Consider the following 55948-nt stretch of genomic DNA (forward strand, 5'->3'; position numbering starts at 1 on the left):
GAGCCCGGCGCCCAGCCCTGCGGCCGGCCCGGTCCCGGGCGACCCGCGGTGCGGACCCGCCTCCGGGGCCCCGTACGGCAGCCCGGCCGCCAGCACGGCCGCGAGCGTGCCGGAGGCCGCCAGCACCGCCGCTGCGGGCGCGGCCGAGACCAGGGCCGCGACCAGGCTGACCGCCGCCGGTGCGGTGACGGCGGCGGCGTTGTAGGTGGCGGCGTCCCAGCCGTAGGCCCGGTCCCGCCCCGGCCCCGCCGGGACCAGGTCCGGGACCAGGCTGGACAGCCCGCCCGTGACCATGGGCCCGCAGGCGCCCCCGCACACCGCCACGGCGAACACCACCGCCGCCGGAGCCCGGCCCAGCAGCAGGGCGAGCGCCGCCACCGCCGCCGTGAACCCGGCCAGCGCGCCGACGTGGAAGAGCCGCGGCCGCCGCGACCGGGCCGCGGCGGCGCCCGCGAGGGGGGCCGCCAGGACGTGCGGGGCCAGCCAGGCCGTCAGGACGAAGGCACCGTACGCCGCGCTCCCGGTCCGCTCCAGGGCCAGCAGCACCACGGCCATGCCCATGCCCTCCGAGGCGAAGCGCGCGGCCAGCGCCGCCGCCAGGTACCGCCACAGCCCGCGCATCCCGCACCCCCGCTGGTGTGTAACGTGATAGGCGCACAAGACGTTACGTGATGCGGGTGGAGGATGAAAGGATCCAAAGGCATGGCGGACTCCGCACCGGGCTTCTCGGCCTCGCAGCGCCTGATCGACCTCGCCGAAGCGGTGCGCGCGGATCCGGAGCTGCCGCGCGCCGGCCTCGCGGCGCTGCTGGCCCGGCACGGGGAGCGCCCGGCCGACCTCACCGAGGAGGCCTTCGGTGAGCCGGACGCGGCGGAACTGCGCGCCGCCGCCCGGCGGATGGCGCGCGTGCTCGCCGAGCCGGACGAGGGGCGCGCCGCCGAGGCGGTCAACGCGCTCTTCGCGGAGTACGCCACCCGGCCCCGGCTGACCCGGCACGGCGGTCACCCCTGGCACCTGCACGTGGACCGGGGTACGGGGGCGGGCTGGGGCGAGTGGTTCCTCGCCTCCGGCGCCCTCGCGCTGGCCCAGCTGCTCACCGAGTACGGGCGGGTCGCGTGGGGCGCGTGCGCCGCCGAGGGGTGCGGGCGCCTCTACCTCGCCACCGGGCCGGGCAGTGCGCGCCGCTACTGCTCCCCGACCTGCGCCACGCGCGCCCGCGTCGCGGCCCACCGTCGCCGCAAGCGGGCCGGCGCGGCGGACCCGGCGGCTCCGGCGGGTCCGGCGGGTCCGGCGGATCCGGTCGGGCCCTGAAGAGAGGAAATTTTCCTGCCTGACAGCGTTGTCACGCTGTCAGGAGCATGAGTATCTTCGGCCGCAGGAAGCCTCCCGGAAACGGACTGGCCAGTGCCCCCTCCCGGGAGGGGGCACTGGCCAGTCCGTCCGCGTCGTGCGGGCAGGGCGGGCGGGTCAGCCCGCCTCGCGCACCTCGGCCGCCGTCGGAGCGCTGCCGCCCAGATGGGCCGGAAGCCACCAGGAGTCCTCGGCGTCCCGCGGCTTCTCGGGGTAGGCACTCTGCGCCGCGTCGAGCAGCTCCTGCACGCGCTCGCGCAGGCGGCGCGTGATGGCCCCCGCGTACTGGTCCTTGGGGGCCTCCAGCGGCTCGCCGATCCGCATCGTCACGGGGATGTGGCTGCGCTTGAGGTTCTTGGGGCGGCCCTTGGTCCACAGCCGCTGGGTGCCCCACAGGGCGACGGGGATCAGCGGGACGCCGGCGTCCTGCGCCATGCGCGCCGCACCGGACTTGAAGCTCTTGAGCGTGAACGACTGGGAGATCGTGGCCTCGGGGAAGACCCCGATGATCTCGCCGGCCCGCAGCGACTCCAGGGCGTGCTGGTAGGCCGTCTCCCCTTGCTTGCGGTCCACCGGGATGTGCTTCATGGCGCGCATCAGCGGGCCTGACACCTTGTGCCGGAACACCGACTCCTTCGCCATGAAGCGCACCAGGCGCTTCTGCGGGCGTGCCGTCAGCCCGGCGAAGATGAAGTCGAGGTAGCCGATGTGGTTCGACACCAGGACCGCCCCGCCCGTGCGCGGGATGTTCTCGGTGCCCTGCATGTCGATACGGATGTCCAGTGCACGGAAGAGACCGTGCGCGGCGCCGATCACCGGGGGGTAGACGAACTCAGCCATGCTGGGGGGACCCCGCTTTCTGCCTGGGGAGGTGCTCCCGGCCGGAAGTTACGGAAGCGTAGGTACGCGACCATGGGGATGGTGCCCCATACGCGGGCTGCTGGCCAGCCCAGACGCTCATGCCCAGAGAGATTCTCGTCACGCAGGGAATGCGGGGCAACCACCGGGCGCTCCGAACAGGGGTGCCCGGCGGTGCGGGCGGGGGAGCGGACAGCCCGGGAAGAGGGGTCCACATGACGGCGGAGACGGGAGCACGGGTGCAGCGTCAGCAGGAGGGGCACATGCGGCTGGGCGCCGCGGAGCTGGGGGCGGAGCCGGGCCGGCGCGCCAGCCTGGTGCAGTTCTCCAGCGCCTTCTGCCAGCCCTGCCGGGCCACGCGGCGGATCCTCGACGAGGTCGCGGCGATGGTGGAGGGGGTCGCGCACATCGAGATCGACGCCGAGCGCCACCTCGGGCTGGTGCGGGCCCTCGGCATCGAGAAGACCCCGACCGTGCTCGTCCTGGACGCGGCGGGCCGGATCGTCCGGCGGGCCGCCGGGATGCCGCGCAAGGCGGACGTGATCGCCGCCCTGGGTGCAGCGGTGTGATGCGCACGGGCTGCCCGCGCGCGGTCCCGTACGGCCTCCGGCACCGGCGCCCGCGCCGTGCGGGCGCCGCCGGGAGCGCCCGTGCGCACACCCGCACGCAGCGTGACGCACCTGACATCTGGCCCTTCTCGCTTGACTGTGTACACGGGAAATCGCCAGGCTGGCCGCATGCGGTATGAACTCCTGCTCCACGGACGGGTTCACGTGGACCTCGTCCGATACGCGAGCGCGCGCTGTCAGGGTTGCTGAGTGCCCGACCCGATCCCTCCAGTGCCGGCGTTCCCCGCGGCAGAAGGAAGACCCTCATGACGGCCCCGACGGCCCCGTACTCCCGATCGACCGCCGGCCAGCCCGGTTCGCCCGAGCTGCTGCGCTCCGTGTTCCGTCAGCATGCCGCCGGCGTCGCGGTGATCACCGCCGGGGACGGCGGCCGGCCCGTGGGCTTCACCGCCACCTCGCTCAATTCGGTCTCCGCCGATCCTCCGATGCTGTCCTTCACCATCGGGACCGGGTCCTCCAGCTGGCCCGCGATCCGGGATTCGGATCACCTCGGCGTCCACATACTCGGGGAGCACCAGCAGGAGCTGGCGGGCCTGTTCGCCCGCAGCGGTGCCGACCGGTTCGGCCCGGCGACCGCCTGGAGCACCGGCCCTTACGGGGTTCCGGTGCTGGACGGTGTGCTGGGGTGGCTGGTGTGCCGCGTGGTGACGCGGGTGCCTGCCGGCGAGCACCGGGTGATCATCGGTGAGGCGGTCGCGGGCGACCCGGCCGCGGCGGGCCGGCCGCTGCTGTACCACCAGGGGCGCTTCAACGCCTTGCGCGACTGAATCGTGCCTGCTGGGGCGGGTTCGTCCGGCGTTGGCAAGGTCACAGTTCACCGGCCTTGCACCTAGGGAAGACCCACGGTGTACTGACGAGTAACATTCCCTTCGGAGCGCGGGCCGCCCCGACCGGGATCCGCCCGACAAGGCGCCTATGCTGCCTCCACAAGGCGGTACCAGAAATGACGATGCGGTAGGAGAGCCGGCGTGAGCCTGAGGATCGTTGTCTGTGTGAAGTACGTGCCCGACGCCACCGGCGACCGGCAGTTCACCGAGGACTTGACCGTCAACCGTGACGACGTCGACGGCCTGCTGTCGGAGCTCGACGAGTACGCCGTCGAGCAGGCGCTGCAGATCGCCGACGAGGCCGACGACGCAGAGATCACCGTCCTGACGGTGGGCCCCGAGGACGCCAAGGACGCGCTGCGCAAGGCGCTCTCGATGGGCGCCGACAAGGCCATCCACGTCGAGGACGACGACCTGCACGGCACCGACGTCATGGGCACCTCGCTGGTGCTCGCCAAGGCGATCGAGAAGGCCGGCTACGACCTGGTCATCACCGGCATGGCTTCGACCGACGGCACCATGGGCGTGCTCCCGGCGATCCTGGCCGAGCGCCTGGGCGTCCCGCAGGTGACCCTGCTCTCCGAGGTCAAGGTCGAGGACGGCACCGTGACCGGCCGCCGTGACGGCGACACCGCGAGCGAGCAGCTGGAGGCCTCCCTCCCCGCGCTCGTCTCGGTGACCGACCAGTCGGGCGAGGCCCGCTACCCGTCCTTCAAGGGCATCATGGCGGCCAAGAAGAAGCCGGTTCAGTCCTGGGACCTGGAAGACCTGGAGATCGAGTCCGACGAGGTCGGCCTGGAGGGTTCCTGGACCGCGGTGGACTCCGCGGCGCAGCGCCCGGCCCGCACCGCCGGCACGATCGTCAAGGACGAGGGCGAGGGCGGCAAGCAGCTGGCCGAGTTCCTGGCCGGCCAGAAGTTCATCTGAGAACTTCGGCCAACCCCTCCATAGCCCCCAGACACTTCGCAATCGCAGGAGAGCAGTCCCATGGCTGAAGTTCTCGTCTACGTCGACCACGTGGACGGCGCCGTCCGCAAGCCCACCCTCGAGCTGCTGACGCTGGCCCGCCGCATCGGCGAGCCCGTCGCCGTCGCCCTGGGCGCCGGTGCGGCCGACACCGCGGCCGTGCTCGCCGAGCACGGTGCCGTCAAGGTGCTGACCGCCGACGCCCCCGAGTTCACCGAGTACCTCGTGGTACCGAAGGTGGACGCGCTCCAGGCCGCGTACGAGGCCGCGTCCGCCGGCGGCTCCCTGGCCGCCGTGCTCGTCCCCTCCTCCGCCGAGGGCAAGGAGATCGCCGCGCGCCTGGCGCTGCGCATCGGCTCCGGCATCATCACCGACGCCACCGACCTCGAGGCGGGTGACGAGGGCCCGGTCGCGACGCAGGCCGCCTTCGCCGCGTCCTTCACCACCAAGTCCCGTGTCTCCAAGGGCACCCCGGTCATCACCGTCAAGCCGAACTCGGCCCCGGTCGAGGCCGCTCCGGCCGCCGGTGCCGTCGAGGCCCTCGCCGTCACCTTCGGCGCCCTGGCGACCGGCACCAAGGTCGTCGGCCGCACCCCGCGCGAGTCGACCGGCCGCCCCGAGCTGACCGAGGCCGCGATCGTGGTCTCCGGCGGCCGCGGCGTCAACGGTGCCGAGAACTTCCACATCATCGAGGACCTCGCGGACTCCCTCGGTGCCGCCGTCGGCGCCTCCCGCGCCGCCGTCGACGCCGGCTGGTACCCGCACTCCAACCAGGTCGGCCAGACCGGCAAGTCGGTCTCCCCGCAGCTGTACATCGCCTCGGGCATCTCGGGCGCCATCCAGCACCGGGCCGGCATGCAGACCTCGAAGACCATCGTGGCCGTCAACAAGGACGCCGAGGCCCCGATCTTCGACCTGGTCGACTACGGCGTGGTCGGCGACCTCTTCGCGGTCGTCCCGCAGCTGACCGAGGAGATCAAGGCGCGCAAGGGCTAGTCCGCCGGCTGGTGGGTCCTGGAGCCACCAGCCCGGCGTGACCTGCGTATCTCCGTGCCCCCGGGGCCGTGTGGTGATTCTCACCGCACGGCCCCGAGTCGTTTGGTCCCGAGGGCCGGGGGACCATTGACTGAGCGGAACCCCGTGACTAAATTCTGCAATGCGGAGCTAAGCTTCCGTGAAGCGGAAAAGAGGAGAGTGCACGATGGGTCAGCAGGAGAAGGTGGCGACGAGCCTCGCAGGCGCGGTGAGCGAGGGCATCAGCGCCTCCCTGGCGCCGGTGGACGCGGAACTCGCGCGCCACTACCCGGGCGACCCCGGCACCCGCCAGCCCATCCACACGGTCTACGTCCCCGGTGACGTCTTCGCCGCCGACACCATCCGCTCCTGGGGCGACCAGGCCCTCGCCGCCCTGGACGAGCACGCCCCGGACGCCGCCACCTTCGCCAAGGTGCTCGGCATCTCCGACGAGCTGGCCGTACCGGTGTACGACCGGGTCCGCGCCAAGCTGGCGAGCGAGCCGATCGAGGACCTGCGCGTCGACTTCGAGGACGGCTTCGGCGTCCGCTCCGACGAGGAGGAGGACCAGGCCGCGGCCCGCGCCGCCCGCCTCGTCTCGGAGGCGTTCTCCAACGGTACGAACGCCCCGTACATGGGCATCCGCATGAAGTGCATGGAGGCCAACGTCCGCGACCGCGGCATCCGCACCACCGACATCTTCCTCTCCGGGCTGCTGGAGCACGGAGGCCTGCCCGACGGCCTCGTCCTCACCCTGCCCAAGGTCACGTACGCCGAGCAGGTCAGCGCCTTCGTCGAGCTGCTGGAGGCCTTCGAGACCACCCGCGGCCTGCGCCCGGGCCGGATCGGCTTCGAGATCCAGATCGAGACCAGCCAGTCCATCCTGGCCTCCGACGGCACCGCCACCGTCGCCCGGATGATCGAGGCATCCAAGGGCCGTGCCACCGGCCTGCACTACGGCACCTTCGACTACAGCGCCTGCGTGGGAGTCTCCGCCGCGTACCAGGCCAGCGACCATCCCGCCGCCGACCACGCGAAGGCGATCATGCAGGTCGCGGCCGCCGGCACCGGCGTACGCGTCTCCGACGGCTCCACCAACGTGCTGCCGATCGGTACCACCGAGAAGGTCCACGAGGGCTGGAAGCTCCACTACGGGCTGACCCGCCGCGCCCTGGCCCGCGCCTACTACCAGGGCTGGGACATGCACCCGGCGCACCTGCCGACGCGCTACGCGGCCGTCTTCACCTTCTACCGCGAGGGCCTCGAAGCCGCCGCCGCGCGCCTGAAGGCGTACGTCGCCAAGATCGAGGGCGATGTCATGGACGAGCCCGCCACCGCCAAGGCACTGGCCGGGTACCTGGTCCGGGGCCTGGACTGCGGCGCCGTCGGCACCGGCGAGGTCACGGCCCTGACCGGACTGACCCGCGCCGAGCTGGACGCCTTCGCCATCCCGCGCCGCTCGGCCACGCTGACCGCCACCGCGTAGGCCACCGGGGGCCGGGCGGCTCCCGCACCTCGCGCGCACCCAGGGCGTACGCCCCGCCACGTCGGCGGAACGTACGCCCTGGGGCCGTACCGGGGCCGGACGCGCACGCGTCAGCGCGCCGGGCACTGCTTCCAGGAGAAGTGGTACTTGCTGTTGAAGCTGCCGTCCGTCGAGTCCAGCGCCATGAAGCTGGTCTTCGTGGCGTCGGAGGTCCCGACCTCCGCGCGCAGCTCGGTGTTGATGTTGAAGTTCCGCTTCTCCCCGCAGGGCGCGAAGACGAGGGCTTCGATCCCCGTGGTGTCGGTCGCCTGCCAGTTGTCGTCGAGGGCGCCCTGGAACTTGTGCGTCCGCGCGGCGGTCTGGCTCATGCCCTGGAAGTAGTAGCTGGCCTTCTGCGTACCGACGGCGCCCGGCTGCAGGTTGCCGAAGCCCCGGTAGTCGACCTGGCTGACGGCGTACGTGAAGCCCTGGGGGACGTGCACCACCAGGGACAGCAGGCAGTTCTTGCGGCCGTCGACCGCGGCCGCGCCGCCGCCGGCCTGGGCGATGTACTCGCTGTACGTCACGGTGAAGGCCGTGTTGTCCGGTGCGACGGCGACGGCCGCGCTGCCGGGGCGGCAGCCCGAGCCGTTGACGGTGGCGACGTCCACCGTGATCTGTCCGGGGGGCGCGGGCGCCGGAGCGGCGGCTCCGGCGGGCGGGGCGAACGCGGTGACCAGGAGGACCGTCGCCGATCCGGTGAGAAGCACCGGCTTGAACATGGGGGTTCCCTTCTCGTACTGGCGGGCCCCGCGTGGCGTGGGACCCGTACCGCCCCCGGCCGTGCACGGGATGCGCACCGGGAGGGGCGGGATTCAGCCTGGGAGAAGGGCGGCGCCCCCGCACCCGAGGGTGGGCCGTCTGGCGCAGCACGTGACGGGCTCAGTCCACGGGCGGGAACTCCCCCGAGCCGCGCGGGATCAGCCGCGTCGGGAGTTCGATCCGCGACGGCGGGAGGGCGGCCCCCGCGAGCCGCTGGAAGAGCCGGTCCGTGGCCACCCGGCCCAGCGCCGCCGCATCCTGGGCGACCACCGTGACACCGGGACGCAGCAGGTCAGCCAACTCGAAGTCGTCGAAGCCCACCAGGGCCACGGGGCGTTCCCGCACGGCCAGGACCCGTACCACCGTGACCGTCACCCGGTTGTTTCCCGCGAAGACCGCCGTGACCGGCTCGGGGCCCGACAGCATCGCCGAGGCCGCCGCCGAGACCCGCGCCGGATCCGTGGCGCCGAGGGAGACCCAGGCACCGGCGACCGGCAGGCCCGCGTCCGCCATCGCCGCCCGGTAGCCGCGGAGCCGCTCCGTCGCCGTGTGGATGCGGGGGTGGTCGCCGATGAACCCGATCCGGCGGTGGCCGCCGGCGATCAGGTGGGCCACCCCGTCACGGGCGCCGCCGAAGCTGTCCGACAGCACGACGTCCGCGTCGATCCGGCCGGCCGGACGGTCCACGAACACCGTGGCCACCCCCGCCCGCATCTCCGGTTCCAGATAACGGTGGTCGTCCCCCGCCGGGATCACGATCAGCCCGTCCACCCGCCGCGCGCACAGGGCCAGCGCCAACTCCCGCTCCCGGTCGGGGTCCTCGGCACTGGAACCGTTGATGAGCAGGGCCCCGTGGGCCCGGGCCACCTCCTCCACCGCCCGGTTCAGCGGACCGTAGAAGGGGTCCGCGAGGTCCTCCAGGACCAGCCCCACGGTGGCGGTCCGGCCCTTGCGCAGCACGCGGGCGCTGTCGTTGCGGCGGAAGCCGAGGGCCTCGATGGCCTCGTGGACCCGTTTCTCCGTGTCAGGGGTGACCCCCGGCTCGCCGTTGACCACCCGCGACACCGTCTTCAGTCCCACCCCGGCCCGGGCCGCCACGTCCTTCATGGTCGGCCGGTTACCGTAACGGGGCTCGGACGGGCAGCGGCTGTGAGGCACGGCGGGGAAACCTCCGGAGGCGACGGACACGGCTCTGACCTTGCTCTGACCTCGAGGATAAGCACTCGGCCGATAGTTGGGTTTCCGTGGCAGGGTGGGGCGGGCAGGCCATTGGGGGCTCCGGACGAGCCATGGGGAGAGGGGTAGACGTGATTCTCTGGATCAACGGCACATTCAGCGCCGGGAAGACCAGCACGGCCCGCGAACTGACCGCACTCCTTCCGGACAGCGCCCTGTTCGACCCGGAGCTCATCGGCGACGCGCTGCGGGCGCTGCTCCCGCGCAAGCGGCTGGCGGAGGTGGGCGACTACCAGGACCTGCCGAGCTGGCGGCGCCTGGTCGTGGACACCGCTGCGGCGCTGCTCGCCGAGCTGGGCGGGGTGCTCGTCGTGCCGATGACCCTGCTGAGGCAGGAGTACCGGGACGAGATCTTCGGCGGCCTGGCGGCCCGCCGGATCGCCGTGCGGCACGTGCTGCTGGCCCCGGCGGAAACGATCCTGCGGCACCGGATCGCGACACGGCGGGAACCGGGCGCCCCCGAGGACGTGGACCTCAGGGTCCGCCAGTGGGCCTACGACCACATCCCGGCGTACCAGCAGGCGCTCGGCTGGCTCACCGCCGACGCGCACGTCGTCGACAACAGCGCCCTCACCCCTCGGGAGACGGCGGAACGGATCGCCGCCGCCGTCCGCACCGAGCAGGCCCGGGCCTGCGACATCGTGCAGACCCCGGAACCCACCCGGGAGACGGTGGCGTCCGGGGTCCTGCTCTTCGACCGGCAGGACCGGGTGCTGCTGGTGGACCCGACGTACAAGCCCGACTGGGAGTTCCCCGGCGGCATCGTCGAAGCGGGCGAGGCACCCGCGCGCGCCGGTGTCCGGGAGGTGGCGGAGGAGCTGGGCCTCGTACTCGACCGGACACCGGAACTGCTGGTGGTCGACTGGGAGGCCCCGCAGCCGCCCGGCTACGGGGGACTGCGCCTGCTGTTCGACGGCGGCTGCCTCCCGGACGCGGCGGCGGCAGCGCTCCGGCTCCCCGGCCCCGAACTGCGTGCCTGGCGCTTCGTCACGGAGGCCGAGGCCGCCACCCTCCTCCCGCGCCACCGCTACGAGCGCCTGCGCTGGGCCCTGCGCGCACGCGAACGAGGCCGTCCCCTGTACCTGGAGGCGGGCGCGCCGCTGTAGGGGGTGTCCCGCCGGTCAGGCGGCCGGGGTGCCGGCCGCGGCACGGGCGAGGACGGACGCGGTGTCGGCCGTCAGGGGGTCCCCGTGGCCGAAGCAGGCGACCGACGGGGCGAGCGCGGCCAGCCGGTGGAAGGAGGCGAGGGCCCGGCCGTGGTCCACGTTGAACACGCCCAGCATCACGGGTCCGACCGCGGCGACGCAGTCACCCGTGAACAGCACGCCGTGGCGCGGAAGATGGATGCCGATGCTGCCGTCCGTGTGGCCCGGGGCATGGACCGCGTACGCCCCGTCGCCGAACCCGAGCTCCTCGCCGTCCTCCACCTCCCGGTCGACCGGGGTGGGCGGAGCCTCGGGGACGGTCATCCCCTTCTCCCACAGCGGGAGTTCCCAGTCCCGCAGCACCGGCTCGGGGACCGGCCGCTCGCCCCGGATCACCGGGGCGTCGAGCCGGTGGGCCAGTACCGGCGCGCCCCAGCGGGCGGCGAGTTCACCGGCGGCGCCGATGTGGTCGCGGTGGCAGTGGGTCAGGACGATCCGCTCCAGCCGGCCGGGACGCAGCCCGAGGGAACGTATCGCCCCTTCTATCTCGGCGGCCGACCCGATGTTGCCCGCGTCGATCAGGGTGAGGGCCTCGCCGTCCTGCCAGAGGTAGGCCTGGCCGATGGGGAAGCGGAACATGTGCAGCCGGTCCGGAAGTACTTCGACGAGATCCATGCGCCTACGTTAGGCACGGCCGGCCGCCCCCGGGCTGCGGCTTCACCCTCGGCGAAGTACGCCCGGGGCGCAATGCGCCCCGGACGAAACCTCGTGCGACGCCGCGTCAGCCGCGCTTGGACTCCGCGTAGTTGACCAGGAAGACGGCCTCCGCCACCGACAGTCGCTCCAGCTCCTGCGGGGACACGCTCTCGTTCACCGCGTGGATCTGCGCCTCCGGCTCGCTCAGCCCGATCAGCAGCATCTCCGCCTCCGGGTACAGCGACGTCAGCGTGTTGCACAGCGGGATCGACCCGCCCATTCCGCTGACCTGCATCTCCTGGCCGGGGTACGCCACTTCCAGCGCCGCCGCCATCGAGGCGTACGCCGGGCTGTCGGTGTCCGCCTGGAACGGCTGGCCCTGACCCACGACCTCCAGCTGCAGCCGCGCCTTCCACGGCGTGTGCGCCACCAGGTGCGCCTCCAGCAGCTTGATGGCCTCCGCGGTGTCCACGCCCGGCGGCACACGCAGGCTGATCAGCGCGCCGGCGCTCGCGTGCACGGACGGGGTGGCCCCGACCACCGGCGGGCAGTCGATGCCCAGCACGGTCACCGCCGGACGGACCCACAGCCGGTCCGCGACGGTGCCCTCGCCGATCAGCTCGACCCCGTCCAGTACGCGCGCGTCGGCCCGGAAGTCCTCCTCCGGGTACTGCAGGCCCTCCCACACCGCGTCCGAGGCCAGCCCGTCCACCGTCGTGGAACCGTCCGCCGCACGCAGCGAGTCCAGTACGCGGATCAGCGCGGCCAGCGCGTCGGGGGCGGCGCCGCCGAACATGCCGGAGTGGAGGTTGCCCCCCAGAGTGTCGATCTTCACCTTGACGAGGGTCATCCCCCGCAGGGTGGCCGTCACCGTCGGCAGGCCCAGGCGGAAGTTGCCCGCGTCGCCGATGACGATGGTGTCGGCGGCCAGCAGCTCCGGGTGCGCCTCGGCGTACTGCTGGAGACCGCCGGTGCCCTGCTCCTCGGAGCCCTCGACGATCACCTTCACGCTCACCGGCACCCCGCCGTTGGCCTTCAGTGCGCGCAGCGCCAGCAGGTGCATGATGAACCCGCCCTTGCAGTCGGCCGCACCTCGCCCGTACCAGCGGCCGTCGCGCTCCGTCAGCTCGAACGCCGGGGAGATCCAGGCGGCGTCGTCCAGCGGCGGCTGCACGTCGTAGTGCGCGTACAGCAGCACCGTCGGAGCGCCCTGCGGGCCGGGCAGGAAGCCGTACACCGACTGGGTGCCGTCGGGGGTGTCCAGCAGGGCCACGTCCTGGAAGCCCTCGGAGCGCAGCGCGTCCGCCACCCAGTTCGCGGCGGCGGCGCTCTCGCTCTGCGGGAACTGCGCCCAGTCCGCCACCGACTGGAAGGCCACCAACTCGGTCAGCTCCCGCTTGGCGCGGGGCATGAGCGAGGCGACGGTCTCGGCGATGGGATTCCGGGGCATGGGCACGCTCCTCGTGGGTGCGACGTTGTCGTACGTGTACGCCGCCCGCATCCGCGTGGTGCGCGTATGCCGGGTACGGCAGAAGTCAGCCCCGATCCTCGCACAGCAGGACGAGGCGGACGCGCGCCGTAGGATTTCCCCGGCATCGGAGCAACGGGTGATCAGGAGCAGCAGCACATCGTGAGCAGCGACGACGACGTACGCGACGCAGGCACAGGCGAAGGCGAAGGCGCACGCGCAGGCGAAGACGCGGGCGCAGGCACCGGCACGGGCGAAGACACGGGGCCGGGTGAAGGCACGGCCGAAGTCGCGGGCACGGGCGCAGGCACGGGCGAAGATGCGGCGCCGGGTGAAGGCGCGGGCGTCAGCCGGGCCGGGCAGGGTGCGGGCGACGGGACGGCCGGGCAGACCGGCGAGGTGTGGGACGTGGTCGTGGTCGGCGCCGGGCCGGCCGGCGCCTCGGCGGCCTACGCGGCGGCGACCGCCGGGCGGCGCGTCCTGCTGCTGGAGAAGTCCGTACTGCCCCGCTACAAGACCTGCGGCGGCGGCATCATCGGCCCCTCCCGCGACGCCCTCCCGCCGGGGTTCGCCCTGCCGCTGAAGGACCGCATCCACGCGGTCACCTTCTCGATGAACGGCAAGCTGACCCGGACCCGGCGCTCGAAGCAGATGCTGTTCGGGCTCGTCAACCGGGCGGAGTTCGACGCGGGGCTGGTCGCCGAGGCCGAGAAGGCGGGCGCGACCGTGCGCACCGGCACGGCCGTGGCCCGGGTCGAACAGCACGGGGCGGCGGTGCCCGACCGGCGGACCGTCGCCGTGGTGCTCTCCGACGGGGAGACCGTCCTGGCCCGCGCGGTGGTCGGGGCGGACGGCAGCGCCAGCCGGATCGGCGCGCACGTCGGCGTCCAGATGGATCAGGTGGATCTCGGCCTGGAGGCGGAGATCCCGGTCCCGGAGACGGTGGCGGAGGACTGGAAAGGGCGGGTGCTCATCGACTGGGGCCCGCTGCCGGGCAGTTACGGCTGGGTCTTCCCCAAGGGCGACACCCTCACCGTCGGGGTCATCTCGGCGAAGGGCGAAGGCGCGGCGACCAAGCGCTACCTGGACGACTTCATCGCCCGGCTGGGCCTCGCCGGCTTCGAGCCGTCGGTGTCCTCCGGGCACCTGACCCGCTGTCGCCGGCCCGATTCCCCGCTGTCGCGCGGCCGGGTCCTCGTGGCGGGCGACGCGGCCGGCCTGCTGGAGCCGTGGACGCGGGAGGGCATCTCCTTCGCGCTGCGCTCGGGGCGGCTCGCGGGGGAGTGGGCCGTCAAGATCTCCGAGGCGCAGGACGCGGTGGACGCCCGCCGTCAGGCGCTCAACTACGCCTTCGCCGTCAAGGCGGGGCTGGGGGTGGAGATGGCCGTGGGCAAGCGGATGCTGACCGTGTTCGAGACCAGGCCGGGGATGACGCACGCGGCGATCACCGGCCTGCGGCCGGTGTGGCTGGCCTTCGTGCAGATCACCCGTGACGGGGCCTCGCTGGCCGACCTGGTGCGGACGTACCCGCTGGCACGCAAGGCCCTGCACCTGCTCGATGCCCGGCAGGCCCGCTCCGGGAACCGCCGGCCCGGACCGGGCGGACGGGACCGGGAGGCCGCACAGCCCGCCCGGCCGGGAGGCTCCGCGCGGCCCGGCGGAGCAGCGCAGGGCGGCGACGCCGTACCGAGCCGGGCCGCCGAACCGGGTCGCGAGGCGGAGCCGGGCGGACAGGCCGGATAGGGGCCGGCGCAGGGAGTGGACGGGCCCGTCCCGGCGTGACGCCCGGGACGGGCCCGCGTGCGTACGGGCCCGCGTGCGTACGTAAGAACCGTTCGACCTCCCAGGTGCGCTTCTCCGGGTACCCGCGCAGCAGAGCTGCTTCTGCACCGGGTCGCTTCGCTCACCCCGACCGCGGTGAAGGTGCGCACCGTGCCCCCCACGGGCAGCTCGCCGACGCCCGCGACGCGCATGGTGCGGACCCACTGGGAGTGGCCGCGCGCCGGGACGACGAACGTGCCGGGCCCCTCGTAGGTGTGCGGGTTGACCGGGATCCGCTGCACCTCGCCGGACTTCCGGCCGCGGACCGAGAGGGGCCGAACCGGCCAGGCTGATGCCGGAGCGGGCCGGCTTCCCGATGAGGGCGTAAACGGGCACCGAACCGGCTGGCCCGGACGCAGCACGGGGTGGGCGACGCGTCCGCACCGGCTACGCGGGCCGTGGCCTGGCCCTGCCGCCCCTGTCCGCCGCGCTGCGCCCCGAAGCCGTCGGGATGGGGATGACCTCGGACTTCGCGGAGGCGCTGCCACCGACGGTCACGGCCGCGCGAGGGCGCGGCGCTCGCACGGTTGTTCCCCATGCCCAGGCGAACGGTTTCCGCCTGCGCGGAGGGCTGCCCGTCTAGTGTTCCTCGGGTCGCGCCCCTGCCGCCGCCGGAGGAAACGTTCATGCGCCGCGCCGTGAAGGCCCTGTACGCCGTCCTTGTCACCGCCTTACTGGCAGCGCCGGCGCCCGCGCTCACGGCTTCGGCAGGTACCGAGGACCCGGCGCGGACCGCGGACGCACCGCGCTCCCCGCGGCCGGCGTCCCCGGACGGTTCCATCGCCCCCGCCCCGGCGCCCTCCGGGCCCGCGACCCCCCGGATACCCGGCGTGCGGGGGCTGGAGATCGCCGTCCCCGCCTACGTCTGGGCGCACGACCCCATGCTGACCGACCTCACGGCGACCGGCCCGGCCGCCTCGGTCGTCGTCCTCAACCCCGGCAACGGCGACTCCCCCTTCGACGCCCCCTGGCAGGCCCGCGCCGACGCCCTGCGCGGCGGCACCACCGCCACCGGCGAGAGGACGAAGGTCCTCGGCTACGTCCACACCGACCACGGCGACCGCGATCCGGCCGCCGTGCGGGCTTCCGTCGACAACTACCTGAAGACCCCGGACGGCCGCCTCCACGTCGACGGCATCTTCTTCGACGTCGTCAGCCGCGACTGCGGCCCCGGCAACGCCACCCGCGACCACTACGCGGACCTCCGCCGCTACGTCCAGGACACCATGCACGCCGCCGACCCCGCCGCCGCCGATCTGGTCGTCAACAACCCGGGGACCGCCATCGCGGACTGCTACCTGGAACCGGGCCGCCGGACCGCCGACGTCTTCGTCACCTACGAGGACACCCACGCCGCCTACACGGCCGGCGGCTGGCTCGGCGGCAACGTCTTCAACCACCTCACCGGCTACCGTGCCGGAACCGAACTCGATCCCAGCGGCACGGCGTTCTGGCACCTGGTCCACGGCGTTCCGGACGTCGAGGCGATGCGGACGACCCTGCGCACGGCCTTCGACCGCGGCGCGGGCTACGCCTACGCGACGGGGGCATCCATGCCGAACCCGTGGAACACGGCCCCCGCCTGGAGGTACCACCCCCAGACCACCTACGCGGCCACCCTCGGCTGAGCACGCCGCACGCCGAACGCCGAACACCCGCGGCTCAGCCCGGGCGCGGAGCCGGGTCGGCGGCCCCGGGTCAGCGGTAGTCGTCCGGGTGGCCCTGCATCCAGGTGTTGATCTTGTCGCGGGTGCCGATCAGTGCGGTCTGGTGCTTCTTCAGGTTTTCGAAGGAGCGGTCGCCGCCGAGCTGCTCGTCCAGCTCGGCGACCAGCTCGATCGGCTCCGGGAAGTGGCCGGGTCCCTTCGGGTCGGCCTTCATGGCGCGGTCCAGGCGGTGGAGCTCGTCGTGGACCCGCCCCAGGAAGTACGCGCAGTTGCCCGGTGTGCACGCATCGTCCAGCGTCGCCTGGAGCCCCGCGAAGGCGTCGCGGACCTTCTCGGGAGGCAGGTTCCCGGGATCCGTCTGGGCGCCCGCGCGCGAGGCACCGGACGACGGCGACGACGAGGCGGACGCGGACGCCGACACGGCGGAGGACGGGGACAAGGCGGGCTGCTCGGCCGGCTCCGCGTCGCAGGACACCGCGAAAGCCGCCAGGGCGATGGCGAGTACCGCCGCGCTCCGGGCCGTGGAAAACGACATCGCTACCCCCGTGATCGTTTCGAGTCACCCGACCTTACGGAGCGGCTCCGGCGCCACGGCGCCGGGGGTGTCCCGCAAGCCGGCGTGACCCGCAGGCGCCCGGGGCCGCCGGGCGCCCGAGGCCGCCCGAGGCCGGCAGAACCCCGCGGGCGCCTGCCGCGGCCCCGCGGGTCCCCGCGCCGGTGGCCCCCGCCGCAGCCGTCAGATCCCCGCCGTCTCGCTCCACAGCCGGGCCAGCGCCAGGTCGCCCGTCACCGCGGGGCCCGCCAGCGGGAGCCGGTTCCACAGGGCCGTGTAGAGCCAGCCCGCCTCGGCGGTCAGGGTGCAGTCCGCCGGGTCCGCGTCGCCCCACACCGTCCGGGCCGGCTCAGGCGACAGGTGCACGGTCCACACCGCGCCCGTGTCGGCCGCCCGGACCCGCAGCACGCGGGGCTCGGGCGTCCGTACGCGGCTGCGCGGCCGGGCGTGGAAGCCCGTCAGCAGCTCGTCCACGCCGTCCTCCGCGAACCCCGGGTCCAGCGGCGCGTACTCCACGCCCAGCGCCGCCTCCGCGTCCATCCGGTGCACGGTCGTCTCGTGGGCCTGCCGCCGCGCCCAGAACGCCAGCGGCGAGGGCGGGGCCGTAGGGAGGAAGGTCCAGCACTGCACCTCCGCCGGGGCCTCCTGCAGGGTGCGCACCAGATCGGCGTGGCCCTCGCGGAACCAGGCGAACAGCTCCGCACCGGTCAGCTCCGGTGCGTCGGGGAAGGGGGCCGGATCCAGCCGTCCCTCCGCGACGTAGGAGGCGGCCCAGCGGTGCACCGAACCGGTGTGCCGCAGCAGGTCGGTGATCCGCCACTGCGGACAGGTGGGGACCAGGGCGTCCGGACCGGCCTGTTCGGCGATGTCCGCGAGCAGACCGCCCTCCCGCTCCAAGGTCTTCACGAACTCGTTGATCTCCATGCGGGGAGTCTGCCAGGCGCCCGCGACAATGGAGAGATGGACCGGGAACTCTTCCCGCGCGAGCGGACCGGGATCGCCCCCGGCGCCGTGCACGTGCCCGACTGGCTCGGGCCCGACCGGCAGCGGGAACTGCTGGAGGCCTGCCGCGCCTGGGCCCGCCCCCCGGCCGGCCTGCGCACCGTACGCACGCCCGGCGGCGGGGAGATGTCCGCGCGGCAGGTCTGCCTCGGGCTGCACTGGTACCCGTACGGCTACGCCCCCACCGCCGTGGACGGCGACGGGGCACCGGTGAAGCCGATGCCGCGCGAACTCGCCGAGCTCGGCCGCGAGGGGGTGGCCGCCGCGTACGGGGAGCCGCTGGAGTCCGGTACGGAGTACGACATCGCGCTGATCAATTTCTACGGCGGCGACTCCCGGATGGGCATGCACCGCGACGCCGACGAGAGGTCCGGGGCGCCGGTCGTCTCGCTGAGCCTCGGCGACAGCTGCGTCTTCCGCTTCGGGAACAGGGACTCGCGGGGGCGCCCGTACCGCGACGTCGAGCTGCGCAGCGGTGACCTCTTCGTCTTCGGAGGTCCGAGCCGGCTGGCCTATCACGGGGTGCCGAAGGTCCTGCCGGGCACGGCTCCCCGAGGGCTCGGGCTGACCGGGCGGCTGAACATCACGCTCCGCGTCGGCGGGCTCGGCTGAAGGGCGGCGCCCGCCGACCTCCGATCATGCGAGGATCGCTCTCATGAACGGCAACGGGGCCCCGCGGCGGGTGGGGGATGTGACCACGGTGTCCAGCGCTTCCACGAGGACCAAACTGGAGCGGGGCCGCGGCGCGCTCGGTCCGGCGCTGGAACTCGTCCACACCGGCCGCGCACCGACCCGGGCGGTGCTGACGGCCGAGCTCGGTGTCACCCGCGCCACGGCCGGGGCCGTCGCCGCGGAGCTGGAGGCGCTCGGGCTGATCCGGGTCGACTCGCGGCCCGGCGGTGCGGGCGGCGGCACCCAGGGCCGGCCCTCCCACCGCCTCTCGGTCGAGGAGAACGGGCCGGTGGCGCTGGCCGCGCAGGTGCACTCGGACGGGTTCCGGGCCGCGCTGGTCGGCCTCGGCGGCCGGATCGTGGCCACCGCACCCGGCAAGGTCACCGTCTCCGCCGACCCGGCGCAGGTGCTCGGTGCGGTGGTGGAGGCGGGCGCGGTGCTGCTGGAGAAGTCCGGCCGCCGTTGCGTCGGCGCGGGGCTCGCGGTCCCCTCGGCCGTCGCCGAACCGGACGGCACGGCGCTGAACCCGCTGCACCTGGCCTGGCCGGCCGGCTCTCCCGTACGGGCGATCTTCGCCCGGTGCGTGAAGGAGGCCGGGATCGACGGACCCGCCCTGACCGGAAACGACGTCAACCTCGCCGCGCTGGCCGAGCACCGGCACGGCGCCGGGCGCAGCGCGCAGCACCTGCTGTGCGTGGCCACCGGGCACCGGGGCGTCGGCGGGGCGCTGGTGCTCGACGGGCGCCTGCACAGCGGAAGTTCCGGCCTGGCCCTGGAGGTCGGACACCTCACCGTCAATCCGGAGGGGCGTGCCTGCCACTGCGGCAGCCGAGGCTGCCTGGACGTCGAAGCGGATCCGCTGGCCTTCCTCACCGCGGCGGGCCGTACGCCCGGCCCCGAGGTGTCGCTGCTCCAGCAGGCCCGCGACCTGCTGCGCGAGGAGTACGCCGAGCCCGCGGTGCGGGCGGCGGCCGAGGAGCTCATCGACCGTCTCGGGCTGGGCCTCGCGGGCCTGGTGAACATCCTGAACCCGGACCGGATCATCCTCGGCGGCCTGCACCGGGAACTGCTGCACGCCGACCCTGAACGCCTGCGCGCGGTGGTCGCGGACCGGAGCCTGTGGGGGCGCAGCGGGGGCGTGCCGATCCTGCCCTGCACCCTGGACCACAACAGCCTGGTCGGCGCGGCGGAGCTGGCCTGGCAGCCGGTGCTGGACGACCCGCTCGGGACCCTGGGCGCCGCGGCCTAGAGGAGGCAGCGGCCCGGGGGGCTGCCCCGGCGGGGTGGGGCGGCGAGGCGCGGCAGGGCCCCGGGGGAGTGCCCGGAGGTGCGGCGAGGTCGCCCGCGTCTGCCTGGACCAGCTGCGCTCGCGCAGGGCGCGCCGAGAGGAGTCCCTCGGCCCGGTCCGCCGGGGAGGACCCGCCGTCACGGCGGGAGCGCGGAGTCCGGGGCGTTCGGCAGGAGCAGAGCGGTTCCCTGACCGAAGAGGCCCGGTCGAGGAGCCCTGCGACCCGCATCCCCTCCTCGCGGGCGGTCACCCTCGGCAGCGCGGCGAAGTCGTCGGGCAGGCCGTCCGGAAGGCTCACCACGTGCTCTCCCGCCCGCATCGTGAGCAGGTTCGCACCGCAGAGGACGGGGGACGTCGGGGCGGTGGGACAGGTCGTGCCAGAGGGCCGGCCACGGGTGGTGGGTCCCGTCGGGCGCGGCGTGCTCCCGCACCCATGCCGCACCCATGCCGGACCCGTGCCGGGTCCAGCCGCCGGCTCAGGCGGAGCGCACCCGTCCGCTCCTCCAGCCGGAGCAGCGAGGCGGTGTCGACCGGCTCCAGCCGGCGGGGCAGGGGTGTGGCCGAGGCCATCGCCCCGTGCTGCCCGACGGCGTCCCGCCGGGTGCAGCCCCTCCGCCGCGCGGCGGAGGGGCTCCTAACCGGGCCTCGCGCCGACCGACGCGGCCACCGGCACACCCACCGCGACGGTTCCCGGCTCCACGGCGACGACCACCGTCCGGGCGGGCTCCCGTACCGGCTTGGAGCCCATCGACACGGGGTGCGGCGGTGCCACGGGGGCGGGCTGGGCCCGGAGCGAGAACCAGACCACCTTGCCCGGGCCGTCGGCCTGGTGCCGCGCACCCCACGCCTCGCTGACGGCCGCGACCAGCGCGAGCCCGCGACCGCAGGTCTCCAGCGACCCGGGCTGCGCCTCGCGCAGTACGGGCAGGCAGGGATCGCTGTCGAAGACCGAGACCGTGAGCCGCCCGAGGCGGAGCTCGATCTCCACCGTGCAGGTCTTGTCCGGCTGCGCATGGCGGTGGACGTTGCTGAGCAGTTCCGTCACGCCGAGCGCGGCCCGGTCGATGAGCGGATCGAGCTGCCAGTGGCGCAATTGCGCAGAAACGATTCTGCGAATCTGTCCTATGCGCGAAGGCAGGGCCTGCAGTTCGACGACGCAGTGCCTGCGGGAATGACTGATCACGGCTGCGACTCCCCGACATGAGTGTTACGGGTGCTGCACCCTCGGTAATGCTCCACCAGGGTCACCCACGGTGCGCCACAGTGCAACCGAACGCGATCGAAAGCATTTCGCCTAGAACCCCAAAGTGACTGTTTGTGCAGGTGAGGGAGGTACATTTCGAAAGCAGGGGGCAAAGAAACACACGAAGGAGCACGGCGCATGAGCACGACCCGTACGGCTGCCACGACCGGTAACACCGCGACGACCGTCGACGTCGACCGCAGCGACGCGGACTATCGCGCCTGGCTCAAGGAGGCGGTCCGCAAGGTCCAGGCGGACGCCAACCGCTCCGCCGACACCCACCTGCTGCGCTTCCCGCTCCCCGAGGCCTGGGGCATCGACCTCTACCTCAAGGACGAGTCCACGCACCCCACGGGCTCCCTCAAGCACCGCCTCGCCCGCTCGCTCTTCCTCTACGCCCTCTGCAACGGCTGGGTCCGCCCCGGCCGCCCGGTCATCGAGGCGTCCTCCGGTTCCACCGCCGTCTCCGAGGCGTACTTCGCCAAGCTGATCGGCGTCCCGTTCATCGCCGTCATGCCGCGTACGACCAGCCCGGAGAAGTGCCGCCTCATCGAATTCCACGGCGGTGAATGCCACTTCGTGGACGACCCGATGAAGATGTACGAGGAGTCGGCCGACCTCGCCGCCCGCACCGGCGGGCACTACATGGACCAGTTCACCTACGCCGAACGGGCCACCGACTGGCGCGGCAACAACAACATTGCAGAATCGATTTACCAGCAGCTGCGCCTGGAGCGGTACCCCGAGCCGTCCTGGATCGTGGCGACCGCCGGCACCGGCGGGACCTCGGCGACCATCGCGCGGTACGTGCACTACATGCAGCACGACACCCGCGTGTGCGTCCCGGACCCGGAGAACTCCTGTTTCTTCGACGGCTGGACCAGCAACGACCCGCACGCGAGCAGCGACTGCGGCTCGCGCATCGAGGGCATCGGCCGGCCGCGGATGGAACCGAGCTTCGTGCCGGGAGCCATCGACCGGATGATGAAGGTCCCGGACGCGGCCAGCGTCGCCGCCTGCCGTGCGCTGGAACAGGCCATAGGACGCAAGGCGGGCGGCTCGACCGGCACCGGCCTGTGGAGCGCCCTGAAGATCGTCTCGGAGATGGCGGCGGAGGGCCGCAAGGGCAGTGTCGTCACCCTGCTGTGCGACCCCGGCGACCGCTACCTCGACAAGTACTACTCCGACGAGTGGCTGGCCGGGCAGGGGCTCGACATCGCTCCCTACTCCGCCACCCTGGACACCTTCCTGACGACCGGTACCTGGCGCGAGCCCGCGGCCTGACCGTCCCGCCACCGGGGGGGGAGGTCCCCCTGGCCGGACCCCGGCCGGCCGGCTACGCCGTGCGGACTCACGCACGCGCCGGACCCTTCTCCTCGGTCGGGCGACGACCCTACGGGAGTTCCCGGCGCGGGTGTGGTCGGGGGGCGGCTGCGGAGACCTGCCCGCGAAACACCCGGCGCCGTGACCGGCCGCCCGCCCGGCCACTGCCCAGGACGGCCACGTGCTGTCCCGCACGGGGCGGCTCACGCGGGGCCCGTCGTGCAGGCTCCCTCGTATCGGGCCTGAGGACCGTGCCTGAGGGTGCCGCGTGACGGCTGTGCCTGACGGCCGGCCTGAAGCCCGCCCGACGGCTGGGCGGGACGACTGTGCCTCAGGGCCGCGCCCGACCGTCCTGCCTGACCCGCGGGGCGGGCGGCCGTGTCTGACCGCTGTGCCTGCCGCGCCGTCGTGTCCGCAGGGGCTACTGGTCCGTCCGGCGCCGTGCCGCCAGCCGCCCGTCCAGGGTGCGGACCGCCGTGCGGAAGGAGTGGCCGAGGCCCGGGCGGACGGCGGTCAGGGCCAGCCGGTAGGGGGCGGGGCCGTCCGTGGCGAAGGTCCAGCGGACGCGCGTGCCCGAGCCGGCGGGCGCCAGCCGCCACTCCTCCAGCAGCGCCCGCATCCCCGGCGCGTTGGTTTCGTCGACCCGGTAGGCGTACTTCTGCTCGGGCACCGCGGCCATCACCGTCTCCTGGAAGCTCACCCCACCCCGCAGCCGCACCTCACGGCCCGCGCCGCCGTGGGTGGGCCGGGCTAGGGTGACCGCCTTGAACCACCTGGGCCAGCCCTCGACCTCCGCGGCCAGGGCCTGGTAGACGGCCTCGGGCGGTGCCGTCGTCTCGGCCGTGAAGACCAGCCGGATCGGCGCGTCCTCGGCGAAGTCCAGCCCCACCGGGCGGAGTCGGCGGGCCATGGCGGTACCCCCTGGGCGAAAGTGACGTACGGGACGCGAATGCCGGTCACCATATCTGGCGACCCGTCAGATGTCCGCCCCGCGGGGTGAATTCGCCGCCGGGGGCTGGCCCGGCCGTCCGCCGCGCGGGATGCTGGAACCGCGCCGAAACCGCCTCCCGAGCGGAGCCCGCCGTGCCGGACAGCCCAGCAGCAGCCACCCGCCAGCCCCCGGCCCCGCCCCTCGCCCTCGAACTCCTGGTCCACGGCGTCGGCGGCGCCACCCCCGGCGATCTGCTCGGTGACCCCCGCACCGTCCGGGTCACCGGGGACTCCACCGCCGCCGTCTTCCGCCGCACCGACGATGCCGACGCCGAGGCCCACCCCGAGCGGTACGCCGGCCGGCCCGTCCCCGAGGCCTACTGCTGGTCCCGGCTCACCTCCGGCAACGGCACGCGCGCCCTGTGGCTGCTGCTCCTGCCCTTCATGGTGGTCAACCTCGCCCACTGGGCGCGCCCGGCCGTGCCCGCCGGCCGCCCGGCACCGTGCGCGGTGCGCACGTACGGGGTGCTCGTGCGGATCCTTGCCCTCAGCCTCACCGTGCTCCTGGTCGCGGCCGCCTGCGAGGTCGCGCTCGACCTGGTCGCCTGGCAGTGCGCGGGTTCCGGCGGCTGCACCGCCTCACGCCCCTGGCTGTCCTTCCTCGCCGACGGCGGCTGGTGGGCCCAGCCCGGACGCCGCCTCGTGCTGGGCGCGCTCGTCCCGGCGGCGCTGACCGTACTGCTCTGGTACCTGTCGAACCGCACCTGGAGCGCCTACGAGTCGCAGCCGCCGCCCGAGGGCCCCGCGGCCCCGGACCCGGCCGCGACGGCCCCCGCAGACCCCGACCCCGCCGCCCAGGACGTCGCCGGACGGGACCCCGCCCCCGATGGCTCCCGCGACGCCGTGCCCGCGCTCGGCCGCCCCGGTTTCTGGTACGGGCGCAGGCTGGTGGCCCGGCTGCGTGCCGCGCACACCGCCGCCGGACTGCTCACCGTCGCCGCGGCCGTCGCCGTGCCCACCGCCCGTCACGACCGCCGGGCCGGCGCACCGGTCCTCGAAGTCCTCGGCTGGGCGGTGGAAGCGCTGCTCGCCGCCGGGGCCCTCGCCGTGGTCTGGGTCGTGTGCCGGCGCGGCCGTACCGAGGCCCGGCCCGACCACCGCCTCGACCGGGCCGCGGTCACCCTGCTGCCCGGCGCCGCCCTCGCCCTCCTCGGGGCCGTCCTGCTGTACGCCGGCTGGTCACGCCCGGGCTGGACCTCCGCCGGGCGGCTCCCCGGGGACTTCGCGTTCGGCGCGCTCATGCTCGGCCAGGGCCTGGGCGTACTCGCCCTCGCCGCCGTCGCCGCGCACCTGCACCGCCGGGCACCCGACCCGGCCGCCGCCCTGCACGGTCTCGGCGGGCCCGCCATCGCCGTGCTGGGCTGCGCGCTCGGCGGAGTGATGTCCGGCGGGGTCGCCCAGCGCGTTGCCGACTGGCTCGACAAGGGCGCCACCCCCGGCATGCCCGGCGCCCTGCTGCCCGGGCCGCCGGTGCTGCTGTCCTGGCAGGCCGCCGTACTACCGCCGCTGCTCCTCGTACTGGCCCTGCTCGCCGCCTGGTTCGCGGGGCGCGGAGCGCGGGTCCGGTGGCGGCTGGCCGAGACCGTGGCCGCCGAGTACCCGGGGGCGCAGCCGGACCGGGCCCGCAGCCGGAGCATCGCCGGAGCCAGGGCCGCCGCCGCGCTCACCGATGCCGCCCCCTGGTTCGTGGGGGCCGTCTCCGGGATCACCCTGCTGCTCGGCGCGGGCGCCCTCGCCGGGGCATGGCTCAGCGGGAAGGTGCCGGGGGAGGCTGCCCGCGGCACCCCTGCGCTGCTGGAGGCCGCCGCCCGCGCCGCCCAGGACGCCGGATCCTGGCTGATCGGCTTCGGGTTCCTGCTCTTCGTCGCCTGGGGCCGGCGCGCCTACCGGGATCCCGCGGCCCGCCGCACCGTCGGCATCCTGTGGGACGTCGGCACCTTCTGGCCGCGCGCCGCGCACCCCTTCGCGCCGCCCTGCTACGCCGAGCGCGCCGTCCCCGACCTGACCTGGCGGATGAGCGGATGGACCGGCAGCACCGGCGGCCGGCTGGTGATCTCCGGCCACTCCCAGGGAAGCGTGCTCGCGGCGGCCGCCGTCTGGCAGCTGCCGCCACCCGTCCGCCGCCGGGTCGCCCTGCTCACCTACGGGTCCCCGCTCAGCCGCCTCTACGGCCGCTGGTTCCCCGCCCACTTCGGCCCCGGGCCGCTCACCGTCCTGCACCGGGAGGTCGACTGCTGGCGCAACCTGTGGCGGGCCTCCGACCCCATCGGCGGCCCGGTGCTGCCCGGCCTCCCGGGCGCAGTGGACCACGGCCCGCTCGCCGACCCGGTCGCCTACGGACGCAGCGCCCGCCACCCGCTGCCCGCTCCCCTCCTGGGCCACTCCGACTACCAGGCGGACCCGGCCTTCGCCGCCGAACGCCAGTCCCTGTTCGCCCGGTTGGAGGCAGCCGCACAGCCCGGCGCGGCCGAGGTACCGTGCGGGCCCGACGGACCTGAGGGGCCCGACGTACCGGAGGAGCCGGGCCTGCCGGGTCAGCGGTTCAGCAAGGGGCACCCACAGCAGGCAGCGCCGGCAGATCCGCCGGGAACAGCAGGGTGAGCTCGTCCGTGCTCGGCTCCGACAGCTGCGCCACGCGCCCCGCGTGCCGTTCGACCATCGACTCGAACGTCTGGCGCGCGGTACGGCCGTTGCCGAAGGCCGGGCCCTTGGGCAGCTCCGTGAAGTACTCCAGCAAGGCCTCGCCCGTGCCGTCGCCCAGCCGGTACTCGTGCTCCTCCGCCTGCTGCTCCACGATCCGCAGCAGCTCCTGGGGCCCGTAGTCGCCGAAGGTGATGGTCCGCGAGAAGCGCGAGGCCACCCCCGGGTTGACGGTCAGGAAGCGGTCCATCTCCGCCGTGTACCCGGCGACGATCACCACCACGGCGTCCCGGTGGTCCTCCATCAGCTTCACCAGCGTGTCGATCGCCTCGCGCCCGAAGTCCCGGCCGGAGTCCTCCGGGGCCAGCGCGTACGCCTCGTCGATGAACAGCACCCCGCCGCGGGCCCGTTCGAAGGCCTCCTGCGTACGGATCGCCGTGGACCCGATGTGCTCGCCCACCAGGTCCACCCGGGACACCTCGACCAGGTGCCCGCGCTCCAGCACCCCGAGGGAGGCGAGGATCTCCCCGTACAGCCGGGCGACCGTGGTCTTGCCGGTGCCGGGGGAGCCCGTGAAGACCAGATGGCGGCGGACGGAGGCCGCCTTGAGCCCCGCCTGCTGCCTCCGCCGGCCCACCTCGATCATGTCCGTCAGCGCGCGCACCTCGCGCTTCACGCTCTCCAGCCCGACCAGCGAGTCGAGCTGGCCCAGCACCTCCCCGGACCCCCGGGAGGCCGGCTGCGCCGGGCCGTCCGGCAGGTCCGCGGCGCGCGGCGCGGGCATGTCCGCCGCCACCGGTACGGGGCCCTGGACGGCCGGGACCGTACGGATCGCCGCCCGCGCCCCGGCGGAGGAACCGTCCGGGGCCGCCTGGGCCGCGGCCCGCGCGCCGGACCCGTCGCCGGTGCACTCCTGCGCGAGGGGGCCGTCCTCGGCGAACTCGTAGCCCCCGCGCGCGCAGCGCTCGGTGTGGCAGCGCGTCAGCGTGGTGCGGCAGCCGTCGAGGACGTGGAAGCCGAAGCCGGAACTGTCCGTGACCCGGCAGGCGGTGAAGGTGCCGCGGCCGCCCGCCGACACGTAGAACCCGGCCTCGGCGGGGGAGCTGACCGTGCACCGCTCCAGGACCGGATCGGCTCCCTTGGTGACGATCACACCGGTCTGCACGGCGTCGATGGTGCAGTTGGCGAGGGTGCCGCCGCTGCCGTGGTCGCGGAACCAGGCTCCCGTCGACGCCTCCCGGATCCGGCAGTCGTCGAGCTGGGCGGTGGCCCCGTCGCTCACCGAGACGGCGGTGTTGCGCACCTGGGACAGATCGCTGTCGACCACGTCCGCCCGCGAACCCCGGTCCAGGACGAACACCGCGTCCGGAACGTCGTGGACGCGGCAGGAGTCCAGCGAGGCGGTGGCCCCGTCACTGATCCACACCGCCGGGTAGTCGCCCGTACTGTCGTGGATCTCGCAGGAGTCGGCGTCGACCCGGGTGCCCGGGTCCCACACCGACAGGCCGTTGCGGCCGAACCGGCGCACCGTCGTACGGCTGAGCGTGAGCACCGAACGGGAGCGCAGGTCCACCGCGTTCTCCGGGATGTCGTGGATGTCGCAGCCCGCCAGCATCAGCACCGCGTCCGTGTCGAGGGTGACCCCGTCCGCCGAGGTGCGGTGCACCGCACAGTCCGTGAGCCGGGCCGTGGCGCGCGAGGCGACCTGCACGCCGGTGCCCTTGATCTCGTACACCTCGCAGCCCAGCGCCTCCAGGCCCGAACCCTCGCCGGTGACCCCGATGCCCGCGCCCGTGGCGTGGTGGATCCGGCAGCGCTCCAGCCTCGGGTGGCCGCCGCCGCGGACGGAGACCCCGGTCTGCCCGGCGGCCACCACCTCGCACTCCTCGAACACCCCGCCACCGCCGTCCAGTACGGCGATGCCGACCCCGGTCGGGTTCTCGACCGTGCACCGCCGAACCAGGGGGCGGGCCCCGCTGCCGCGCACCTCGATCCCGGCCGCCGAGCGGGTGTGCACACGCAGATCGGTCAATTCGGGAGCGCCGTCCTCGACGAGCAGCGCGGGGGCCGCCCGGTCCTGGCCCTCGAAGTACAGGTCCTGGACCACGGCCGAGGCGCGCAGGGTCAGCGCGACCCCGTCGAGCGGGGCGATCCGCACCGACCCGAGCCCGCCCTCGGGGCCGCGCAGGGTCACGGCGTGGTGCAGCACCAGGTTCTCCCGGTAGGTGCCGGGGGCGATCGACAGGACGTCCCCGTCACCCGCGACGGCCAGCGCGGCGGTCAGCGTCGGATACTCACCGGAGCGGCGCCGCCACCGCGACGTCCCGCCGTGCGTCACCTGGACCGTGCCCTGAGCCATGGTGCTGTCGTGCCCCCACCCTCGTACTCGCGTTGTCGAAGCGACCGGAGCCGCCCGAAGCCGACTGATCTGGCCGTCCCACCGTAGCGCGCGCGGGGCCGGTGAGTTGCCAGGTCAGCTGCCCGCGCCCGCCCGGCCCCAGTCCGGCCCTGCCGCCGCCCACGCCCGGTCCAGACGGGAGTACCGCTGATGTACGAGCCGTCGTACGACCAGCCGCCGGACCGTCTCCACCAGCGCGGCCACGCAGACGGCGGCGGCCGCCCCCGCCAGTCCCGCGTGCAGGGAGGCGGCGGCAGGGTCGAGCGGCTGCCCCACGACCCGGCCGCTGGTGTCCGTCCATATCCGGAACCGGTCGCCCGGAAGCGGAGGTTCCTCCGCGGCGGGCACCGTGCCCTCGTGGCTGCTGCCGTCGGGCGCGGTCCACGCCGCCACGATCTGCGTGCGCTGCGGGGCCTGCTGCCGCGCCGCAGGGTCGGCGGACGCCTCCGCGAGCGATCCGGGCGCCTGCCGGACCACCGTCGCCGGGACGAGGTACCGCTCGTGCCGCTGTTCCCGCGCGGCCCGTTGCAGCGTGCTGTCCACCTGGAGTCCCGCGAGGCAGCCGACGGCAGGCGCCACCACCAGGACGCACACGAGGGCGCCGAACGCCAGCCACGCCTCGAAAAGATCGGTCGGGCGGCGCAGCGGATTGCGCCGCCAACGCCACACACCCATTGCTGTCCACACGGTCCGGCTCCCCCTCGCCTCCGTCTGCTGCCTCCGTGGTCACCCGGGACGGTGCGCGGTCCACGCCCGTCCCGGTGTGTGCGCGCTCATGACGTGTCATCAGTGTGCACACCTCTCGGGTGATGCAACGGCCCCGTCGTGCACGTTGGTTCCGCACGCGCTCAAGAGCCGCTCGAAGGTGTCATTCCTGTCGGTCGTCCCGGGCAGGTCATCCCAGGACGCGTACTTCGTCCCCCACGCGCACCGTGCCCGGGCGCACCGGCACGAGCTGCCGGCCGAACGCCAGCGACTTGCCGATCCTCCGGTGCCGGGCGAGCGTCGCCAGCGGCTCCCTGCCCCGCTGCGCCGTGCTCTGGTCGGTGGTGGTGACGATGCACCGGCTGCACTCGCGGGCGCCGCGGAAGACGGCGTCACCGATCGCGAGGCGCCCCCAGCCGTCCTCCGCCCACGGCTCGGCCCCGGCGACCACCAGATTGGGCCGGAACCGGTTCATGGGCAGGGGCCCCTCCTGGAGGTGATCCCCCTGCGCGATCAGCGCGTTGAGCGCGTCCAGCGAGGCGAGGGTGGTGAGCAGCAGCGGATAGCCGTCGGCCAGGCTCACGGTCTCGCCCGGCAGCGCGTAGGCCGGGTCCACGGGCCGGCGCACGGCCGGATCGTCCAGGTGCACGAGCCGCACCGGCACCCCGAGGTACTCGCTGAACCAGTCGGCCGCGGCGTCCGCCGCGCGGACCGTCTCGACCTTCTTGCCGAACAGCAGGACCGGCTCCAGCGGCCCGGGCGCGGGCACCTCCACGGCCAGCTCGGCCATCCCGGGCGCCGACAGCGTGACGCCGCCGCCCTCCGCCGGCCGCGCCACCGCCAGGGCGAGGCGCGGCTGCTGGCGCTGCGTGACGACTGCGCCCCCGGCGTCGGCCAGCGCCCATCGCCGGTCCCCGGCCAGACCCCAGGGCTCCACGGCCGCCTCCGCGGGAGCGGTTCCCGCCACCGACTTGACGGGATGCACGTGGAGCTCCCGGAGATACAAGTTCGCCATGGGGGCATAGTGCCAGCCGCCCCCGCAGCCTCCCCAGTCGGTCCCTACAGGTCCGTCAGTAGCCGCGCCCCTGGTACGGGCGGCCGTACGGGTCCTCGTACGGGGTGCCCTGGACCTGGGCCGGAGCCTGCATCGGGCGCGGAGCGGCCGGGCGCATGGCCTCGTACCCGGTGCCCGCGGGGACCGGACGGGGCTGCTGCGGCTGGGGCTGCGGCGCGTATCCCGCACGGGCCGCGACCGGCTGCTGCTGCGGGATGTACGGCGCGGGCGCGTGCTGCAGCGGCATCGGCTGCGGCGCGCCCTGCTGCTGGTACGGGTAGCCGTACGCCGGGGCCTGCTGCTGCGCCGGGGGGAGCGCGGGCATGGACGAGGCGAGGGCCGGCAGGTACCCGCCGCTCGAATACCCGGCACTCGGGGAGTCGTAGGCGGCGGGGACGCGGATCGGGGCGATCTGCGGAGTGCCGCGTTCGGCGACGAGGGAATCGTAGATGGGGGTGTCCGGGAAGGAGGGCGCGGAGTAGTAACCGCCGCCATAAGTGGAGCGGGGGGAGGTCATGGGACCTAAGTTAAGCCCACGACTTCACCGGGTCCATAGCGAGGTGCTGTCAACACCCCGCTGACCTGCATATTCGCAGGTCAGGACCCCAGCTTTCACTTGACGTTCAGGTGCACGATTTCGCCGCTTCCACCCCACCTTGCGGGCACTCGTACTCATCGGTTGTGTGGTGCACCGACTTCATGCTGACGCAGCGTCACAATGCGGTGACCTCGGATGACGCCGGTTCGGGCAGGAGTTCATTGTTTCAGGCGTCGCTCGGGCGGGCATAGGTACGGCCCTTCCAGGCTGCCCCGCGACCGCGGTAGTGCTGGACCGCCGAATCGACGGTCATCAGCAGGTACAGCAGCGCCGTGAACGGAAGCAGCGGGGCGAGCGCGGCGGGCTGCCGGTAGTGGCGCACCATCGGCAGGTAGGTGCCGGCCATCAGCAGCCAGGCCAGACCGCCGGCCCAGGCGACGGCCGGCTGCCCGGCCGCCAGCCCCGCGAGCAGCGCCGCCGGCGGTACGAGGTAGACGAGGACCAGCCCGGCCACCGTCCCCGCCAGCAGGAGCGGCTGGTGGCGCAGTTGCGCGTACGCGCTGCGCGAGACCATCCGCCACAGGTCGGCGAGCGCCGGGTACGGGCGCACGCTGTCCACCCGCTCCGCCAGCCCGAGCCAGATCCGGCCGCCCGAGCGCTGGACCGCGCGGGCCATCGAGACGTCGTCGATGACGGCCTGCCGGATGGAGTGGGGCACCCCCGCCCGGACGGCGGCCGCGGTCCGCAGCAGCACGCAGCCGCCCGCGGCCGCCGCGGTGCGGGAGCCGGGCCGGTTGATCCGGCGGAAGGGGTAGAGCTGCGCGAAGAAGTAGACGAAGGCCGGTACGACGAGCCGTTCCCAGAGGCTGACGGCCCGCAGCCGGGCCATCTGGGAGACGAGGTCGAGGTCGGCCGAGGTGGCGGCGGCGACCAGTTCGCGGAGGCTGTCGGGCTCGTGCGCGATGTCGGCGTCGGTGAGCAGCAGGTACTCGGGCTCGTCGGCGTGCGCGGTGCGGGCGAGGGTGATGCCGTGCCGCAGCGCCCACAGCTTCCCCGTCCAGCCGGGGCCGGGGTCGCCGGGGGAGACCACGGTGAGCGGGAGCCCGGGGCAGTCGCGGGAAAGGCGCAGCGCGAGTGCGCCGGTGCCGTCCGTACTGCCGTCGTCGACCAGGATCACCTCCGCCTCGCCGGGATAGTCCTGGGCGATGAGCGAAGGGAGGCTGTACGGGAGCACCGCGGCCTCGTCCCGCGCCGGGACCACGATCGCGACGGACGGCCAGCGGGCCGGAGCGGTGCGCGGCGGGAGGCGGACGTCGGTGCGCCAGAACATGCCCTGGGCGAGGGTGAGCCAGAGCCAGGCGGCGAGGGAGGCGTAGGCCGCGCAGGCGGCGAGGAGGAGGCCCATGGCGGCAGTGTGCCGGGCCCCGCGGCGCCTGTCGCGCACCCACCCCGGGGGGACCCCGGCGGATCCGGCTGCGCCGCGTCGGGGCTGGCTGCCCGGGGCCGGCCGCGGGGCGGGGCGGGGTTCAGATGACGGGCCGTCCGGTGGTGGCGCCGGGTCGCCGGGTGCGGCCGGGTCGCCGGGTGCGGCCGGGAGGCGGCGTGCCCCACCGTGGCGTGCGCCGGAGGCCGGTGGGTCGGGGTGTAGGCGGGAGGTCGGTGGGTCGGGGTGTAGGCCGGAGGTGGGTCGGTCGGGGTGTAGGTCGGTCCGGGTGTGGCGGGTCGGTGCGGGCGTCCGCCGGACGGGGCGTTCGGGTCGGCGGATTGCGGTCATGGTGACGGGCCGCCGTGGTCGGTGGCCCGGGGTGCGGGCGAGCGCGGTGGGCACTGCCGCCGTGGCGGTGGCGGACGGCACCGCCGCCCGGGTGGCAGGGGTGCGGGCCGACGCCGTGGCGGCAGGCGGGACGGCAGCCCGGGGCGTGGGTCGCGCCGTCGGCGTCGGCCGTGACGACGGGGGCGGGGTGGGGCTCCGGGGGTGGAGAGGGCGGCCGGGCGGCGCGGTCGCGGGGCCCGGGGCGGGGACCCGCCGCGGGCGGGCGCGGAGGGGTTCGGCGGGGGTGTCGACTAAGGTGGCCGGGTGAAGATCGCGCTCATGGACTCGGGAATCGGCCTCCTCGCGGCGGCCGCCGCGATGCGGCGGCTGCGGCCGGACGCCGATCTGCTGCTCTCCTCCGACCCCGACGGGATGCCCTGGGGCCCCCGGACCCCCGCTTCGCTCACCGAGCGGGCGCTCGCCGTCGCCAGGGCCGCCGCACCGCACCTGCCGGACGCGCTGATCGTCGCCTGCAACACCGCCTCCGTGCACGCCCTGCCGGCCCTGCGGGCGGAGCTCGAGCCCGCCATCCCGGTCATCGGCACCGTCCCGGCGATCAAGCCCGCCGCGGCCGCCGGCGGCCACGTCGCCATCTGGGCCACCCCTGCCACCACCGGCAGTCCCTACCAGCGCGGGCTGATCCGCGACTTCGCCGCCGGGGTCCCGGTCGCCGAGGTGCCCTGCCCCGGGCTCGCCGAGGCCGTGGAGGCCGGCGACGAGCGCGCCGTGGCCGCCGCCGTGGCCGCGGCCGCCGCCCTGACGCCCGCCGACGTCACCACCGTGGTCCTCGGCTGCACGCACTACGAACTGGTGGAGACTCCCATCCGTGCCGCCCTGGCCGCGCGGACCGGGGGTGCCGAACTCGTCTACCACGGTTCCGCCGAGGCCGTCGCCGTCCAGGCGCTGCGCCGCATCGGCGCACGCCCCGAGCCCGCCCTCCCCGCCACCGGCACCCTGACGGTCCTGCGCAGCGGCCGCCACGAGACGCTGCCGGCCGCCGCCCTGGGCTACGCGGAAGGGCGACTGCTCGCCGGACAGGGCGCGGGCGCGACCGTCGCGTAACTGCGGAGCCCACCGCGAGGTCTGCCGTACCCGCCACTCCCGACCTCCACTCCACCCACCGACGAGACGTAACGTCTTGCGTGAGCGCCGAGGGCTGCCCGGGGCCGCTCGACCTGCTGCTGGACGAGCCACCAGCCACCTGGCCCCGGCCGTCGTGGAGGAAATGGAGGCGGCCCCGGCCCTCTTCGGGGGCACCCCGGCCCTCGTCACCCACGACCGGCGGCTGCGCGCCGCGGACCGTCAGCCGGAGCCGGCCTCGGCGAGCCGCTGAGCCAGCTCGCGCAGGTCGTCCGCGTCCAGGACCCGGTCCCCGAAGCCCGGCAGTGGGACGTGCAGGGGGCCGGTCCAGTGGTCCGGGACCGCCTCCTGCCCGTACCGGGCTCCTGCCAGCGCGCCCGTCACCGCCGCCACCGTGTCGGTGTCCCCGCCCAGGTCCACGGCCGCCCGGACGGCCTCCGCGAACCCGCCGGTCGTCCGCAGGGCCCACACGGCCGAGCCCAGGCAGGGCCACACCGCGCCGTTGAACTCGGTGGCCAGGTCCGGGTGCCAGCCGGGGTCCAGCACCCGTGCGTAGCGCTCGCGGTGGTCCGGGTGGACCGCTTCCAGGGCCGCGGGGAGGGCGGCCAGCGGGTCGGCTCCGTCCAGGGCCACCCGTACCAGCTCGTGCAGCAGGGCGGTGCCCTCCCAGGCGGCCCGGTCGCCGTGGGTGAGCGCGGCGATCCGCCGCGCCGCGTCCATCGTCCGCTCCCGTCCCGCGGCGGCGAAGTGCACCGCCGAGGTGGCGGCGCGCATCAGCGAACCGTTGCCCGCGGCCCGGACGTTGACCTGGAAGTGCAGCGCGGCGGCCAGGTCCCAGGGCCGGCCGTTGGTCAGGACGTCCTCGGTCTGGAGACCGATGTCCTTGGGCGCCCCGGCCGCCCAACGCTGGAACCGGGCGAAGACGTCCGGGAGTTCGAGGCCGCCGCACTCCAGCAGGGACTCACCCACCAGCACCGCCATCTGCGTGTCGTCCGTGGCCTCCCCCGGCTCCCAGCCGCCACCCCCGCGCATCTCCTGCCCGCGCGCCGTCAACTGCCCGGCGGGCCCGAACTCGTAGGGCGCGCCCAGTGCGTCGCCCGCCGCCGAGCCGAGCACGGCTCCCACGGCCCGGTCGGTCCGGGTGGTCACGCCGCCCCACCCGCATCGACCGTGGTGAGCAGGCCGAGGGCGAAGCCCTCCAGGTCGTCGAGGCCGGCCGCGGCCAGCGTGCCCGGTGCCCCGGCCAGCAGGTGGGGGAGGGCGCCGTGCAGGGCGAGGGTGAGGGTGCGGACCCGCTCCGGTCCGGCCGGGAGCCCGGCCGTGCGCAGCAGGTGGGCGTGTGCCGCGAAGTCCGCAGCGCCGATCGGGTCCAGCAGCCCGGCGAGCCAGGGGCGTCGGGCGGCCTCCGTCTGGAGCTCCAGGTAGGCCAGTACGTGCGTCCGCCCGGGTCCGCCCACGTTCCGCAGCATCCCGGCCAGGAGCGCAGCCAGCTCCCGGGCGCCGGTCGGCCCCTGCCCCGACGCCGCCAGGGCCGTCGACGCCTCCCGGTACTGCTCCACGCAGCGCTCGGCCACGGCCCGCAGCAGTGCGTCGCGGGTGGGGAAGTAGTTCTTGGCCGTGCCTGCGGGCACGGTGGCGGCGGCGTCGACGGCACGGTGCGTCAGCCCCCGTCCGCCTGCTCCGGCCAGCACTTCGACGGCCGCGTCCCGCAGCCGGTCCCTCCGGTCCTGATTCACGTTGCCAGTTTAACTACATCCGTGGTACCACAGATGTAGTACCACGGATGTGGTGGTCGGGCGGGGTCGGGCGAATGGGCGAACGAAGGGGTCCGTCATGGGGGGCGCGAGGGGTGCGGCCGTCGTCGTCGGGGCGGGGGTCGGCGGGCTGGCCACCGCCATCGGCCTGCGCCGCGCGGGCTGGCAGGTCACCGTGCTGGAGCGCCGGACCGCGCCGGAACGCTACGGCACCGCCTTCGGGATCCACCCCACCGCCCAGGCCGCCCTCGACCGGCTCGGCCTCGGCGACGCCCTCCGGGCGCGCGCGGTCCCGTACCGCGGGGCCCGGATCCGGCGGCCCGACGGCAGGGTGCTGGCCGCGCTCCCGCTCGAACGGATCGAGCGCAAGGCGGGCCGGCCCGAACTGCTGATCTCCCGGCCCTACTTGATCGACGCCCTGCTGGACCGCCTCGACGGGCTCGGCGGCGTGGAGATCTCCTACGGTCGGCACCTCACCGACCCGGCAGGGCTGGGCGCCGATCTCGTCGTCGGGGCCGACGGCATCAACAGCACGGTCCGCACCGCGCACTTCGGCGGGCGCAGCCGCCCGCGCGAGGTCGGCACCGTCGCCTGGATCGGGATCGCCGGATTCGAGACCGGGTGCTACGGGGAGACCTGGGGCGAGGGCCGCTTCTTCGGCATGACGCCCGTGGAGCCGGGACGCACCAACTGGTACGCCACCGTCCCCGCGGCCACCACCGCGGGACCGGAGGCATCAGCCACCACCCGGCCCGCCGCCCCAGCCGGCGCGGCCGAGCACCTGCGGGCCGCCTTCGCCGGCTGGCACGACCCGGTCCCGCGCGTGCTGGCCGAGACCGACCCCGCCACCTGGATCCGGTACGAGATGCGCCACCTCCACCCGGCGCTCTCCTCGTTCACCGCGGCCGGCCGGGTCGCCCTCGTCGGTGACGCGGCGCACGCCATGACACCCAACCTCGGCCAGGGCGCCTGCACCGCCCTGCTCGACGCCGAGGCCCTGACCCGGGCCGTGGCGTGGGCCGGTCCGCCCCGGCTGCCCGCAGCCCTGCGCGCCTACGACGCCGAGCGCCCCCGCAGCGCCCAGCGCGTGGCCTTCGCCTCCCGGAACCTGCACCGCCTCGTGACCGCCCGCCGCCCGGCGCTGCGCGACGCCCTCATCGGCCTCCTCCCGGGCGCCGGCGAGCCGGGCCGGTAGGGCTTCGGCCCGGACGCGACCTGCGGTACCACCGCGGTGCGGTACCTCAAGTTTGCTTCAGGTCAAGGACGGGCAGGCGCAGGACGGACGAGCCGCACTGCACCGACCGGACGAGAGGCGGTGGCGGGCATGCGGAACGTGAGTACGCTGCTACCCATGACCGGTCACCCCCCGGGTCCGTTCTGGACGGGCCGGGCCTCCAACCGTGCGCAGTGGCTGCTCGCAGCGGCCGGTGCGGCCTGTCTGGCGCTGGGCATCGAGCTCGCCGTCGCCGGTTCCTGGACCGCCGGCATCATCCCGCTGCTCATGGCCGTGATCGGCTGCCTGACCGCCGGGCTGCTCATCCTCTACGGCACCCTCTCCTTCGTCCACGTCGCCGTGACCGTCGACGCCGAGGCGCTCGACGTGCGCTGCGGCCACATCGGACTGCCCCGCCGCAAGATCCGCCTCGCGCAGATCACCTCCGCCGAGTACCTGCCCAGGATCACCCCGCAGCAATGGGGCGGCTGGGGACACCGGTGGCGGCCCGAGAAGGGAACCGCGATCATCGTCCGCCGCGGCGAGGGCCTGGAGCTGAGGCTCGACGACGGCAAGCGGTTCATCGTCACCGTCGACGACGCCGAGAACGCCGTCCGTGTCATCCGCACCCACCTGCGCGCTCTCGCCCGTTAGCGCGGCCGGGCGCCGGGGCCGGTCCGCGCACAGGGCCTTACCGGGTCCCGGCGTGCGGGGACGTACACTCCGCCAGATGAGCAGCAGTGCCACCCGCGCCGCCGGAAACGAGCCCGCGCAGCCCGCAGACCGGAACGCGCAGCCCGACCGGCCCGCGCGGCCCGCAGACCGGAGCGGAGCGGGCCCCGGAACCACCGGCATCGCGCCTCCCCGCAAGGACACGCGGCCGGCGTTCTGGTTCCGGGCCGCCCTCGCCGCCGTGGCCGGCGTGCTGCTGTACCTCAGCTTCCCGCCCCGCCCCCTGTGGTGGCTGGCGCCCTTCGCCCTCGCCCTGCTTGCGGGATGCCTGCACGGCCGCCGCGCCCGAGCCGGGTTCGGCATCGGGCTCCTCGCCGGGCTGGGGTTCCTGCTGCCGCTCCTCGTGTGGACGGGCGAGGAGGTCGGCCCGGTGCCCTGGCTGGCGCTGGCCGCCGTCGAGGCCCTGTTCATCGGCCTCACCGGGCTCGGCATCGCCCTCGTCAGCCGGCTCCCCGCGTGGCCCCTGTTCGCTGCCGCCGTCTGGGTCGCGGGCGAGGCGGTGCGCTCCCGGGCACCCTTCGGCGGGTTCCCCTGGGGCAAGCTCGCCTTCGGCCAGGCCGACGGCGTCTTCGCCCCGCTCGCCGCCCTGGGCGGCACTCCCGTGCTCTCCTTCGCCGTGGCCCTGTGCGGATTCGGCCTGTACGAGGTGGTGCGGATCGCCCGGAGCCACCCGCGCCGTGCCACCGCGGCCCTGGCCGTGCTCACCGTCGGCGCACCCGTCCTTGCGGGCCTCGCCGCCCGCCCCCTGGTCTCCGACGCGGCCGAGGACGGCACTGCCGTGGCCGCCGTCATCCAGGGCAACGTGCCCCGCCTCGGCCTCGACTTCAACTCCCAGCGCCGCCAGGTCCTCGACAACCACGCCCTGCGCACCCGGCAGCTCGCCGACGAGGTCGCGGCCGGGGCCCGAAGGCCGGACTTCGTCCTCTGGCCGGAGAACTCCTCCGACCTCGACCCGTACACCGAAGCGGACGCCTACGCCGCCATCGACGCGGCGGTCGAAGCCATCGGCGTGCCCGTGGCGGTCGGCTCCGTCCTCGTGCCGGAATCCGGACCGCTGCGCAACACCATGATCCTCTGGGACCCCGCCAAGGGTCCCACCGAGACCTACGACAAGCGCAAGATCCAGCCCTTCGGCGAGCGCATCCCGATGCGCTCCGTCGTGCGGCTCTTCAGCTCCGACGTCGACCGGGTCCGCCGCGACTTCGGCCCCGGCAAGGACCCCGGCGTCTTCGACATGGCCGGCAGCCGGGTCGGCATGGTCACCTGCTTCGAGGCCGCCTTCGACGACGCCGTCCGCTCCACCGTCCGGGCCGGGGCCCAGGTGATCGCCGTCCCCAGCAACAACGCCACGTTCGGCCGGTCCCAGATGACCTACCAGCAGCTCGCCATGGACCGGATCCGCGCCATCGAGCACAGCCGGACCGTTCTCGTGCCCGTCACCAGCGGGGTCAGCGCGGTCATCCGCCCCGACGGGAAGATCGTCCAGCAGACGAAGCTGTTCACCGCGGACGCGCTGGTCGCCGAGATCCCCCTGCGGTCCACGCGTACCCCGGCCACGATCGTCGGGCCCCTGCCGGAGTACGCGCTGCTCGTCGCCGCCGCGGCCGGGTTCGGCTGGGTCCTCACCCGCCGGATCCGGGCCCGCCGCGCCGCCTGAGGCCGGGGTCGGGCCGCGGGGCCTCGTAGGGTCGGGGGATGACCACACCCGATTTCATCCGTGCCATCCGTGCGAGCGCCGGCCACCAGCTGCTCCTGCTGCCCGGCGTCACGGCCATCGTCCTCGACGACCGGGGCCGGGTGCTGCTCGGCCGGCGGTCCGACACCGGACGGTGGTCCGTGATCGGCGGGATCGCGGAGCCGGGGGAGCAGCCCGCCGAGACCGCGGTGCGGGAGGTGTACGAGGAGACGGCGGTGCGGTGCGTCCCGGAGCGGGTCGTCCTCGTCCAGATGCTGGCGCCGATCACCTACCCCAACGGCGACGTCTGCCAGTTCCAGGACATCACCTTCCGCTGCCGGGCGACGGGCGGCGAGGCGCGGGCCAACGACCACGAGTCCCTCGAAGTCGCCTGGTTCGAGGTGGACGCGCTGCCCCCGCTGGAGCGGTTCGCGCTGGACCGGATCCACCAGGCGCTGCGGGACGAGCCGACCTGGTTCGAGGTGCCCGCCGCAAGCGAGGCGAGCGGTGGGGACGCCGGGATCGCCGGAAGCGGCGGGAGCGAGGAGAGCGCCGGGAGTCCCGCGAGCCCCCGGTAGGCCGTACGACCCCGGCCGGACCGGGCGTCAGCCCGCCTCGGCCGCCTCCCGGTACAGCTCGACCGCCCGGTCTCCCAGTACCGCGCTGTACGAGATCTCCGGCACGGTCCCGCCGCCCTCGTGCCCCCCGAGCACCCCGGCCAGCGCGCCGTCGACCAGCCAGGGGCTCCCGCTGGTGCCGCCGCTGAGGTCCGGGCAGCCGATCCGCCGCTGGGTGTCGGAGAACAGGTCGGTGGTGTCGGTGCAGCGCAGGGGGGTCTCCTCGTCGCGCGGGTACCCGATGACGGTGACCGTGGCGTCGTCGGGCTGTCCGGCGGCCACCGGGAAGCCACCCACGAGGTCCTCGACACGCCCGGCCCCGGCCGGGACGCCGTCCGCCGGAACCACCGTGGCGAAGGCGATGTCGTCGTCCGGGTCCTCGCCCGCGGTCCACCCCCGGGCGACGTGGACCCCGGTGATCCGCCACGTGCCGTACGGGGCGCTGCCGTCCCGGTAGCCCGGTGCGAAGACGGTGCTGTCGGGACTGCCCAGGCAGTGCGCGGCGGTGGCGATCACATCGCGGTCGTCGCTGCGCACCACGGCCGCGGTGCAGAAGTGCCCGCCGTCGAGGCCGCCCGCGAAGAGGGCGCCCACCCGGTCGGCCGAGGCGCCGGACGCGGCGCGCGCCGTGACCCCGAGCGGCTGTCCGGCCGCGGTGTCGGGGAGGTCCACGCTGACCAGCGCGGCCATCGCGGTCAGCGCCAGCAGGCTCCGGGACGTCCGCCGGGCGCGGGCGGGCGTGCGGCGGGCCGGGCGGGGGTGCGGGAAGGAGCGGTGGATCATGATCCGAGCCTGCCCGCCGAACCTTTGTGCGGAGCCCAAGGTTCCGTATGAATCCGCTGTGAATCCCGTGGTGCCGCTGTGAAGCCCGGTGCGGGAACCCGATGAACCCGGGGTCGAGCGGGAACCCGCTCTACCCGGGGTCGCGCCGCTCGTAGAGCGTCACCCGGCGGCCCCGGACCTGCCGGTCCTCCACCACCGTGAACCCCTCCCGCAACACCGCCGCCTTCGCCTTGTCCCGCTCCGCCGACGGCGGCTTCGCCACCTTCTCCGCGTCGGTCACGAGCAGCACCCGCCGCTGTCCGAGCAGCGCCGCCCGGATCCGCTCCGGGCCGGCCTCCACGCCCTTGAGGGTGGCCGAGGCGACCGGGCTCTCCGCCAGCGCGACGTCGGCCAGCCCGGTGAAGGCGCCGGGGGAGACCAGCGCCGTGTCCCGCCGGGCAGCCGGGACGAACAGCACCGCGTCCCCCGCCCGGCCCATCCGGGCCACCTCACCGGCCGCCGCCAGCACGTCGTCGATCCGGCTCGCCGGGGCCCGCTTGGCCAGCTCCACCGGCAGCAGGGCCAGCGCCGCGACCCCGAGCACGCCGGGGACGAAGAAGGCCGACGCCCTCGGGAACCGCGGCGCGCAGGCCCGTACCGCCGCGCCCAGGGCCGCCCCGGCCAGCAGGGCCAGACCCAGCATGCTGAACAGCACGTACCGGTCCAGGAACAGCGGCTGGACCAGCGACAGCCCGATCAGCCCGAGCTGCGGCACCGCCAGCAGGGGCAGCCCCACCGCCGCCACCGAGAGCCTGCCGCGACCCGGCCGGTCGGCCCACGCGCCGAGGGCCCCGAGGCCGAGGAGGATCCCCGGCCCGATCAGCATGTGCCAGGTCAGCGGCGGGATCCAGGACACCTGGTCGGCCTGGCGCCGGCTGAACAGCACGAGCGGCAGCGCCCCCGCCACCGCGCCCGCCCCGTACGCGGCCCAGCGCAGCCACACCCCGCGCCCGGCCCGCACCCACCACAGGGTCGCCGCGTGCGCGGGCAGGATCAGCAGCGACAGCCAGTTCAGCAGGGCGCAGACCAGCACGGTCAACCCGTACGCCGCCCAGCGCGGCCGGACCCGCCGCCCGGGCCGGCGGCCCTCCCCGCCGCCCAGGAGGGTCACCAGCAGAAGCGTCGACAGTCCGGCCCCGGCGGCGACCAGAGCGTACGGGCGGCCCTCCTGCAGGTAGAACTGCACGGCCGGAAGCAGCCCGAGGGCCAGGCCGCCGCCGAGCCCCGCCCAGAAGCCGGCCAGGCGGCCCCCGACCAGCGCCACGCACGCCGACGCGGCGGCGACCGCCAGCACGGACGGCAGCCGCAGGGTCGCCGTACTCGCCCCGAAGACCTCGAAGAGGCCGTGCATCAGCAAGTAGTACAGCCCGTGGACGGCGTCGACATGGCCGAGCATGGCCCAGATCTCGCCGGCCGAGCGCCCGGCCACCTGCCAGGTCGCCGCCTCGTCCCGCCACACGCTCTCCTGCCGGGACAGCCCCCACAGACCGAACGCCAGGGTCCACAGGACCGGGACGAGCCAGAGGAAAAGCCCGCGCCGGGCCGCGGGTATGTGGCAAAGCATGAAAGTGCGGGAGTCCTCGCTCTGACGTTCGGGCGGAAGGCACCAGTCTATGGACGCCACGGAGGGTTTACGGCATGGCTGTTGTGCACGACGGAGCGTGAGTGCCCGGCCCTGCCGCCCCTAGCCTCGCCGCAGGAGCACGAACGAGGGGCGGTACCCGGTGAACTGGCTCATCCACGACTACCGCGAGAGCGATCTCGCAGCGGTGGTCCACCTGATCGACACCACGGCCGAACTCGGCCAGGAGTCGGTGTTCTCGCTCGCCGAGTGCATCAGCGCCCTCACGGACCGGCAGCCCTGCGTGGTCGCCGTCCACCAGGGCGTCCCGATCGGCGCCGCCCTGGCCTGCGTCACCGGGGAGCGGGCCTGGGTGATGCGGATCGCCATCGCCTCCGGCTGGCGCGGCCGGGGCCTGGCCAGCGCCCTGCTCGTCGAGCTGGAGCGGCGGCTCATCGCCGCCCGCGTCGGCCGGATCGCCTACGTCCTCCCCGAGGAGGACATGCTCGGCGAGGGACTCCTCAACGCCGGGTACACCCGCCAGCCGGCCGTCGCCTACTTCGAGAAGACCGAGCCGCTGCACGGACCGGCGGCCGGACTCCTCGACGACCTCGGCGGCCGTTTCCTCCCCAACGACCTGTGGGCCAAGGTGGCGGGGATGGAGAAGGAGAAGGACCTCATCGAACGGCGCGTGGTGCTGCCGCTCGCCGAGCCCGAGCGGGCGGCCTCCCACGGGGTGCGGCCACCGCGCGCCATCACCCTCTTCGGCCCGCCCGGCACCGGCAAGACCACCTTCGCCCGGGCCATCGCCTCCCGGCTGGGCTGGCCCTTCGTGGAACTGCTGCCCTCCCGCCTCGCGGACGAGGGCAACCTCGCCGCCGCGCTGCGCGACGCCTTCGCCCGGATCGCCGAACTGGAACGGGTGCTCGTCTTCATCGACGAGGTGGAGGAGATCGCACCGGTGCGCACCGAGCCCGCGCAGCCGGGCGGGATCCACGGGGTCACGAACGAACTGCTGAAGCTGATACCCGGGTTCCGGGAGGGCGACGAGCGGCTGCTGGTCTGCGCCACCAACTCCATCCGCTCCCTCGACCCGGCCTTCCTGCGGCCCGGGCGCTTCGACTACCTGATCCCGATCGGGACCCCGGACGCCGGGGCGCGCGCAGCGATCTGGTCCCGCTACACGGCAGGCCGCGCCGACGTCGACGTCACGGCCCTGGTGGCGGCGACCGAGCTGTTCACCCCGGCCGACATCGAGCACGCGGCGCGGATCGCGGCGCAGGTGTCCTTCGAACGGGACCTGGAGGCGGTGGGCGCCCGGGGCGCGGCGGCCGCGCAGCTCGGCGCGACCACGGAGGACTACCTCGCGGCGGTCCGGCAGTGCCGGCCGACGGTGACCCCGGCCATGACGGGCGAGTTCGAGGCCGACATCACGGCCCACGCCCGCTTCTGAACTCCGCCCCCCGGTTGCGGCGGGGGACGGATGCGCGAACGGCCCGCAGCCACTCCCCGAAGCGGCTGCGGGCCTCCCGCGCGGACTCGGCATCCGTGCGGGAGGCCACGTTGCCCTCCCGGGGCCGGCGCTGCTGCTCACCGCCATGGCGTTCCTCGATCTCGACGGCAGGATCGCCTTCATCCGCCTGCCGTCCCCCTGGCCGCTCCGGACGGCGTCCGGGCCTACGGGCGGCAGCGGTACGTGAACTCCACCGCGGCGGTGCGCTCCGCGGGTGAGACCAGCTGGAGCTCGGCCCTCGCCGGGTAGGTGCCCGCGCCCTTGAACGTCCACAGCAGGTGGAGCCGGGCCTCGTGCTGACCGCGCGGCACCCGCTCGGTCAGCTGCTGCGACTGCGTCCCGTCGCTTCGCTGCCACCGGTACGTGAGGGTTCCCGGCCGCCCGTTGGTCCGTACGACGGCCACCACGTCGGCCGCCGTGTCGCAGGGCGGGCCCGCGGCATCCGTGGTCACCGCCACGTCCCGGACCTCCAGGGCGGGCCCGAACCGCTGCCAGCCGAGGTACGCGAGGACCGCGAGGAGTACGACCCCGGCCAGGGTGTACCGGCGCAGTCCGGCGGCCCGGTGCGCCCGCCGCGGCGGGCCGCCGGCGGTCAGGGGGAACGGCGCCGGCATGGCCGCCGTGACGCCGGGCCCGAACCGGAGCACGGATCCGTCGACCCGGTCGGGCGTCACCTCCGCGGGCTCGGGAGGGCCGGTGAACCAGTGGCTGCCGAGGACGGTCGCGCTGTAGTCGTCGCCTTCGGGGGCGCGCGGATCGCTCATCGCGGGACCTCCTGGTCCTGACAGCGCACCAGCTGCTGCGAGGCGGACGCGGACGTGTTCCCGGCGGCCGGCCTGGTGGTGACCCTGACCCCGCCGTAGCAGCCGCGCCCCCGGGTGAAGGCGTGGCTCTGGACCGCGGTCGAGGAGCCGGCCGGGATCACCAGGGTGTCCGTGCCGTCGGGCACGGTGTGGGCGCCCTGCGTACTGCCGAGGAACCACTCCACGACGACGGTGACCGGACCGGCCCCCTCGGTGGCGACCGAGACGGTCGCGTCGCCGCGGTGGATCCCCGGCTTCAGCGAGACGTCGACCTTCGTGACCTTGAACGTCGGGGTGGGCGTCGGCGTGGGCGTCACGGTCGGCTTCGGGGTGGGCGACCAGCTGACCGTCGGCGTGTGGCTCGGGGTGGCGCTCGGCGAGGCCGACGGGGACGGGCTCGGGGACGCGGAAGGGGACGGGGAGGCGGAAGCGGACGGCGACGGCGACGGGCTCGACGAGGCCGAAGGGGCCGGGGCGGGCGAGGCCGGACCGGGCGGGGCCGGGCTCGTCGTGGCGAACGCGGTCAGCGCCGAGGCACCGCCCGGCGCCGCGCCGATCGCGTCCGTCGTGACCAGCAGCACCGTCCCCAGCACCAGCGCCAGCCCGGCCGCCAGCAAGCCGCTCCGGCCGGGCGCCCAGCCCGAGCCGCTGCTCAGCGTGGTCGTGGCCACGTCCGCAGTCCCGGCGGCCGCAGCGCCCGCCGAGGGGAACAGCAGCGGCAGCAGTGCGGCCAGCGCCGCCAGCTTGCGCTGGCCGCGCTCCTCCCACTGGGGCCCGTACGCGGCGAGCGCCACGCCCTCCAGTTCCGCCACGAACGCCTCGGCGTTCTCCGGCCGCTGCTCGGGCTGCTTGGCCAGCCCCCGCCGGATCAGCGGACGTACGGGCTCCGGCGCCTCCGTCTCCGGCACCGGCGCCTCGATGTGCTGCACCGCGAGCTCCGCGAAGTTCTCCCCGTCGTACGGCTTGCGCCCGGTCAGGCACTCGAAGAAGGTCGCCGTCGCCGCGTACACGTCGGCCGCCGGCGAGGCGGGCCTGCCCTGCCACTGCTCGGGGGCCATGTAGGCGGGGGTTCCGGCCACGCCCGGGGTGGCACCGCGGTCCACCGCGATGCCGAAGTCCACCAGCTTCGACGAGCCGTCGGCGGAGACCAGCACGTTCTCCGGCTTGTAGTCCCGGTGGACGACCCCGGCCCGGTGCGCGGCGGCCAGCCCCAGGAGGGAGCCCTTCAGCACCACCAGCGCGGCCTCGGCGTCGGCCCGCCCGGAACGCTTCAGGAGCGCGCGCAGGGAGATGCCGTCCACCAGCTCCATCACGATGGCCGCGCCGCCGGGCGCCTCCACGTACTCGTACAGCCCCACCACGTACGGCGACCGCAGCCCGCCGAGCAGGCGGGCCTCGGCCCGGAACCCGCCCACGAAGGCCGGGTCCTCGCGCAGCCGGTCGCTGAGGTATTTCACCGCGACCGCCGTGCCCGTGCCGTCGTGGACGGCGAGCACCACGCGGCCGCTGCCTCCCGAGCCGAGTTCTCTGATCTCCGTGTAACCGGGGACCGACCATGCCGTCCGCGTGCCGTCCATCGTTCCCGCCCCCCTGCCGTGGCGCCACCGTGCCCCAAGTACGGCCGGTCCGTGACCGGCCACCCCGTGGGACACGATTTCCGCCACGGCCGGTTCCCTGCCGCGGGGGGTGTCTCAGGCGGCGGCCGAAACCGCTCCGATCATGGCGTGCAGCCGGTCGGCCGCCGCCCGGCCGAAGGCCGGGTCGTTGATGTGGGTGTCGTAGTCGTAGAGCCGGGCGGCGCTGCCCCGCAATCCTTCGCGCAGCGCCGAGAACAGGGCCTGGTCCGCGTCGGGGTCATGGTAGGGCCCGCCCGGAACACCGAGCGTGGACAGTCCACGGAGCGGAACGCAGACGGCCGTGGGCCCGGTCGACTCCCGCAGTTTCGCCGCCACGCTGCGGCCCAGCTCGGCGCACTCGGCCTCCGTCGTCCGGATCACCGTGATGGACGGGTTGTGCACGTGGACGCGCCGGTAGCGCACCCGCTCGGGCAGGGTCTCGAACGGGCCGAACTTCACCATGTCCAGCGCCCCCAGGCTCACCACCTGAGGGATCCCCGCGCGCCCGGCCGCGCTGAGCCGGTCGGGGCCCGCGGTGAGGATCCCGCCGCACTGCTCGTCGGCGAGCTCGCTGAGCGTCAGGTCGAGCACGCCCGCGAAGACGCCCTGGCCGGCCAGGGTCTCCAGGGTGCGGCCGCCGGCTCCGCTGACGTGGAAGACCAGCACCTCGTACCCCAGCCCGGTCAGCCGCTCCCGCGCCGCGTCCACACCGGTCGTGGTCACGCCCGCCATGCTCGCCGCGACCAGCGGCCGGACGCCGGCGCCCAGCCGGGGAGCGCGGCGCGGATCCAGGCCCGAGCGTTCGAAGGCCCTGGCCATGCCGGCCACCGCCTCGACCGCGTTCACCAGGACCGGTTCGGAGATGCTGTTGATCCCCGCGACGTCCACGACGCTGTACATCATCGTGATGTCCGCGGAGCCGACGTACGGGGAGACGTCCCCGGACGCCATGGACGAGACCATGAGTTTCGGTACGCCCAGCGGCAGGGCCCGCATCGCCCGGGTGGCGATGGAGGTGCCGCCGCTGCCGCCGATCGCGAGCACCCCGTGCAGCCGTCCTTCGGCGTGCAGGCGCAACAGGGTGGCCTCCGCGCCCCTGGCCATCGCGGTCACGGCCGCGCCCCGGTCGGCGGCCGCGCGTAGTTCCGACAGTTCCGTTCCCGCTGCCCGGGCGACCGCGTCCCGCGGTACATCCGCGGGCACCCGGGGTTCACCCATGATTCCTGTGTCGACCAGTACCACTTCGACGCCGGCACGCCGCAGTCGCTCGCGCAGCCAGCCGTACTCCACACCCTTGGTGTCCAGGGTTCCCACCAGCACGACGTTCGTCATGTGTGTAATGTCCACGCGGCCGGGGCCGCTTGGCAAGTCACGGTCGGGTCAACCCTTCAGGAGGTCCAACAGCCTTTCCAGGAAGGGAATCTGAGGTGGCATCACCTTGATTCTGGCCACCGGCGGGGTGAACCAGGCCACCCGGTCCAGTTCGGGGAACTCCTGTACGTTTCCGGAGTGCGGCGGCCACTCCATGGTGAAGGTCCCGGGCACCATCAGCGCGGGGTCCAGGTCCGCCTCCACGGCCCAGATCGTCACCAGCTTCCCGCTGGCCAGCCGCACCTCGCCCAGCGGTAGGTAGTCGCCGTCCGGCGGCGGCAGCCCGATCTCCTCGGTGAACTCCCGGCGGGCCGCGTCCCGAGGCGTCTCGTCCGGCCCGTACTCGCCCTTCGGGATGGCCCAGCCGCCGGTGTCGCGGCCCGCCCAGAGCGGGCCGCCCATGTGACCGAGCAGGACCTCCACGCCGGGACCGGCTCCCCCGTCCGGACCGGCCTCCCCTACGGGACCGGAGTCCTCGCCGGTCCGGCGGAAGAGGAGCAGGCCGGCACTGCGTTTGCGCGTCATGGGTCCATCTATGCCCCGCACGCGCGCCGGTCAGTGATCGGAGCGGGGCCGTTCAGTGGGCGTGCGGGCCCTGTCGGTGGACCGGACCGTGGGCGTCCGCGCAGTGCAGGGGATCCTCTCCGCCGGAGCCCCCGCCCACGCGGCCGACGGTCAGCAGGGAGTCCTGCGCGTGGTCCACCTGGAGGGTGGTGTGCGTGATCCCGTACTCCTTGGCCAGAAGTTGCTCCAGGTCGCGGCGCACCGCGTGGCAGTCGCCCGCCGGTTCCACGAGCACGTGCGCGGAGAGCGCGGCCTGCCCGGAGGTGATCGTCCATATGTGCAGGTCGTGGACCTCGGTGACCGGCGGGTGGCCGACGAGCCGGTCGCCCACCGCATCCGGGTCCACATGGGCCGGGGCGGCCTCCAGGAGGATCCGGCCGGACTCCCGCAGCAGGCCGTAGCCCGCCTTCACCATCAGCGCCACCACCACGAGCGTGGCGATCGCGTCGGCCTGCCGGAAGCCGGTGGTGAGCACGATCAGACCGGCGACGGCCGTCCCGATGAACGCGAAGAGGTCGTTCAGGATGTGCTGGTAGGCGCCCTCGACGGCGAGGGAGGACCGGTTCGCCCGGGAGATGCACCAGGCCGCGGCCACGTTCACGGCGATGCCCGCGAGCGCCGTCACCACGACCAGGCCCCCCTCCACGGGGGGCGGGTCCATCAGCCGCCGGACCGCCTCGTACGCCAGCCAGACCGCCAGCAGGAGCAGGGTCAGGCCGTTGGCCTGGGCGGAGAGTATCTCCGCCCGCTTGAGGCCGTACGTGAAGCCGCCGCGGGCGGGGCGGGTGGCCAGCCGCATCGCGATCAGAGCCAGCACGATCGAGACGGCGTCGGTCATCATGTGGGCCGCGTCGGAGATCAGGGCCAGGGAGTTGGCGATCACGCCGATGACCACCTCGACGGCCATGAACGAGGTGATCAGGCCGAGCGCGATCGCCAGCCACCGCCGGTCGGCGTCCGCGGAGAGGCCGTGACTGTGCCCTCCGGGTCCGTGCCCGTGGTCGTGACCGCCCGGCCCGTGCCTGCCGTCCGCGCCGCCGCTGTCCTTGCCGTGGTCGTGCCCGCTCATGGCGTCCCCCGTCCGTTCGGGCCCGTCTGTCCGGTCCGTCGCGTGAAGTGAAGCGCACCGCGGCGAGATCGGCAAAGGCTGCAACGGGGACCGTTGTCATTACCCATAAGACGCCTCTGACCTGCGACGATGTCTGTCCGGTGCCGCGTCGGCCAGAACGTGGGAAAATCTGCTCATGGTCCTGCGCCCCGGTGTGCCGACCGCACCCGAGCTCGTCCTGGAGACCGACCGAGGCTGCACCGCGATGAGCCCGGGCCGGGTGTACCACGTCGGCCGCGACCCCCACTGCGAGATCTGCCTCGACGACGACCGCGTCTCCTGGCACCACGCCGTCCTGCGCCCCGACGGCGACCACTGGACGGTCGAGGACGAGAACAGCACCAACGGCACCTGGGCCGACGGCCACCGCGTCCACGAGTGGAGCGTCGGCGCCGGCAGCGAACTCCGCTTCGGCAGCCCCTCGGACGGGCCGCGCGCCCTCCTCCTCGACGCCGCACCCAGCTCGCAGCGCTACCCGGCGGCTCCCCGCCCGGAGGCCGCCGCGCCGTCCCGGATGCCCCGTCCCGACCTGTCCGGCCCGTTCCGCCGGCCGACCACCGTCAGCGCCCTGGCCGAACGGACCGTCGTACGCATCGGCCGCGCCCTCGACAACGACCTCGTCATCGACGACCTGGTCGTCTCCCGGCACCACGCCGAACTGCGGACCCGCGCCGACGGCACCCACGAGATCGTCGACCTCGCCAGCCACAACGGCACGTACCTCAACGGCGCCCCCGTCCAGCGGGACGCCCCCGTCGCCGAAGGTGACATCGTCGGCATCGGTCACTGGGCCTTCTGCCTCGCCGGGGAACAGCTCCAGGGGTACGCGGACACCGGCGAGGTCTCGCTCGACGTCCAGGACCTCACCGTCGCCGTCGACCGCGGCCGCAAGACCCTCCTCGACCACGTCTCCTTCCCCGTCGGCGCCAAATGCCTGCTCGCCGTCGTGGGCCCCAGCGGAGCGGGCAAGTCCACCCTCCTCGGCGCGCTCACCGGACTGCGTCCCGCCGACCACGGCGCCGTGCTCTACGGCGGCCGCGACCTCTACCGCGACTACGCCGAGCTGCGCGGCAGGATCGGCCTCGTCCCGCAGGACGACATCCTGCACGCCCAGCTCACCGTCAAGCGCGCCCTCACCTACGCGGCCGAACTGCGCTTCCCGCAGGACACCGCCAAGGCCGAACGCGAGGCCCGGGTGGACGAGGTCATCACGGAACTCGGCCTGCGCCAGCGCGCCGACCAGGCCATCCACAGCCTCTCCGGCGGCCAGCGCAAACGCGTCTCCGTCGCCCTGGAACTGCTCACCAAACCCTCCCTGCTCTTCCTCGACGAGCCCACCTCCGGACTCGACCCCGGCATGGACCGCTCGGTCATGCACATGCTCCGCGGGCTCGCCGACGACGGGCGCACGGTCATCGTGGTCACCCACAGCGTGCTCAGCCTGGACGTCTGCGACCGCCTGCTGGTCCTCGCACCGGGCGGGCGCATCGCCTACTTCGGCCCGCCCGGCGAGACGCTCGGCTTCTTCGGCTTCACCCAGTGGCCCGAGGCCTTCGAAGCCTTCGAGAACCAGCAGGACCGCGACTGGGCCGGGGAGTACGCCGCCTCACCGCTCCACCGGACCTACGCGGACGTCTCCGGACGGCTCCCGCGCACCGGAGCCGACCGGGCGCAGCAGCCCGCCTTCGCCGCTCCGCCCAAGGCCCAGAGCTGGGGCTCCCAGCTCTCCACCCTGATCCGCCGGTACGCGTCCGCGCTCAGCGCGGACCGGACCTTCCTCGCCATCATGGTCGCGCTGCCCTTCGTCATGGGCGCCATGACCCGCGCCCTCGCCGGCAGCGTGCTCACCCGGGACACGGCGATGAACGCCCTGCTCATCCTGTGCGTCGGAGGCGTGCTGACCGGGGCGGCCAACGCCGTGCGCGAACTGGTCAAGGAGAGGACCATCTACCGGCGCGAACGCGCCGTGGGACTGTCGCGCTCGGCCTATCTGATGTCCAAGGTCGTCGTGCTGGGCGCCATCACGACCGCCCAGGCCGTGGTGCTGACCCAGGTCGGCCTCTTCGGCGTCGACCTGAGCGCCCCCGGTGGCCGGGGGGTCTTCCTGCCGCCCCTGGCCGAGATCACCGTCGTCGTCGCGCTGCTGGCGTTCACCGCGATGATGCTCGGCCTGCTGGTCTCCGCACTCGTCGGCAAGGAGGAGGTCACCATGCCGCTGCTCGTCCTCCTCGCGATCGTGCAGGTGGTCTTCTGCGGCGCGCTCCTCCCCCTGGACGGGGCACCGGTGCTCGGGCAGCTGGCCTGGCTCGTGCCGTCGCGCTGGGCCCTGGGCGCCATGGCGGGCACCGTCGACCTCGGCGCCCTGGTGCCCGGTACCCTCACCGACGACCCGCTCTTCGCGCACAGCGCCGGGGTGTGGCTGCTGGACGTCGGGATGCTCGTGGTCCTGTCCGTGCTGTTCGGCTTCCTCGTCATCCGGCTGCTGCGCCGCCACGAGCCGGTGATCATGCGGAAGCAGGCCTGATGAGCAGCCTGGTGGAGTCCGGCGGGGAGGTGGATGACTTCCGGCCCACCCACGTCGTCCCCCAGGAAGGACTGCCCGCCTGGGAGGCCCCCGACGTCTCACGGCCGACCGCGCCCCTGGATCCCTTCCTGCCCGTGCAACTGATCGCCCGGACCGGGGAATGGGCACAGATCCTCTGCTCCAACGGATGGTCGGCCTGGGTGGACGGCCGGCTGCTGGTCTCCGTACCGCAGCCGCCGCCGACGGCCGGCGGCGCGGCCCCCGCACGGGCCGAGGACCCCCGGCCACTGCTCGTCCAGAGCGCAGAGGCCCTGGAGCGCTACCAGCGCGCCGCCGGGGAACTCGCCTCGGGGCGGGTGGACACCGACGCCTTCCGGCGCACCGTACGGGGACTGCGGGCCGGGGTCGTCGTCGACGGGGAGTCCGTCTGGCTGTACGACGAGTCCGGCGGGCGCTGGCTCTACGGCGACGGGAGCAGCCTGGCGACCTATGCCGTCGCCGAGGGGCCGGGGCCCGGGTCCGCACCGCCCCAGCCGCCCGGAACGGACGCGCGGGCCGACTCCCCCCGGGGCCAGGACCCGCGGGCGGACTCCCTCCAGGCGCAGCTCGACGTCCTGCCCGAGGGGACCACCGGATCCACCGGGCGCGACCCGACCCGCATCACCGACCCGCCCGGGTAGGCGGTCCCCGGGCGGGTCGGTGATGCGGGTCGGGGTGGCCGTGAAACCGCTCCCGGCCGGCGGCGGGGTCAGTGCGGGGCGGGTCCGCCGACGCGTCCCCTGCGGGGGAACGGCCGGGCCAGCAGGGCGCCCAGGAACCCGGAGACCGCGCCCCAGCCGAACGCGAGGCCCACCGTGCGCCACAGGACCGCGGTGAGCTCGACCGTGCCGCCGAGGCCGTCCACGGCGCCGATGCCCAGCAGCGAGAGGCCGACCTGCGCCTGGACGCGCGCCAGCAGACAGACCGCCACGGTGGCGAGGGCCAGGGCCACGCCCAGGTGGAGAGCGTGCTGCCAGGGCCGGACGTGGGCGGGGGAGCGTACGGCCGCGGCCACCCCCGCGCCCAGCAGCAGGACGGCCGCCACCGCCACCAGCCACCAGGCCCGCGCGTCCCGCTCCGCCAGGCCGGCCACGTCGACCGTGGACCGCTCGGACCCGCGGAGCACCTCGTCCAGCAACCGGGGCATGGGCAGCCCGAACGGCCCGTCGACCTTCCCCTCCCAGGCGCCGCCGAAGCCCAGCGTGAACGCGAGCCAGGCCAGGTTGGGCAGCCCGAGCAGGAGCACGGCCAGGGTCCGTGCGCCGTGGCCCTGCGTGGCCGCCACCACCAGGCCGGCTCCGAGGCCGAGGACCACGTACGCGAGCAGCAGGGCCAGGGTGGCGGAGGCCGCCGGACGCACGGCCGAGTGGAAGCGGACCAGGACCGCGGGGGGCGGCGCCCGCCGGGAGGTGAGCAGGACGACCAGCAACAGGCCGAGGATCCACAGCAGTCCGAACAGCAGCGTGGCGGGCAGGTCCGTCCGGAAGCCCACGGTGGGGGCGGAGTCGAGGAGTTCGCCGATCTCCCCCACGGGGGAGTCCCCGGTGGAGACGCCGAAGGTCCGGCGGGCGAGGAGCCCGGTCGCGGTGAGTGCGAGGAGCCACATCAGCACCAGGGGCGTGGCCCTGGCCGCCAGTTCACCCGGACGGGCCACCGCCCGGATGCGAAAGGGGCGCAGGAAGCAACGGCCGGTCACGAGGGCTCCGGACAGGCTCACCGAAAGGGGCAGCAAGGACAGGCTCGCGTCCGCCTCCGCCAGGAATCCCGCGCCGCCCGAGACCTCGACGGAGCCGCCGGCGGCCATCACGACCACGGCGGCGACCACATGGGGGAAGGCGCCGTCCGGCAGGTCACCGGCCCCGGCGCAGGCGAGTCCGGCCGCCGCGAGCACGGCCATCACCGCGAAACCCGCGACGACGGAGACGAGGGCGTCACGCCATGCCTGTCCGGTTCCTCCGGGCGACGGTGCGGTCGGCGTACGGCTCACCCTGCAACGGTGGCAGCCTCCGCTTGCGGCCACCACCCGGACGGCGCACACAATGGTCCGCAAGAGTGCAAGAAATCCGGATATTTCCGTGCGGTGAGGGCGGAGCGTCCACCCGGGACCGGAACTCCTCCGTCTGGGAAGAAGAGCCCGTGACCATGCAGCCCGAGCAGCCCGATCACAAGCCGCCGCGGTCCGAGCGTCCGACCGAGGCCCCCACGGGCCCGCGTGCCGGCCCGCCGTCCCGTCCTCCCTCCGGTCCTCCCTCCGGCCCGCTCTCGGGCGGAAAGGGGGAGCCCCCGCCCGCTGCGCCGCCTCCGGCACCGCCCGGCGGCGGAGCGGGCGGTCCCGGTGGTTCGGGTGGTTCGGGTGGGCCGCCCGCGGGGGGCCCACCGGCCCGGAGGCCCTGGTGGCGCTCCGTGCCCCGCATGGCCACGGCCCTCGTCGCCCTGGCGGCGGTGGTGGCCCTGGCCGTGGTGCTGACCCGACCCAGCGGAACCTCCGGCCAGGAGGTCTTCCTCCAGCCGGCCGCCGATGCCGGGCCCGACCCGTTCACCGAGTCCACTGCGGCGGCCCAGCCCGTACCACCGGCTCCCACACCCACCGGAACCACGGGCACCACCAGCCCCACTGCCCCCACCGGGCCCCCGACCGGCGCCACGGGCACCCGCAGCGTCAGCGGGGCCTCGCCCGGCGTGTACGGCGGCACCAGGTCCGTCGCCAGCTGCGACGTGGAGAAGCAGATCAAGGTGCTGACCGGACAGCCCTCGAAGAACAGCGCCTTCGCCTCGGCCCTCGGCATCCAGCCGGCGGCCGTCCCCGGCTACCTCCGCTCGCTCACCCCGGTCCAGCTGCGGATGGACACCCGGGTCACGAACCACGGCTACCGGGACGGCAGGGCCACCAGCTACCAGGCGGTGCTCCAGGCCGGTACCGCCGTCCTGGTGGACGACCGGGGCGTGCCGCGGGTGCGCTGCGCGTGCGGGAACCCGCTGGGCGTGGCCGTGCCGCTGCAGGCCGACGCGAAGCGGACCGGGCAGCCGTGGCGTTCGTACCAGCCGTCGCGGGTGGTGGTCATCGCCCCGTCGGTGACCGTCGTCAACAAGTTCGTCATCTACGACCCCCGGGGCGGCCGGTGGTACGAGCGCGACCGCGGCGACCACCACGGCAAGAACGACAGGCCCGTGCCGCCGCCGGTGGTCCCGCCCCCGTCGTCGCTGCCCCCGTCCTTCCCGCACCCGTCCTCCACGCACCCGTCGGCGCCCACGCCGTCGGAGTCGCGCACGGCCTCGCCGTCCGTGACCGACTCGGGCACGCCGTCCGGGTCCCGGTCCCCGACCCCCTCCTCCGCGACACCGTCCTCCCCGACCCCGTCCTCCCCGTCGCCGTCGACCCCGTCGGGCGAGTCCTCCGCGCCGCCCTCGGACGGGTCCGTACCGCCTCCGGAGCCCCCGTCCCCGCCGCCGCCTCCGGAGCCCCCGTCCCCGCCGCCGTCCCCGGAGCCCCCGTCCCCGGAGCCCCCGTCCCCGGCGCCGCCCTCCATCGAGAGCCCCGTGCCGCCCTCCGCGGCCCCGGAGTCCCCGCCGGAGTCCCCGGTCTCCTCGCCGCCCGTTCCGCGGGTCGTCCCGGCACCGGAACCGTCGCCGTCACCCTCGCCGTCACCCTCGCCGTGACGGCCGCGGCCGGCCCGGCCTGAGCCGCGCTACCGCGCACGCCGGCCCAGTGCGTCGCCCGCCGCCCCCACCGCGAGGCCGAGCGCGAGCATGACGACGTAGCCGTAGACCTCGTAGCCCCCGGGGACGAGGAAGCGGACGAAGGAGAGCAGACCCGACACGGTCTTCAGCGGGGATTTCGGGTGAGTTGACGTCATGCTCCGACCGTAGGCGGGCGGGGCCGGGCCCGGGATCGTCCTTTGGTCGCCCGGTGGTCGTACTCAAGTATCCGGTCCGCGGCGGGAGGGCCGTCCACGGCCGAGGCCCGCGTGGATTCCCGGACACGAGCCGGCGCCCGCGCGCCAACGCGCGGTGGCCCTGGCGGTCGGACGCGGCCTGTCCAACGCGGAGATCGCCCGGGAGCTGCAGGGCGGACGCCCGGGGCTGATCCGGCCCGACCCGCAGCACCGTCCCCGCGCCCGCGGGGACACGGGCGGGGGAGAGTGAGACCCTGGCTGCATGGCCCACTGGGGATCGCACCCCGAGGTCGACTGGCCCGCGCGCCCGGACACGAGCCTCGCGCTCAACCGCATGGGCACCTTCGACTGGGACCTCGACGGCGGCCGGATGCACCTGGATCCCACCGCCCTCGAGGTCCTCGACCTGCGCCCGGAGGAGTTCGACGGGACCCCCGCCGGACTGCGGATCCGCCTCGGCCCCGCCGAGGAGGCCCGGCTCGACGCCCGGGTCGCACAGGCGCTCAAGGACGGGCACAGCCACTACGGGGCCTACGTCAGGTCCCGCGGGCGGGACGGAACCAGGTCCTGGCTGCACGTCCAGGGGCACATCCTGCGGGACCCGCGGGGGCGCCCGTACCGCGTCATCGGGATCCTCCGGGACGCCGCCCACGATCCCGCCGAACCGGGAGCGGGAGGCGCCCAGGAGGACGACCGGCGGCGGATGACCGGCGTCGTCGAGCGGACCACCGCCATCCTCGCCCACGCCCGCACCGTCAACGACGTCACCGACGTCCTCAAGGACCCCGCGGCCCTCGGACACCTCGGAGCGGTCAGCGTGATGCTGGGCGTGGTCGACGGCGGCCGCATCCACCTGGTCGCGGAGGGACAGCTCGGCTCG

At 74.6% G+C, this 55948-nt stretch carries 51 protein-coding genes (2 of these 51 only partly in view); 25 read left to right on the forward strand and 26 right to left on the reverse strand.

Annotated features, from left to right (window positions below; all coding sequences use genetic code 11):
- Positions 1–621: the start of an MFS transporter gene (locus ACFWUZ_RS04745; protein ID WP_384367019.1), read on the reverse strand. The gene continues 627 nt to the left of window position 1, outside the view; 621 of the gene's 1248 nt are visible here — the first part of the coding sequence; the start codon lies at positions 619–621; its stop codon lies beyond the left edge, outside the window.
- Positions 622–702: 81 nt separating this feature from the next.
- On the opposite strand from ACFWUZ_RS04745, the gene ACFWUZ_RS04750 reads away from it, so the two are divergent.
- The gene (locus ACFWUZ_RS04750; RefSeq protein ID WP_384367021.1) at positions 703–1311 is read left to right on the forward strand and encodes a CGNR zinc finger domain-containing protein; all 609 of its coding nucleotides are present in this window, start codon (positions 703–705) and stop codon (positions 1309–1311) included.
- A 156-nt stretch (positions 1312–1467) separates the two neighbouring features.
- On the opposite strand, the gene ACFWUZ_RS04755 is transcribed toward ACFWUZ_RS04750, so the two are convergent.
- Complete coding sequence (locus tag ACFWUZ_RS04755; RefSeq protein WP_384367024.1) at positions 1468–2190, reverse strand: lysophospholipid acyltransferase family protein; 723 nt, start codon at positions 2188–2190, stop codon at positions 1468–1470.
- A gap of 233 nt (positions 2191–2423) precedes the next feature.
- Here ACFWUZ_RS04755 and ACFWUZ_RS04760 point away from each other — a divergent pair, with 233 nt between their 5' ends.
- The 6 genes from ACFWUZ_RS04760 (at position 2424) to ACFWUZ_RS04785 (ending at position 7130) form a co-directional block, all read left to right on the forward strand.
- The gene (locus tag ACFWUZ_RS04760; protein ID WP_384367027.1) at positions 2424–2777 is read left to right on the forward strand and encodes a thioredoxin family protein; all 354 of its coding nucleotides are present in this window, start codon (positions 2424–2426) and stop codon (positions 2775–2777) included.
- Between the two features lie 168 nt (positions 2778–2945).
- A complete protein-coding gene (locus tag ACFWUZ_RS04765; protein WP_384367280.1) occupies positions 2946–3026 on the forward strand; it encodes a putative leader peptide in 81 nt (26 codons plus the stop codon).
- 56 nt (positions 3027–3082) lie between these two features.
- A complete protein-coding gene (locus ACFWUZ_RS04770; protein ID WP_384367030.1) occupies positions 3083–3604 on the forward strand; it encodes a flavin reductase family protein in 522 nt (173 codons plus the stop codon).
- A 201-nt stretch (positions 3605–3805) separates the two neighbouring features.
- Positions 3806–4591, forward strand: coding sequence for an electron transfer flavoprotein subunit beta/FixA family protein (locus tag ACFWUZ_RS04775; protein WP_384367033.1), 786 nt, complete (start codon positions 3806–3808; stop codon positions 4589–4591).
- Positions 4592–4651: 60 nt separating this feature from the next.
- A complete protein-coding gene (locus ACFWUZ_RS04780; protein WP_384367036.1) occupies positions 4652–5626 on the forward strand; it encodes an electron transfer flavoprotein subunit alpha/FixB family protein in 975 nt (324 codons plus the stop codon).
- 205 nt (positions 5627–5831) lie between these two features.
- The gene (locus ACFWUZ_RS04785; RefSeq protein ID WP_384367039.1) at positions 5832–7130 is read left to right on the forward strand and encodes a DUF6986 family protein; all 1299 of its coding nucleotides are present in this window, start codon (positions 5832–5834) and stop codon (positions 7128–7130) included.
- Positions 7131–7240: 110 nt separating this feature from the next.
- On the opposite strand, the gene ACFWUZ_RS04790 is transcribed toward ACFWUZ_RS04785, so the two are convergent.
- Both ACFWUZ_RS04790 and ACFWUZ_RS04795 read right to left on the reverse strand, forming a co-directional pair.
- Positions 7241–7891, reverse strand: coding sequence for a DUF4360 domain-containing protein (locus tag ACFWUZ_RS04790; RefSeq protein ID WP_384367042.1), 651 nt, complete (start codon positions 7889–7891; stop codon positions 7241–7243).
- Between the two features lie 160 nt (positions 7892–8051).
- The gene (locus ACFWUZ_RS04795) at positions 8052–9038 is read right to left on the reverse strand and encodes a LacI family DNA-binding transcriptional regulator (protein ID WP_384367045.1); all 987 of its coding nucleotides are present in this window, start codon (positions 9036–9038) and stop codon (positions 8052–8054) included.
- A 200-nt stretch (positions 9039–9238) separates the two neighbouring features.
- Here ACFWUZ_RS04795 and ACFWUZ_RS04800 point away from each other — a divergent pair, with 200 nt between their 5' ends.
- Positions 9239–10273 carry an NUDIX domain-containing protein gene (locus ACFWUZ_RS04800; protein ID WP_384367048.1) on the forward strand — a complete coding sequence of 345 codons (1035 nt, stop codon included), beginning with the start codon at positions 9239–9241 and terminating at the stop codon, positions 10271–10273.
- Between the two features lie 15 nt (positions 10274–10288).
- On the opposite strand, the gene ACFWUZ_RS04805 is transcribed toward ACFWUZ_RS04800, so the two are convergent.
- Positions 10289–10987, reverse strand: a complete 699-nt coding sequence (locus ACFWUZ_RS04805) for an MBL fold metallo-hydrolase (protein WP_384367051.1) — start codon at positions 10985–10987, stop codon at positions 10289–10291.
- Between the two features lie 106 nt (positions 10988–11093).
- Positions 11094–12458 (reverse strand): dipeptidase, encoded by a 1365-nt coding sequence (locus ACFWUZ_RS04810; protein ID WP_384367054.1) that lies wholly within the window; start codon positions 12456–12458, stop codon positions 11094–11096.
- A gap of 417 nt (positions 12459–12875) precedes the next feature.
- Between ACFWUZ_RS04810 and ACFWUZ_RS04815 the strand changes: the two genes are divergently transcribed.
- Both ACFWUZ_RS04815 and ACFWUZ_RS04820 read left to right on the forward strand, forming a co-directional pair.
- On the forward strand, positions 12876–14219 hold the full coding sequence (locus tag ACFWUZ_RS04815) for a geranylgeranyl reductase family protein (RefSeq protein ID WP_384367283.1): 1344 nt from the start codon (positions 12876–12878) through the stop codon (positions 14217–14219).
- Positions 14220–14923: 704 nt separating this feature from the next.
- Positions 14924–15925, forward strand: coding sequence for a spherulation-specific family 4 protein (locus tag ACFWUZ_RS04820; protein ID WP_384367057.1), 1002 nt, complete (start codon positions 14924–14926; stop codon positions 15923–15925).
- Between the two features lie 70 nt (positions 15926–15995).
- On the opposite strand, the gene ACFWUZ_RS04825 is transcribed toward ACFWUZ_RS04820, so the two are convergent.
- Positions 15996–16499, reverse strand: a complete 504-nt coding sequence (locus ACFWUZ_RS04825; protein ID WP_384367060.1) for a hypothetical protein — start codon at positions 16497–16499, stop codon at positions 15996–15998.
- Between the two features lie 201 nt (positions 16500–16700).
- Complete coding sequence (locus ACFWUZ_RS04830; RefSeq protein WP_384367063.1) at positions 16701–17441, reverse strand: maleylpyruvate isomerase family mycothiol-dependent enzyme; 741 nt, start codon at positions 17439–17441, stop codon at positions 16701–16703.
- A gap of 36 nt (positions 17442–17477) precedes the next feature.
- Here ACFWUZ_RS04830 and ACFWUZ_RS04835 point away from each other — a divergent pair, with 36 nt between their 5' ends.
- Both ACFWUZ_RS04835 and ACFWUZ_RS04840 read left to right on the forward strand, forming a co-directional pair.
- On the forward strand, positions 17478–18131 hold the full coding sequence (locus ACFWUZ_RS04835) for an alpha-ketoglutarate-dependent dioxygenase AlkB family protein (RefSeq protein ID WP_384367066.1): 654 nt from the start codon (positions 17478–17480) through the stop codon (positions 18129–18131).
- 43 nt (positions 18132–18174) lie between these two features.
- Positions 18175–19440, forward strand: a complete 1266-nt coding sequence (locus ACFWUZ_RS04840) for an ROK family protein (RefSeq protein ID WP_384367069.1) — start codon at positions 18175–18177, stop codon at positions 19438–19440.
- Positions 19441–20113: 673 nt separating this feature from the next.
- Here ACFWUZ_RS04840 and ACFWUZ_RS04845 read toward each other — a convergent pair.
- Entirely contained in the window at positions 20114–20662 is a 549-nt protein-coding gene (locus ACFWUZ_RS04845; protein WP_384367072.1) for an ATP-binding protein, read from the reverse strand.
- Positions 20663–20860: 198 nt separating this feature from the next.
- Between ACFWUZ_RS04845 and ACFWUZ_RS04850 the strand changes: the two genes are divergently transcribed.
- A complete protein-coding gene (locus tag ACFWUZ_RS04850) occupies positions 20861–22006 on the forward strand; it encodes a PLP-dependent cysteine synthase family protein (protein WP_384367075.1) in 1146 nt (381 codons plus the stop codon).
- Between the two features lie 460 nt (positions 22007–22466).
- Here ACFWUZ_RS04850 and ACFWUZ_RS04855 read toward each other — a convergent pair whose 3' ends face one another.
- The gene (locus ACFWUZ_RS04855; RefSeq protein ID WP_384367078.1) at positions 22467–22955 is read right to left on the reverse strand and encodes an SRPBCC family protein; all 489 of its coding nucleotides are present in this window, start codon (positions 22953–22955) and stop codon (positions 22467–22469) included.
- A gap of 173 nt (positions 22956–23128) precedes the next feature.
- On the opposite strand from ACFWUZ_RS04855, the gene ACFWUZ_RS04860 reads away from it, so the two are divergent.
- The gene (locus ACFWUZ_RS04860; protein WP_384367081.1) at positions 23129–25636 is read left to right on the forward strand and encodes a hypothetical protein; all 2508 of its coding nucleotides are present in this window, start codon (positions 23129–23131) and stop codon (positions 25634–25636) included.
- Here ACFWUZ_RS04860 and ACFWUZ_RS04865 read toward each other — a convergent pair.
- The 5 genes from ACFWUZ_RS04865 to ACFWUZ_RS04885 all read right to left on the reverse strand — a co-directional run bounded on the left by ACFWUZ_RS04865 (position 25578) and on the right by ACFWUZ_RS04885 (position 31775).
- Entirely contained in the window at positions 25578–28034 is a 2457-nt protein-coding gene (locus ACFWUZ_RS04865) for a right-handed parallel beta-helix repeat-containing protein (RefSeq protein ID WP_384367084.1), read from the reverse strand. The two genes, ACFWUZ_RS04860 and ACFWUZ_RS04865, sit on opposite strands and share 59 nt — an antisense overlap.
- A 114-nt stretch (positions 28035–28148) precedes the next feature.
- Positions 28149–28748, reverse strand: coding sequence for a hypothetical protein (locus ACFWUZ_RS04870; protein ID WP_384367087.1), 600 nt, complete (start codon positions 28746–28748; stop codon positions 28149–28151).
- Between the two features lie 220 nt (positions 28749–28968).
- Positions 28969–29793, reverse strand: coding sequence for an MOSC domain-containing protein (locus tag ACFWUZ_RS04875; protein ID WP_384367090.1), 825 nt, complete (start codon positions 29791–29793; stop codon positions 28969–28971).
- Positions 29794–29848: 55 nt separating this feature from the next.
- The gene (locus ACFWUZ_RS04880; RefSeq protein ID WP_384367093.1) at positions 29849–30349 is read right to left on the reverse strand and encodes a DUF6643 family protein; all 501 of its coding nucleotides are present in this window, start codon (positions 30347–30349) and stop codon (positions 29849–29851) included.
- 247 nt (positions 30350–30596) lie between these two features.
- Complete coding sequence (locus tag ACFWUZ_RS04885) at positions 30597–31775, reverse strand: glycosyltransferase (RefSeq protein WP_384367096.1); 1179 nt, start codon at positions 31773–31775, stop codon at positions 30597–30599.
- 672 nt (positions 31776–32447) lie between these two features.
- On the opposite strand from ACFWUZ_RS04885, the gene ACFWUZ_RS04890 reads away from it, so the two are divergent.
- Positions 32448–33245: a glutamate racemase gene (locus ACFWUZ_RS04890; protein WP_384367099.1), complete on the forward strand. Its 798-nt coding sequence runs from the start codon at positions 32448–32450 to the stop codon at positions 33243–33245.
- Positions 33246–33321: 76 nt separating this feature from the next.
- Positions 33322–33516, forward strand: a complete 195-nt coding sequence (locus tag ACFWUZ_RS04895; RefSeq protein WP_384367102.1) for a hypothetical protein — start codon at positions 33322–33324, stop codon at positions 33514–33516.
- Here ACFWUZ_RS04895 and ACFWUZ_RS04900 read toward each other — a convergent pair.
- Positions 33486–34412, reverse strand: coding sequence for an ADP-ribosylglycohydrolase family protein (locus ACFWUZ_RS04900; protein ID WP_384367105.1), 927 nt, complete (start codon positions 34410–34412; stop codon positions 33486–33488). The genes ACFWUZ_RS04895 and ACFWUZ_RS04900 overlap by 31 nt on opposite strands.
- The gene (locus ACFWUZ_RS04905) at positions 34409–34999 is read right to left on the reverse strand and encodes a TetR/AcrR family transcriptional regulator (protein ID WP_384367108.1); all 591 of its coding nucleotides are present in this window, start codon (positions 34997–34999) and stop codon (positions 34409–34411) included. The genes ACFWUZ_RS04900 and ACFWUZ_RS04905 overlap by 4 nt, the downstream gene beginning before the upstream one ends.
- A gap of 97 nt (positions 35000–35096) precedes the next feature.
- On the opposite strand from ACFWUZ_RS04905, the gene ACFWUZ_RS04910 reads away from it, so the two are divergent.
- The 4 genes from ACFWUZ_RS04910 (at position 35097) to ACFWUZ_RS04925 (ending at position 39215) form a co-directional block, all read left to right on the forward strand.
- On the forward strand, positions 35097–36212 hold the full coding sequence (locus ACFWUZ_RS04910; RefSeq protein WP_384367110.1) for an FAD-dependent oxidoreductase: 1116 nt from the start codon (positions 35097–35099) through the stop codon (positions 36210–36212).
- Between the two features lie 156 nt (positions 36213–36368).
- Positions 36369–36884 carry a hypothetical protein gene (locus ACFWUZ_RS04915; RefSeq protein ID WP_384367113.1) on the forward strand — a complete coding sequence of 172 codons (516 nt, stop codon included), beginning with the start codon at positions 36369–36371 and terminating at the stop codon, positions 36882–36884.
- Between the two features lie 76 nt (positions 36885–36960).
- Positions 36961–38619 (forward strand): apolipoprotein N-acyltransferase, encoded by a 1659-nt coding sequence (gene lnt / locus ACFWUZ_RS04920; protein ID WP_384367116.1) that lies wholly within the window; start codon positions 36961–36963, stop codon positions 38617–38619.
- Positions 38620–38657: 38 nt separating this feature from the next.
- On the forward strand, positions 38658–39215 hold the full coding sequence (locus ACFWUZ_RS04925; protein ID WP_384367119.1) for an NUDIX domain-containing protein: 558 nt from the start codon (positions 38658–38660) through the stop codon (positions 39213–39215).
- 27 nt (positions 39216–39242) lie between these two features.
- Here the strand turns inward: ACFWUZ_RS04925 and ACFWUZ_RS04930 are convergent, their stop codons facing one another.
- Positions 39243–40037, reverse strand: coding sequence for a trypsin-like serine peptidase (locus tag ACFWUZ_RS04930; protein ID WP_384367121.1), 795 nt, complete (start codon positions 40035–40037; stop codon positions 39243–39245).
- 130 nt (positions 40038–40167) lie between these two features.
- On the reverse strand, positions 40168–41640 hold the full coding sequence (locus tag ACFWUZ_RS04935) for a hypothetical protein (protein WP_384367124.1): 1473 nt from the start codon (positions 41638–41640) through the stop codon (positions 40168–40170).
- Positions 41641–41800: 160 nt separating this feature from the next.
- On the opposite strand from ACFWUZ_RS04935, the gene ACFWUZ_RS04940 reads away from it, so the two are divergent.
- On the forward strand, positions 41801–43090 hold the full coding sequence (locus tag ACFWUZ_RS04940; protein ID WP_384367127.1) for an ATP-binding protein: 1290 nt from the start codon (positions 41801–41803) through the stop codon (positions 43088–43090).
- 224 nt (positions 43091–43314) lie between these two features.
- Here ACFWUZ_RS04940 and ACFWUZ_RS04945 read toward each other — a convergent pair whose 3' ends face one another.
- The 5 genes from ACFWUZ_RS04945 to ACFWUZ_RS04965 form a co-directional block, all read right to left on the reverse strand.
- Entirely contained in the window at positions 43315–43914 is a 600-nt protein-coding gene (locus ACFWUZ_RS04945; RefSeq protein WP_384367130.1) for a hypothetical protein, read from the reverse strand.
- Positions 43911–45530 (reverse strand): serine/threonine-protein kinase, encoded by a 1620-nt coding sequence (locus ACFWUZ_RS04950; protein WP_384367133.1) that lies wholly within the window; start codon positions 45528–45530, stop codon positions 43911–43913. The genes ACFWUZ_RS04945 and ACFWUZ_RS04950 overlap by 4 nt, the downstream gene beginning before the upstream one ends.
- A 114-nt stretch (positions 45531–45644) precedes the next feature.
- Complete coding sequence (locus ACFWUZ_RS04955) at positions 45645–46901, reverse strand: Tm-1-like ATP-binding domain-containing protein (RefSeq protein WP_384367136.1); 1257 nt, start codon at positions 46899–46901, stop codon at positions 45645–45647.
- Between the two features lie 48 nt (positions 46902–46949).
- Complete coding sequence (locus ACFWUZ_RS04960; protein ID WP_384367139.1) at positions 46950–47465, reverse strand: NUDIX domain-containing protein; 516 nt, start codon at positions 47463–47465, stop codon at positions 46950–46952.
- A gap of 52 nt (positions 47466–47517) precedes the next feature.
- Positions 47518–48573 carry a cation diffusion facilitator family transporter gene (locus ACFWUZ_RS04965; protein ID WP_384367142.1) on the reverse strand — a complete coding sequence of 352 codons (1056 nt, stop codon included), beginning with the start codon at positions 48571–48573 and terminating at the stop codon, positions 47518–47520.
- Between the two features lie 175 nt (positions 48574–48748).
- On the opposite strand from ACFWUZ_RS04965, the gene ACFWUZ_RS04970 reads away from it, so the two are divergent.
- Entirely contained in the window at positions 48749–51136 is a 2388-nt protein-coding gene (locus ACFWUZ_RS04970; protein ID WP_384367145.1) for an FHA domain-containing protein, read from the forward strand.
- The gene (locus ACFWUZ_RS04975; RefSeq protein WP_384367148.1) at positions 51136–51816 is read left to right on the forward strand and encodes a hypothetical protein; all 681 of its coding nucleotides are present in this window, start codon (positions 51136–51138) and stop codon (positions 51814–51816) included. The genes ACFWUZ_RS04970 and ACFWUZ_RS04975 overlap by 1 nt, the downstream gene beginning before the upstream one ends.
- A gap of 68 nt (positions 51817–51884) precedes the next feature.
- Here ACFWUZ_RS04975 and ACFWUZ_RS04980 read toward each other — a convergent pair whose 3' ends face one another.
- Complete coding sequence (locus ACFWUZ_RS04980; RefSeq protein WP_384367151.1) at positions 51885–53162, reverse strand: streptophobe family protein; 1278 nt, start codon at positions 53160–53162, stop codon at positions 51885–51887.
- A gap of 155 nt (positions 53163–53317) precedes the next feature.
- On the opposite strand from ACFWUZ_RS04980, the gene ACFWUZ_RS04985 reads away from it, so the two are divergent.
- Positions 53318–54832, forward strand: a complete 1515-nt coding sequence (locus ACFWUZ_RS04985; protein ID WP_384367286.1) for a DUF6777 domain-containing protein — start codon at positions 53318–53320, stop codon at positions 54830–54832.
- A 29-nt stretch (positions 54833–54861) separates the two neighbouring features.
- Here ACFWUZ_RS04985 and ACFWUZ_RS04990 read toward each other — a convergent pair whose 3' ends face one another.
- Positions 54862–55029 (reverse strand): hypothetical protein, encoded by a 168-nt coding sequence (locus ACFWUZ_RS04990; protein ID WP_384367154.1) that lies wholly within the window; start codon positions 55027–55029, stop codon positions 54862–54864.
- A gap of 301 nt (positions 55030–55330) precedes the next feature.
- Between ACFWUZ_RS04990 and ACFWUZ_RS04995 the strand changes: the two genes are divergently transcribed.
- Positions 55331–55948, forward strand: partial view of a SpoIIE family protein phosphatase gene (locus tag ACFWUZ_RS04995; protein ID WP_384367157.1) — the beginning only. It continues 1476 nt past the right edge of the window; 618 of the gene's 2094 nt are visible here — the first part of the coding sequence; the start codon lies at positions 55331–55333; its stop codon lies off the right edge, out of view.

The sequence above is a fragment of the Streptomyces sp. NPDC058646 genome, from assembly GCF_042716875.1.
Lineage (GTDB): Bacteria > Actinomycetota > Actinomycetes > Streptomycetales > Streptomycetaceae > Streptomyces.

Coding starts and splice junctions, on each gene's coding strand:
- ACFWUZ_RS04930 (WP_384367121.1), bottom strand. CDS start 40,037: ATGATCCACCGCTCCTTCCCGCACCCCCGCCCGGCCCGCCGCACGCCC.
- ACFWUZ_RS04855 (WP_384367078.1), bottom strand. CDS start 22,955: ATGGCCCGCCGACTCCGCCCGGTGGGGCTGGACTTCGCCGAGGACGCG.
- ACFWUZ_RS04990 (WP_384367154.1), bottom strand. CDS start 55,029: ATGACGTCAACTCACCCGAAATCCCCGCTGAAGACCGTGTCGGGTCTG.
- ACFWUZ_RS04825 (WP_384367060.1), bottom strand. CDS start 16,499: ATGTCGTTTTCCACGGCCCGGAGCGCGGCGGTACTCGCCATCGCCCTG.
- ACFWUZ_RS04880 (WP_384367093.1), bottom strand. CDS start 30,349: ATGACCTCCCCCCGCTCCACTTATGGCGGCGGTTACTACTCCGCGCCC.
- ACFWUZ_RS04875 (WP_384367090.1), bottom strand. CDS start 29,793: ATGGCGAACTTGTATCTCCGGGAGCTCCACGTGCATCCCGTCAAGTCG.
- ACFWUZ_RS04935 (WP_384367124.1), bottom strand. CDS start 41,640: ATGCTTTGCCACATACCCGCGGCCCGGCGCGGGCTTTTCCTCTGGCTC.
- ACFWUZ_RS04790 (WP_384367042.1), bottom strand. CDS start 7,891: ATGTTCAAGCCGGTGCTTCTCACCGGATCGGCGACGGTCCTCCTGGTC.
- ACFWUZ_RS04870 (WP_384367087.1), bottom strand. CDS start 28,748: ATGGGTGTGTGGCGTTGGCGGCGCAATCCGCTGCGCCGCCCGACCGAT.
- ACFWUZ_RS04750 (WP_384367021.1), top strand. CDS start 703: ATGGCGGACTCCGCACCGGGCTTCTCGGCCTCGCAGCGCCTGATCGAC.
- ACFWUZ_RS04955 (WP_384367136.1), bottom strand. CDS start 46,901: ATGACGAACGTCGTGCTGGTGGGAACCCTGGACACCAAGGGTGTGGAG.
- lnt (WP_384367116.1), top strand. CDS start 36,961: ATGAGCAGCAGTGCCACCCGCGCCGCCGGAAACGAGCCCGCGCAGCCC.
- ACFWUZ_RS04830 (WP_384367063.1), bottom strand. CDS start 17,441: ATGGAGATCAACGAGTTCGTGAAGACCTTGGAGCGGGAGGGCGGTCTG.
- ACFWUZ_RS04915 (WP_384367113.1), top strand. CDS start 36,369: ATGACCGGTCACCCCCCGGGTCCGTTCTGGACGGGCCGGGCCTCCAAC.
- ACFWUZ_RS04985 (WP_384367286.1), top strand. CDS start 53,318: ATGCAGCCCGAGCAGCCCGATCACAAGCCGCCGCGGTCCGAGCGTCCG.
- ACFWUZ_RS04960 (WP_384367139.1), bottom strand. CDS start 47,465: ATGACGCGCAAACGCAGTGCCGGCCTGCTCCTCTTCCGCCGGACCGGC.
- ACFWUZ_RS04755 (WP_384367024.1), bottom strand. CDS start 2,190: ATGGCTGAGTTCGTCTACCCCCCGGTGATCGGCGCCGCGCACGGTCTC.
- ACFWUZ_RS04810 (WP_384367054.1), bottom strand. CDS start 12,458: ATGCCCCGGAATCCCATCGCCGAGACCGTCGCCTCGCTCATGCCCCGC.
- ACFWUZ_RS04805 (WP_384367051.1), bottom strand. CDS start 10,987: ATGGATCTCGTCGAAGTACTTCCGGACCGGCTGCACATGTTCCGCTTC.
- ACFWUZ_RS04910 (WP_384367110.1), top strand. CDS start 35,097: ATGGGGGGCGCGAGGGGTGCGGCCGTCGTCGTCGGGGCGGGGGTCGGC.
- ACFWUZ_RS04770 (WP_384367030.1), top strand. CDS start 3,083: ATGACGGCCCCGACGGCCCCGTACTCCCGATCGACCGCCGGCCAGCCC.
- ACFWUZ_RS04885 (WP_384367096.1), bottom strand. CDS start 31,775: ATGGGCCTCCTCCTCGCCGCCTGCGCGGCCTACGCCTCCCTCGCCGCC.
- ACFWUZ_RS04975 (WP_384367148.1), top strand. CDS start 51,136: ATGAGCAGCCTGGTGGAGTCCGGCGGGGAGGTGGATGACTTCCGGCCC.
- ACFWUZ_RS04950 (WP_384367133.1), bottom strand. CDS start 45,530: ATGGACGGCACGCGGACGGCATGGTCGGTCCCCGGTTACACGGAGATC.
- ACFWUZ_RS04850 (WP_384367075.1), top strand. CDS start 20,861: ATGAGCACGACCCGTACGGCTGCCACGACCGGTAACACCGCGACGACC.
- ACFWUZ_RS04970 (WP_384367145.1), top strand. CDS start 48,749: ATGGTCCTGCGCCCCGGTGTGCCGACCGCACCCGAGCTCGTCCTGGAG.
- ACFWUZ_RS04795 (WP_384367045.1), bottom strand. CDS start 9,038: ATGAAGGACGTGGCGGCCCGGGCCGGGGTGGGACTGAAGACGGTGTCG.
- ACFWUZ_RS04760 (WP_384367027.1), top strand. CDS start 2,424: ATGACGGCGGAGACGGGAGCACGGGTGCAGCGTCAGCAGGAGGGGCAC.
- ACFWUZ_RS04865 (WP_384367084.1), bottom strand. CDS start 28,034: ATGGCTCAGGGCACGGTCCAGGTGACGCACGGCGGGACGTCGCGGTGG.
- ACFWUZ_RS04840 (WP_384367069.1), top strand. CDS start 18,175: ATGAACGGCAACGGGGCCCCGCGGCGGGTGGGGGATGTGACCACGGTG.
- ACFWUZ_RS04965 (WP_384367142.1), bottom strand. CDS start 48,573: ATGAGCGGGCACGACCACGGCAAGGACAGCGGCGGCGCGGACGGCAGG.
- ACFWUZ_RS04780 (WP_384367036.1), top strand. CDS start 4,652: ATGGCTGAAGTTCTCGTCTACGTCGACCACGTGGACGGCGCCGTCCGC.
- ACFWUZ_RS04785 (WP_384367039.1), top strand. CDS start 5,832: ATGGGTCAGCAGGAGAAGGTGGCGACGAGCCTCGCAGGCGCGGTGAGC.
- ACFWUZ_RS04925 (WP_384367119.1), top strand. CDS start 38,658: ATGACCACACCCGATTTCATCCGTGCCATCCGTGCGAGCGCCGGCCAC.
- ACFWUZ_RS04820 (WP_384367057.1), top strand. CDS start 14,924: ATGCGCCGCGCCGTGAAGGCCCTGTACGCCGTCCTTGTCACCGCCTTA.
- ACFWUZ_RS04765 (WP_384367280.1), top strand. CDS start 2,946: ATGCGGTATGAACTCCTGCTCCACGGACGGGTTCACGTGGACCTCGTC.
- ACFWUZ_RS04835 (WP_384367066.1), top strand. CDS start 17,478: ATGGACCGGGAACTCTTCCCGCGCGAGCGGACCGGGATCGCCCCCGGC.
- ACFWUZ_RS04945 (WP_384367130.1), bottom strand. CDS start 43,914: ATGAGCGATCCGCGCGCCCCCGAAGGCGACGACTACAGCGCGACCGTC.